This window comes from Pseudomonas sp. E102, from assembly GCF_052660185.1.
The window spans coordinates 288,358-344,977 of the sequence record NZ_CP084025.1 but is presented as its reverse complement, the minus strand read 5'-3'; the positions used below and the strand labels follow the sequence as shown (position 1 = coordinate 344,977).

Here is a 56,620-nt window from a genome sequence, read left to right as displayed (position 1 = left end):
GAAATGACTGCCCAGCAGATCCATGCCCTGTTGCAGCGTGAATACCTGCAAGCCAACACCCCGTATGCGCTGGTCAGCCATCGCCTGCAGGAAGAAAACGGCAACAGCGCCGTGGAAGTGGAAGTCGCCAGCAAAGGCCAGGGCGAAACCAACCTGCACTGGCGTGGCAAAGGCAACGGCGCGCTGGAAGCGCTGGTGGCCGGCCTGCCGATTCCGGTGGAAATCATGGACTACAACGAACACGCCATCGGCGCCGGCACCAACGCCAAGGCGGCGGCTTACATCGAGCTGCGGGTCAACGGTGAGCGTGCGGTGCATGGCGTGGGCATCGATGAAAACATCACCACCGCCAGCTTCAAGGCGCTGTTCAGCGCACTGAACCGCTCGCTGAGCCAGCCGGAAGCCAAGGCGGCCTGACCAAGGCTGAAATGCAAAAAGGCCCTGGGGTGTGAACCTCAGGGCCTTTTTGTTTGGCTGATGATTTGAATTGGCTGCTCTGGCCTGTTCGCGAGTCAGCCAATAAAAATCTCAGGCATGGGTATCGATCGAAATCGTCATCGCCTGCAACAGCGCAGCCTGCAAGGTCTGCAAGGTTGCCTGGGTCGCCATGATCTGGGTCTGGATCGCCATGGCTTGCTGGGATTTCTGCGCCTGGTCGGCCTGGCTTTTCTGGACGCGGGCCAGTTGGGCTTGCTGGTCGGCCAGTAACTTTTCGGTTCGTTCGATCTGCTTCTTCAACTGTTCGATGACATCGCTGCTGCCGCTGCTGCCGCCAGCACCTGCGATGTTCGCGCCGCTGGTGTCGACTTTCAGTGGCTTGTCTTTGTCTTCGGCGGTTTCGGTCGGTGTCACTGGACTGACCGCCCTGTCTTCCTCAGCCCCGCGGATGGTGACTGTGGGAGCAGACAATGGATAAGGGTTTACGGTCGTTGCGCTGATGCTGGTCATAGGGGATTCCTCCTTGGCTGACCGGTTATCGGCGCGCAACACCGTTCCTTGAGGCCGAATCGTTTCAATAGATGAATTCGAAACGATCGGCATCCAGGTTCGCTGGAAAGCGTTTGCGATACTCAGCCAGGTCCGCGGCACTCAGGCAAACCGTGAACACACCGTCGGCTTCGCCGGCGCCGAGCAAGGTCTCGCCCTGGAAGTCCAGCACCTGGCTGTCGCCGGTGTAGGCGAAGCCCTTGCCGTCGGTGCCGATCCGATTCACCGCCGCCACATAGCACAGGTTTTCGATGGCCCGTGCCGGCAGCAAACGGTTCCAATGCTGACGCCGAGCGCCCGGCCAGTTGGCGGTGTACAGCAACAGGTCGGTGTCCTCGGCGTCGCGGCTCCACGCCGGAAAGCGCAGGTCATAGCAGATCAACGGGCGAATCCGCCATCCCTTGAGCTCGAACAGTACCTGCTGATCACCCGGCGTGTAGTGGTTGTGCTCACCGGCCATGCGGAACAGATGGCGTTTGTCGTAATGCAGCACCTCGCCGTCGGGCCGTGCCCACAGCAAGCGATTACGATGGCTGCCATCGCCGGCCTGGACGATCACGCTGCCGGTGATCACTGCATCCAGTTTCGCCGCCTGGTCCTTGAGCCATTGGCGCGTCGGACCATTCTCGGGCTCCGCCAACGTCTCGGACTCCATGGAAAAGCCCGTGGTGAACATTTCCGGCAGGATGATAAGGTCCGCCCCCCGCGCCTGTTCAAGCAGCGCGTCGAAATGCTCAAGGTTGGCTCGACGGTCATGCCAGGCCAGGGTTGTCTGGATCAAGGCAACGTTCAGGTTGGGCAAGGTGCTCAAATCACGCATAGTTTTTGCGCCGCTTCACGCAGCGTCTCCTCGCGCTTGGCAAAGCACAGGCGCACCAGGCGCTGGCCTTGCGGTGGGTTCTGGTAGAAGACCGAGATCGGAATGGTCGCCACGCCATGTTCGCGGGTCATCCACACTGCCATGTCGACGTCGTTGAGGTCCGGGCGGATCTGCGAGTAATCCACCAGCTGGAAATAGGTGCCGGTGACGCGCTTGAAGCTGAACCGCGACGGTGCCAGCAGGTCGCAGAACAGATCGCGCTTGGCCTGGTAGAAGTCCGGCAGTTCGTCGACGTGCTCCGGATGCGCGGCCATGTAGTAGGCCAAGGCATACTGCAACGGTGTGACGCCGCAAAAACTGACGTACTGATGCACCTTGCGCAACTCCGCCGTCAGGGCCGGTGGCGCGACGACATAACCGGTCTTCCAGCCGGTGACGTGGTAGGTCTTGCCAAACGAACTGACCACGAAGGCACGGCGATACAGTTCTTCATGGGCAAGCACGCTGACATGAGCCACGCCGTCGAACACCAGGTGCTCATACACCTCGTCGCTGATCAGATAGATGTCACGGTCGCGGATCAACGCCGCCAATTGGTCCAGCTCGGCGCGGCTGATCAACGCACCGCTGGGGTTGTGCGGCGTGTTGAGGATGATCATGCGCGTGCGCGGGCTCAGGGCTTCGCCGAGCTTTTCAAAGTCGATGGCGAAATCGCCCAGGCTCAATGGCACATGCACGCAACGCCCGCCGGCCAGTTGCACGGACGGCTCGTAGCTATCGTAGGCGGGGTCGAAGACGATGACTTCATCGCCGCTGTTAACCACCGCCGCGATGGCGCAAAAAATCGCCTGGGTCGCGCCAGGGGTCACGGTGACTTCCTGATCGGCATCGACGGTAGCGCCATAGCTGCGGGCAACTTTGGCCGCAATCTGCTGGCGCAGCGCCGGCAGGCCGGTCATGGGGGAATATTGGTTGTGGCCTTGGGCGATGTGCCGGCCGACCGCATCGCGCAGGGCTTGCGGGCCATCGAAATCGGGAAACCCCTGGGACAGGTTCAGCGCGCCGGTCTGTGCGGCGAGTTGGGACATCTGGGTGAAAATCGTGATGCCGACGTTCGGCAACTTGCTGGTGATCATCGAGGGTTCCCTGGGTCTGCACCCGGCTCTGGTGCGGCGCGGGAGAGGTCGAGGATAGCCCAATCGCCGGGCATGAAAAAGGGTGCCCGTGGGCACCCTCTTCAATTGTCGCCGAACCACCGTGGCGAGGGAGCTTGCTCCCGCTGGGGTGCGAAGCAGCCTCTGTGTTTCATCTGATGCACTGCGGTGGCAGGTACATCTTTGGGGCTGCTGCGCAGCCCAGCGGGAGCAAGCTCCCTCGCCACAGAGCGGTCCTGAGCAAACCTGATTCAGCGCTTGTCGCGGCGCTTCTTGTCGGCCTTCTTGTGGTGCGACATCAAGCGGCGCTTCTTGTTGACCTGGCGGTCGGTGAGTGTGTTCTTGTTGCCTTCGTACGGGTTCTCACCGCCCTTGAACTCGATGCGGATCGGCGTGCCGACCAGCTTCAGGACTCGGCGATAGGTGTTCTCCAAGTATCGAACGTACGACTTGGGCACCTTTTCGATCTGGTTACCGTGGATCACGATAATCGGCGGGTTGGCACCGCCCAAGTGGGCGTAGCGCAGCTTGATCCGACGGTTGTTGACCATCGGTGGCGCGTGCTCGCCGACCGCATCTTCGAGGATCTGGGTCAGGCGGTTGGTCGGCCAGCGGGTAACCGCCGACTTGAACGAGTTCTGCACCGAAGCGTAGAGGTTGCCCACGCCCGTGCCGTGCAGGGCCGAGATGAAGTGGATGTCGGCAAAGTCGACGAAGAACAACCGACGCTGGAGTTCGACTTTCACAAAGTCGCGCTCGCTCGGCGTCATGCCGTCCCACTTGTTGATCGCGATGACCAGCGCACGACCGGCTTCGAGGGCAAAGCCCAGCAGGTTCAAGTCGTGATCCACCACGCCTTCGCGTGCGTCCATCACGAAGATCACCACGTTGGCGTCCTTGATCGCCTGCAGCGTCTTGACCACGGAGAACTTTTCGACTTCTTCGTGGATCTTGCCGCGCTTGCGTACACCGGCGGTGTCGATCAGCGTGTATTTCTCTTCGTTACGCTCGAAGGGAATATAGATGCTGTCGCGGGTGGTGCCGGGCTGGTCGTACACAATGACCCGGTCTTCGCCGAGCATGCGGTTGACCAGGGTCGACTTGCCCACGTTCGGGCGGCCGATGATTGCGATCTTGATCCCGTCTTTTTCGCTCGGGCCCGGAATGCGCTTGGCTTCCTCGCCTTCGGCAACGACTTCTTCCTCGCCTTCTTCCGGCTCGTCTTCATCGTCCTTGGGGAAACTCTCAAGGGCGATTTCCAGCATCTGGGTGATGCCACGGCCGTGAGCGCCGGCGATCGGGATCGCCTGGCCCATGCCCAACGGTGCAAACTCGGCGCGGGCCATGTCCGGGTCGATGTTGTCGACCTTGTTGGCGACCACGTAAGAACGCTTGTTACGCTTGCGCAAATGCTCGGCAATCATCTGGTCGGCGGCGGTAAAACCGGCCTTGGCGTCTACCAGGAACAGCACCACATCCGCTTCTTCGATGGCGAGCAGCGACTGCTCGGCCATTTTTTCATCCATGCCGTGTTCATCACCGGAGATGCCGCCGGTGTCGACCAGAATATAGGTACGCCCTTGCCACTTGGCCTCACCGTATTGGCGATCACGGGTCAGACCGGACAAGTCGCCGACGATGGCGTCGCGAGTCCTGGTCAGGCGGTTGAACAAGGTGGACTTGCCGACGTTCGGTCGGCCCACCAGGGCGATTACGGGAACCATGCGGCTCTCCACTTCGTTATTTCCAGAAAATACAAAAGCCGCTGCGAGGCAGCGGCTGGTGCTCGGGGCAGCCTGTGCAAGCACTGCAAGCCTCGCGAACAAGGCCGCTTGGGGGATAAGCCCCAAGCATAGTCTTACTTGATGGTCAGGGCTTCCAGTTTGCCGCTGTTGCCATACACATAGATCATGCTGCCCACCACCAGCGGACGGGCACGCAGGCCGTCGCTGTCGATGCGCTCACGGCCGACGAAACGACCGTCCACCTGGCTGAGCAGGTGCAGGTAACCTTCCAGGTCACCCACTGCAACGTAGCTGGAGAACACTTCCGGGGCCGACAGTTGACGACGGGCCAGGGAATCGTTGCTCCACAATGCGGTGGTGGAACGCTCGTCGACGCCTTCGACGGTGCCCGAGGACAGGCTTACGTAGACGCTGCCAAAGCCTTGGGCGACACCGGCGTAGCTGGACGCATCGCGCTGCCACAACGGACGACCGGTTTCCAGGTCGAGCGCCGCGACGCGGCCCTGGTAGCTGGCGACGTACAGCGTACCGCCGGACAGCAGCAAGCCGCCATCGATGTCGACCACGCGTTCCAGTTCCGAACGGCCTTGAGGGATCGCTACACGCTGCTCCCAGACCGGCACGCCATTGGAAATGTCCAGGGCCACGACTTTACCGGTCGACAGGCCAGCCACCGCGAGGCGGTTGGTAACGATCGGTGCGCTGGTGCCGCGCAGGGTCAGGACCGCCGGGGTACTGTCATACAACCAGCGCTGGTCGCCGGTGGCGGCGTCCAGGCCGATCAGACGGTCGTCCTGGGTCTGGACCACGACCACATCACCGTTGGTGGCAGGCGGCGCGAGGACTTCACTGGTCACGCGGGCGCGCCATTTCTCTTCGCCGCTGCTCGCGTCAAGGGCGACGATCTCGCCCTTGAGCGTGCCGATCATGACCAGCCCGTAACCCACGCCAACGGCGCCGGACACAGGCAGCTCGAGATCTTTTTCCCACTTCACGTCGCCGTTCGTGCGATCCATGGCCATGACGACGCCAGTAACGTCGCCGGCATAGATGGTGTCGCCGTCGATGGCCGGCACCAGCATATTGTAGGTTTCACCCTGGCCGTCACCGATGGAGCGGCTCCATTGCTTCTGCAGCACGACTTCTTCTTTGAAGTCGGTCAGTTCGGCCGGAGGCAGTTCTTTCTTGCTGTTGCTGCTGCAACCCGCGGCCAGAATGGCCAGGGTCAGCAATGCTGCATGTTTCCAACGGATCACGTCACGCATCCCCTTTGGCCAGGTCGTCCAGCTTGATTTGCAGGCCACCGACCGCGGCTTCATCCGACAGCGCAGCCTTGGCTTTTTGGTAGGCCGCATGGGCCTCATCGGCACGACCCAGCTGTACCAGCAGGTCGCCCTTGAGTTCTTCGCGAGTCGCCAGGAACGCCTTGTCGGCGTCGCCGTCGAGCAGCTTCAATGCATCTTCAGCCTTGTTCTGTGCCGCCAGCACCTGTGCCAGGCGCTGACGCGCCACTTCGCCCAGGGTCGGGTTGGCCGGCTTGTCGACGATAGCTTTCAGCTCGGTGGCCGCATCGTCCAGCTTGCCGCTGTCCACCGCGACCTTGGCCACGAAGAGGCTGCCGTACTGGGCATAGGCGGTGCCGCCGAACTCTTTGTTAAGCTTGCCGGCCAGGTCCGCCACGCGGGCCGCGTCAGGCTTGCCGTCCGGGGTCAGGGTGGTTTCCAGCAATTGCTGGTAGAGCATCGAGGCGCCTTGCGACTGGTTGCTCTGGTATTTCTGGTAGGCCTGCCAGCCGAACACGATGACCAGCGCCAACAGGCCGCCAGTGACCAGCGGCTTGCCATTGCGCGTCCACCAGTCCTTCAAATCCGCCAGCTGTTCATCTTCGGTACTCGACACCCCAATACTCCTTAATCGCTAAATCGGCTGTTTGACAGCTTCAACCCTGCACGACGCAGGTGGCCAGGTGCGCGGCAAGCGCATCCCAGGCAATGCTTTGTTGTTCGCCCTGGCCACGCAGGGGTTTGAAACCTACCACTTGTTGGGCCAGTTCGTCGTCACCGAGGATCAATGCGTACAGCGCACCGCTCTTGTCGGCCTTCTTGAATTGGCTCTTGAAGCTGCCGGCGCCGGCATTGATCTGCAAGCGCAGGTTGGGGAGCTGGTCACGGATCCGCTCGCTCAACGACAAGGCGGCCAGTTCGGCGGCCTCGCCAAAGGCGCACAGGTATACGTCGACCTGGCGGGAAAGCTCTTCAGGCACTTTATCCAGAGCTTCAAGCATCAGTACCAAACGTTCGATGCCCATGGCAAAGCCCACGCCCGGGGTCGGCTTGCCGCCCATCTGCTCCACCAGCCCGTCGTAGCGACCACCGGCACACACGGTGCCCTGGGCGCCGAGCTTGTCGGTGACCCACTCGAAGACGGTCTTGCTGTAGTAATCCAGGCCCCGGACCAACTTGGGGTTGATCACATAAGGAATGCCAACGGCGTCCAGGCGTGCCTTCAACCCTTCGAAATGCGCCCGGGACTCGTCGTCGAGGTAGTCGGCCATTTTCGGCGCGTCCACCAGGATCGCTTGGGTTTCCGGGTTCTTGGTGTCCAGCACGCGCAGCGGGTTGGTCTTGAGGCGGCGCTGGCTGTCTTTGTCGAGCTTGTCGATGTGCGCGGACAGAAACTCCACCAGCGCTTCGCGATAGCGGCCACGGGACTCGCTGGTGCCCAGACTGTTGAGCTCAAGCTTGACTGCGTCGCGCAGCCCCAGCTCGCCCCACAGGCGCCAGGTCATGACGATCAGCTCGGCGTCGATGTCCGGGCCTTCGAGGTTGAACACCTCAAGACCAATCTGGTGGAACTGGCGGTAGCGGCCTTTTTGCGGACGCTCGTGGCGGAACATCGGGCCGACGTACCAGAGTTTCTGCACCTGGCCGCCGCCGGTGATGCCATGCTCGAGCACTGCACGCACGCATGCCGCCGTGCCTTCGGGGCGCAAGGTCAGGGAGTCGCCGTTGCGGTCGTCGAAGGTGTACATCTCTTTTTCGACGATGTCGGTCACTTCACCGATGGAGCGCTTGAACAGCTCGGTGAACTCGACGATCGGCATGCGGATCTGCCGATAACCGTAGTTATCCAGCAAACGCGCCACGGTGCCCTCGAAATAGCGCCACAGGGGCGTCTGCTCGGGCAGGATGTCGTTCATGCCACGAATGGCTTGCAGAGACTTGCTCACATGTATTCCTTAATCTTGCGACTTAACCGCGCGCGATGACCGCTGCGTCGGCTTCGACCTTTTCGGCCGCTTTCTGGCGGATCAGCTTTTCCAGCTCATCCACCAGATTGTCATTCGTCAGTTTCTGCGACGGCTTGCCATCGATGTAAATCAGGTTCGGTGTGCCGCCAGTGAGGCCGATATGGGCCTCCTTGGCTTCGCCAGGCCCGTTGACCACGCAGCCGATCACCGCGACATCCAGCGGCACCAGCAAATCTTCAAGGCGCCCTTCCAGCTCGTTCATGGTCTTGACCACATCGAAGTTCTGCCGCGAGCAGCTCGGGCAGGCGATGAAGTTGATGCCGCGCGAACGCAGGTGCAGGGACTTGAGGATGTCGTAGCCGACTTTCACTTCCTCGACCGGGTCAGCCGCCAGCGAGATGCGGATGGTATCGCCAATCCCTTCGGCGAGCAGCATACCGAGGCCGACGGCGGATTTCACCGTACCCGAACGCAACCCACCGGCTTCGGTGATGCCCAGGTGCAGCGGCTGGACGATTTCCTTGGCCAGCAGGCGGTAGGCTTCGACGGCCATGAACACATCGGACGCCTTTACGCTGACCTTGAAGTCCTGGAAATTCAGGCGTTCGAGGTGCTCCACATGGCGCAGGGCCGACTCCACCAGCGCGGCTGGGGTCGGTTCGCCGTATTTTTTCTGCAGGTCTTTTTCCAGGGAGCCAGCGTTGACGCCGATGCGGATCGGAATGCCGCGATCACGGGCGGCATCCACCACGGCCCGCACACGGTCTTCACGACCGATGTTGCCAGGGTTGATGCGCAGGCAATCGACACCCAATTCGGCCACGCGCAGGGCGATGCGGTAGTCGAAGTGGATATCGGCCACCAAGGGAACCTTGACCAGTTGCTTGATCTTGCCGAATGCCTCGGCGGCGTCCATATCCGGCACGGACACGCGCACGATGTCGACGCCGGCGGCTTCCAGGCGGTTGATCTGCGCGACCGTGGCGGCCACGTCATTGGTGTCGCTGTTGGTCATGCTCTGCACAGCGATTGGCGCATCGCCGCCCACGGGCACGTTACCGACCCAGATTTTCCGGGACTCGCGACGCTTGATTGGAGATTCGCCGTGCATGACTTATTGACCCAATTTCAGGCGAGCGGTCTCGCCACTGGTGAACGGAGCCACATCGACCGGCTGGCCGTTGTAGCTGACCTGCGCGCCACGGGCATAACCCAGGCGTACGGCAAACGGTGGCTTGCCGTTGACTGAGGTGCTGTCGCCCTTGCGCTTGAGGCCACTGAACAACACCTTGCCGTTGCCGTCGGTGATCTGCGTCCAGCAATCGGCGGTGAACTGGATCTGTACCTGGCCGTCGCCCGGTGCGGGGGCCGGAGCGGTTGGAGCAACCGGCGCCGCCGGCACCGTTGGAGCCGCCACGGTCGGCGCGGGCGTGACAGGGGCCGGAGCTGCCGGGGCTGCTGGCGCCACCGGAGCGCTGCCAGCCTGGGCCGGAGCGGTCGGTGCGGGCGCAGTGGCTGGAGCCGTTGGAGCGGCTGATTCGGTACCCGCGGCGGCACCGGTCTCGCCATTGTCAGGGCCTTGCGGCAGGGCCAGGGCGGTTTCGCCTTCGGCTTGGCCTTCGACGACGGCCTGGTCTTCCGGTTCGTCCAGCGGATGGATCTGGGTCGTGCCGTCGGCGCCTTCGACTTCGACGTGCTCGGGGTTCATGGCAACCGGCTCCTTGCCACGCAAGGACGCCTGGTCCTGCCACCAGACAAAACCACCACCAATCACCGCAATCAGCAGCAACAGACTGACGATTCGCAAAATGGTGTGGGAAACGCGAACCGGCTCCTCGATACGACCGAGGCTGTGCACGCTGCTGCCCTGGGCATCGGAACCGGTGTATTGATCGAATTGCTGGACCAGCGTGGTCTGGTCCATGCCAAGCAGTTTGGCATAGGCGCGGATATAGCCCCGGGCAAAGGTATGCCCTGGCAATTTGTCGAACGCGCCTGCTTCCAGGTTGCTCAGGGAAGTCACGGTGAGATTGAGCTTGAGGGCCACTTCGGCCAGCGACCAACCATTGCTTTCGCGGGCTTGACGCAGGGTCTCACCGGGATTTACGCGAGTCGCTGCTACAACTTCGGGATGCGCCGCTTTCATCATTGCTCCGACAGGTATTGCTGATATTCCGGCGTACCGGGATAAAGTCTTTTGAGTTGCAGGCCGTAGCTTGCGGCCTTGTCGCGATCTTCAAACACATGTGCCAGCCGAACGCCGAGCAATAGACTACGTGCATTTTGCTCGCTGAGCAGGCTAAAACGCTCGTAATAGTCGCGCGCGGGCACATAATGCCTGTCTTCGTAGGACAACTCAGCCATTTCCAGCAACGCACGGGGTTGTTGGCGGTTGAGCCGCAGCGCTTTTTCCAACTGCTGGCGGGCCAGGTCGCGCTGGCCGAGTTTCGCGGCGGTCATGCCGAGGTTCTCGAAGACCCGTGAGCGCTCGGGGTAAAGGGTATCGGCGGCGGCTTGCTCGAAGCGTTCGTAGGCGTCCTTGTAGCGGGCCTGTTCGTAGAGAAAACTGCCGTAATTGTTCAGGATCCGGGCATCTTGCGGCTGGGCCGACAGCGCCTTGCGAAAATGCTCGTCAGCCAGTTCCGGCTCCAGCTCCGCCTGGAACACCAACGCCAGCGCCGCGTTGGCATCGGCGTCGGAGCTGTCCAGTTCCAGGGCTTTCTTGAGGGGCACCTTGGCCCGCTCGGTCATGCCCTGCTGCAAGTAGCCAATGCCCAACTGCACATAGGCTTCGCGCGCCTCGTCGCGCCCTTTGCTGGTCTTCATCGGGTTGTAGTCACCCGACAGGACACAACCGGAGCAGAGTCCGGCCAACAGCAACAGCAGCGCGAAGCGCAGGGACATAGAGTTCCTCTCTTAGTGACTGTTCGCAGCGTTCTGCGCGACTTCGTCGGCGGCGTTCAATTCGCGCACGGCGATGTAGCGTTCGCTGCGACGGGTGCGATCCAGCACCTGTCCAACCAATTGGCCACACGCGGCGTCGATGTCTTCGCCGCGGGTGGTGCGCACGGTGACGTTGAAGCCAGCGTGGTGGAGCTGATCCTGGAAGCGACGAATCGCGTTGTTGCTCGGACGCTCGTAACCGGAATGCGGGAACGGGTTGAAGGGGATCAGGTTGATCTTGCACGGAATGTTCTTGAGCAGCTCGATCATCTCGACCGCGTGTTCAACCTTGTCGTTCACGTCCTTGAGCAGGGTGTACTCGATGGTCAGCACGCGTTTTTCGCCCAGGGACGACATGTAGCGCTGGCACGACTCGAGCAGCATCTTAAGCGGATATTTCTTGTTGATCGGCACCAATTGGTTACGCAATGCGTCATTGGGTGCGTGCAGCGACAACGCCAGGGAGACGTCGATGTGCTTGGCCAGCTCATCGATCATCGGCACCACACCGGAGGTGGACAGGGTCACGCGGCGCTTGGAAATGCCGTAGCCCAGGTCATCCATCATCAGGTGCATGGCGGAGACGACGTTGTCGAAGTTCAGCAGCGGCTCACCCATGCCCATCATCACCACGTTGGTGATGGCACGGTCGACGGTCGCCGGGACGCTGCCAAAGGATTTGTTGGCAATCCACACCTGGCCGATCACTTCGGCGGCGGTGAGGTTGCTGTTGAAGCCTTGCTTGCCGGTGGAGCAGAAACTGCAATCCAGGGCACAGCCTGCCTGGGACGAAACGCACAAGGTGCCGCGCTTGCCCTGGGGAATGTAGACGGTCTCGACGCAGCTGCCGGAAGCCACGCGCACTACCCATTTACGGGTGCCGTCGCTGGAGATGTCCTGGCTGACCACTTCGGGACCGCGAATCTCGGCAACAGCCTTGAGCTTTTCGCGCAGGGCCTTGCCGACATTCGTCATGGCGTCGAAATCGTCGACGCCAAAGTGGTGAATCCATTTCATCACCTGGCCGGCACGGAAACGCTTCTCCCCGATCGAGTCGAAGAATTTCTCCATTTCCGGCTGGGTCAGGCCCAACAGGTTGGTTTTGCCGTTCGATGTAGTCATGGATTCACCTTCACTCAAAAGCCTGGGCTTAGCGAGTGGTTACTTCAGTAGCGGAGAAAAAGTAAGCGATTTCGCGAGCAGCGGCAGCTTCGGAGTCCGAACCGTGGACGGCGTTGGCGTCGATGGATTCAGCGAAGTCAGCACGGATGGTGCCGGCAGCAGCTTCTTTAGGGTTGGTAGCGCCCATCAGCTCACGGTTGCGAGCGATGGCGTTTTCGCCTTCCAGCACCTGAACGACAACCGGACCGGAAGTCATGAAAGCAACCAGCTCACCGAAGAAACCGCGCTCGCTGTGCTCAGCGTAGAAGCCTTCGGCTTCGGCTTTGGACAGTTGCTTCATTTTCGAAGCTACAACGCGCAGGCCAGCGTCTTCGAAGCGGGTAACGATCTTGCCGATCACGTTTTTAGCAACGGCGTCAGGCTTGATGATGGAGAAAGTACGTTGAACAGCCATGGTGTAACTCCAGAAACGGTAATTTACGAAAAATTAAACCCGCGAATTATACGCGGGTTCTTAGGTATTGCCTAACCTGCGAAGCGATCAGTCCAATTCGGCGGCCCAGAGCTCCTGAACCGCTTCCAACACCTTCTCGCCGACTCGGCCAGAGGTGGCATCGAAGCCAGGCAGCTCCAGGATCATCTGCTGCAGACGGACGAAACCTACAGAGTACGGATCGAGGCCCTCATGGGCTTCAGCCAATTCTTCTGCGATGCGCTGTACATCATTCCAACCATAGCTCATGACAGTGTCACCATCAGTGCGGCGCTTCGGCCGCATGGTTAAGCGAATATTTCGGGATTTCGACGGTCAGGTCTTCGGTGCCGACGATAACCTGGCAACCCAGGCGCGATTGCGCTTCCAGTCCCCAGGCCCGATCAAGGAAGTCTTCCTCCAGTTCGTCCGCCTCTTCCAGCGAGTCGAAGCCTTCGCGAATGATGCAATGGCAGGTCGTGCAAGCACAGACGCCGCCACAGGCACTTTCCATCTCGATATGGTGCTCATGGGCCAGCTCGAGAATGGAGATTCCGGGCTCAGCCTCTACGACCATGCCCTCCGGACAGAACTTCTCGTGGGGCAGAAAAATCACCTGCGGCATCAGTTATTCCTCGATTTCATTCAGGTTGCGCCCCGCCAGGGCGGCTTTCACCGTCGAGTCCAGGCGGCGGGCAGCAAAGGCATCGGTGACTTGCGACAGACGCTTGGTCTGCTGCTCGATGGCATAACCATCGGTGCCTTTGAGCAATTCGGACAATTCCTGCACTTGCAGCTCGATGACCATGCGTTCCTCGGCGTCGAGCAAACGGTCGCCATCCGCTTCAAGGGCGGCTTGCACGGCTTCGATCAGACGCTGGCCGTCGACTTGCTGTTCACGCAACACACGGGCAACCTTGTCGTCGCTGGCGTGCTGGAACGAGTCCTTGAGCATCTTGGCAATTTCACCGTCGGTCAGGCCATAGGACGGCTTGACCTGGATGCTCGCCTCCACGCCCGAACCCAACTCGCGGGCGGAGACGTTGAGCAGACCGTCGGCGTCGACCTGGAAGGTCACGCGGATCTTCGCTGCACCGGCAACCATGGCCGGGATGCCGCGCAATTCGAAGCGGGCCAGGGAACGGCAGTCGCTGATCAGCTCACGCTCGCCTTGCAGCACGTGGATCATCATGGCCGACTGGCCGTCTTTATAAGTGGTGAAGTCCTGGGCGCGGGCAACCGGGATGGTGGTGTTGCGCGGAATTACCTTCTCCATCAGGCCACCCATGGTTTCCAGCCCCAGGGACAGCGGGATTACGTCGAGCAACAGCAGCTCGCCACCGTCGCGCTTGTTGCCGGCCAGGGTGTCGGCCTGGATCGCGGCGCCGATGGCGACTACCTGGTCCGGGTCGATTTCGGTCAGCGGCTGGCGGCCGAAGGCCTCGGCAACGGCTTCACGAACCCGCGGCACTCGGGTCGAACCACCGACCATGACCACCGCTTTCACATCCTCAAGCTCCACGCCGGAATCACGCACGGCACGGCGGCAGGCCTTGAGGCTGCGGGCAACCATGGGTTCGATCAGTGCGTTGAAGGCTTCGCGGGTAAGGGCGGCGCTCCAGTCGCCATAAGCGACTTCAACGGAGGCAGCGTCGGTCAAGGCTTCCTTGGCCGCGCAGGCGGTTTGCAGCAGATGGCGCTGGGCACCTGGGTCGAGGTCGGCAGAGAGGCCGGCCTGCTCGATGATCCAGCCAGCGATCGCGTGGTCGAAATCGTCGCCGCCCAGGGCGCTGTCGCCACCGGTAGCGAGAACTTCGAAGACACCGCCGGTCAGGCGCAGGATCGAAATATCGAAAGTACCGCCACCCAGGTCGTAGATCGCGACCAGGCCTTCGGCGTGCTGGTCCAGGCCGTAGGCAACGGCAGCGGCGGTCGGCTCATTGAGCAGGCGCAACACGTTGAGGCCGGCGAGCTTGGCGGCGTCCTTGGTGGCTTGGCGCTGAGCGTCGTCGAAATACGCCGGGACGGTAATCACTGCGCCCACCAGCTCACCACCCAACGCCGCTTCGGCGCGCTGACGCAGGACCTTGAGGATGTCGGCGGACACTTCCACCGGGCTTTTCGGCCCCTGCACGGTCTCGATGAACGGCATGTGGGACTCGCCGCCAACGAAGCGGTACGGCAGCTGCTCACCCAATTGCTTGACGTCGGACAGACCACGACCCATCAAGCGCTTGACCGACACAATGGTGTTCAGGGGATCGCTGGCGGCGGCCAGCCTGGCCGAATCGCCTACTTCGACGCGATCGGCGTGGTAGCGCACGGCGGACGGCAGGATGACCCGCCCCTGCTCGTCGGCCAGCGGTTCGGAAAGACCGCTGCGCAAGGCAGCGACCAGGGAATTGGTGGTACCCAAGTCGATCCCGACAGCCAGGCGACGCTGGTGCGGTTGTGGACTTTGGCCGGGTTCGGCGATCTGCAGTAGGGCCATCGTAATCAGGACTTATCTGTAATCAGGCGTGCGACCGGAGCGGCACTGGGTTAATCGTCGAGGCGCTCTTCTAACTGGCGCACTTCGTGGGTGAGCTTGTCGAGGAACTGCATGCGCCGCATCAGGCGCTCGGCCTGTTCGCGTTGCGCGGCATCGTTCCAGCAGGCTGCGAAGTCTTCGTTCAGTTCTTGCTGGGCGTCTTTCAAGCGACGCTTGAATACCGCGACACCGGCCAGATCCGCGCTGTCCTGCAGGTCTTCGAGCTCTTCGCGCCATTGCATCTGCTGCAAAAGAAACTCGGGATCATGGACCGTGACCTCCAGCGGCAACTCATGGCCGCTGATGGCCAGCAGGTAGCGCGCGCGCTTGGCCGGGTTCTTGAGCGTCTGGTAAGCCTCGTTGAGGTTCGCCGACTGCTCGAGCGCCCGCCGCTGCTCCGCCTCGGAGGCATCGGCAAAGCGGTCGGGATGAACACCACGGGCCAGTTCCAGGTAACGCGCGGACAACTGATCGAGGTCCAGCTGGAAAGCAGGCTGCAACTGGAACAACGCAAAATGACAAGGAGTACCCACGAGCAGCCTCAGATGTTGAAGCTTTCGCCGCAGCCACACTCACCGCGCACGTTGGGGTTGTTGAACTTGAAGCCTTCGTTCAACCCTTCCTTGACGAAATCCAGCTCGGTGCCGTCCAGGTACGTCAGGCTCTTCGGGTCAATGATCACTTTCTGACCATGACTTTCGAATACCTGGTCCTCTTCGCCCACTTCGTCGACGAATTCCAGCACGTAGGCGAGGCCAGAGCAGCCCGTGGTGCGAACACCCAGGCGGATACCCTCGCCTTTGCCGCGCCCTGCAAGAGAACGCTGCACATGCTTAGCTGCTGCTTCTGTCATCTGGATAGCCATGGAAACTCCTTACCGTAACGCGGATCAGATCAAGCCTTTTTTCTGCTTGTAGTCGCGAACGGCGGCCTTGATGGCGTCTTCAGCGAGTACCGAGCAGTGGATCTTCACTGGCGGCAGGGCCAGTTCTTCGGCCAGCTGGGTGTTCTTGATGGTTTCGGCTTCGTCGAGGGTCTTGCCCTTCATCCACTCAGTAGCCAGGGAGCTGGACGCGATGGCCGAGCCGCAGCCATAGGTCTTGAACTTGGCATCCTCGATGATGCCTTGCTCGTTGACCTTGATCTGCAGGCGCATCACGTCGCCGCACGCCGGAGCACCGACCATGCCGGTGCCGACGTCAGGATCCTGCGCGTCCATCTTGCCGACGTTGCGCGGGTTCTCGTAGTGGTCGATGACCTTTTCGCTATATGCCATTTGCTTCAATCCTCATCAGTGGAGCCGCTCTGGTGGCGACTTCTCAGTGCGCTGCCCATTCGATTTTCGAAATGTCGACGCCGTCTTTGTACATGTCCCACAGCGGCGACAGTGCGCGCAGCTTGGTCACTGCCTCGCAGACTTTCTGCGCGGCATAATCGATTTCTTCTTCGGTGGTGAAGCGGCCGAAGGTGAAGCGGATGGAGCTGTGGGCCAGTTCGTCGTTGCGGCCCAGGGCGCGCAGTACGTACGAAGGCTCCAGCGACGCCGAGGTGCACGCCGAACCGGACGACACGGCCAGATCCTTGAGCGCCATGATCAGCGACTCACCTTCAACGTAGTTGAAGCTCAGGTTCAGGTTGTGCGGGACGCGGGCGGTCATGCTGCCATTGACGTACAGCTCTTCGAGGTGCTCGACCTGCTTGAAGAAACGATCGCTCAAGGCCTTGATGCGCACGTTTTCGGCAGCCATGTCTTCCTTGGCAACTCGGAACGCTTCGCCCATGCCGACGATCTGGTGGGTCGCCAGGGTACCGGAACGCATGCCGCGCTCGTGACCACCGCCGTGCATGGTCGCTTCGAGGCGAACACGCGGCTTGCGGCTGACGTACAGGGCGCCGATGCCTTTAGGACCGTAGGTCTTGTGGGCCGAGAACGACATCAGGTCGACTTTCAGCTTCGACAGGTCGATGTCGACCTTGCCAGTGGATTGCGCCGCGTCGACGTGGAACAGGACGCCCTTGGAACGGGTCAGCTCGCCGATGGCGGCGATGTCGTTGACGGTGCCGATTTCGTTGTTCACGTGCATGATCGAAACCAGGATGGTGTCGTCGCGCAGGGCGGCTTCGACCATGGCCGGGGTGATCAGGCCGTCTTCACCGGGCTCGATGTAGGTGACTTCGAAGCCTTCACGCTCCAGTTGACGCGTGGTGTCCAGGACAGCCTTGTGCTCGATCTTGGAGGTGATCAAGTGCTTGCCCTTGGTGTGGTAGAAATGCGCGACACCCTTGATTGCCAGGTTGTCGGATTCGGTGGCACCGGAGGTCCAGACGATCTCGCGCGGGTCGGCGTTGACCAGGTCGGCGACCTGGCGACGAGCGTTTTCGACCGATTCTTCGGCTTTCCAGCCAAACACGTGGGAGCGCGAAGCCGGGTTACCGAAGTTTCCGTCGACCAGCAGGCATTCACTCATCTTTTGCGCGACACGCGGATCAACCGGGGTGGTCGCAGAGTAATCAAGGTAAATCGGCAATTTCATGGACTCTCTCCTAAATCAGGCTGGCTGGCGTTCCGCTTGCTCTGCGGCGGTCATTCGACGGCGGACGCTTCGATCTTGTCCAGGTGCGGCGCCTTGCCATTGCAACGGCGCTGGTCCTGACGCTGGGCGACTTCTTGCACCTCACGGCGAGTTACAAGGTCGGCCAAGCTGATACCGCTCAGAAACTCGTGGATCTGCAGGCTCAAGTCACACCACAGATGGTGGGTCAGGCATGTATCGCCGCCATGGCAATCGCCCAGCCCCTGGCATTTGGTCGCATCGACCGATTCGTTCACGGCATCGATCACCTGGGCGACCTGGATGCCTTGCATCTCGCGTGACAGCTGGTAGCCGCCACCGGGACCACGAACGCTGGAAACCAGGTTGCTGCGGCGCAGCTTGGCGAACAGCTGTTCGAGGTAAGACAGGGAGATGCCCTGGCGCTCGGAGATATCGGCCAGGGACACCGGCCCGTGCTGCGCATGCAATGCCAGATCCAGCATTGCGGTCACGGCGTATCGGCCTTTTGTAGTCAGTCGCATGGACAATTACCACGGAGTTCGGAATGGGGGCGAGTATGCAATTCCCGAGTATTTAAGTCAAGTATAAGACCTAGTGCTTTACTCGGGATTACCCGCAAAAGAGCGCGCGCATGATAGCAAAGGTAGGCGGCTAACGACCAGCTATACCGCGTTACCGTTCTCCGCGAACAGGCTCGCTCCCACAGGAGATCACCGCTGTAGGCGTGGGAGCGAGCCTGCTCGCGATGAGGCCAGCAGGGTTTCAGCCAGCCTGGGTCTCATCCTTGTCCTTCACACACGCGAAGTCTTCTTCGCGCAGCTCAGGCAGGTCCTTGGCACAATAATTACTGCCCAGGTCCTTGAGGGCTCCGCACATCCCCTCCAGGCGTCCATCGACGGCCTGCAAATGGTCCAGCAGCTGGTTGATGGCGCGGGCGACCGGGTCGGGCATGTCTTCGCCGACACCGTAGGCGTCGAAGCCGATCTTTTCGGCCATGGCTTTGCGCCGTGCGTCCTGCTCTTCATCCGATTTGACGATAATCCGCCCCGGAATACCCACCACGGTCGCGCCAGGCGGCACGGCCTTGGTGACCACGGCGTTGGAACCGACCTTCGCCCCCGCCCCTACCGTGAACGGCCCGAGCACCTTGGCGCCGGCACCGACGACGACGCCGTCCTCCAGCGTTGGGTGGCGCTTGCCTTTGTTCCAGCTGGTGCCGCCGAGGGTCACACCCTGGTACAGCGTCACGTCGTCGCCGATCTCGGCGGTCTCGCCAATGACGATGCCCATGCCATGGTCGATGAAGAACCGGCGACCGACCTTGGCGCCCGGATGGATCTCGATCCCGGTCAACCAGCGGCCGAAGTTCGAGACCAGCCGCGCCAGCCATTTCCAGCCCATGTTCCACAAGGCGCCGGACAGGCGATGGATCCAGATGGCGTGCATCCCCGGGTAGCAGGTCAATACTTCAAAGGCATTGCGCGCCGCCGGGTCACGATGAAAGACGCTCTGGATATCTTCACGCAAACGTTCGAACATTTTATTCCTTCCGCTTAATCAGCTCGCCACGGGCCGCTTTCTGGGTTTCCGTGAGGATGCCGCGCAATATATTCATTTCCGCCCGGCTCACCGAGCTTCGTCCGTACAACCGACGCAGGCGCGCCATCAAGTGTCGAGGCTTGTCCGGGTCGAGGAATTCGATGTCCACCAGGGCTTGTTCCAGGTGCTCATAGAATCGCTCCAGTTCGTCCATGGTCGCCAGTGTCTCACTGCGCGGCGACGTCGCCTCGAATTTTTCCACCTTGCTGGGCTGGCCTTCGGCTTGCAGCCAGGCCATGCGCACTTCATAGCTCAACACCTGCACCGCCGCCCCAAGGTTCAGCGAGCTGAATCCAGGGTCGGAAGGGATGTGCACGTGATAATGACATCGCTGCAGTTCTTCGTTGGTGAGGCCGGAATCTTCTCGGCCGAACACCAAAGCGATCTGCACGCCTTGCCCCGCCTCCTCGACCACTTTGGTGCCGCATTCGCGGGGATCGAGCAGCGGCCACGGGATACGCCGATCGCGGGCGCTGGTGCCGAGCACCAGGTTGCAACCCACCAGGGCGTCTTCCAACGTGGCGACGACCTCGGCGTTGACCAGGATGTCGTTGGCGCCGGATGCCCGGGCATCGGCTTCGTGATGGGGAAACGAACGGGGCTCGACCAGCACCAGCCGCGACAGGCCCATGTTCTTCATGGCCCGCGCAGCTCCGCCGATATTTCCCGGATGGCTGGTATTGACCAGGACGACACGAATGTTCTGCAACAAGGGAGGCGCTCTCGAACACATAAAAGGGAGCAAATCTTACCTAAGCACCTACCGTTAAGCTATGAAAGCGAACACCAACCTTCTCCTGAGAAAACTTTCTGATAGAATGCGCGGCTTTCTTTAACAACCTTAGGTGACACATCCATGCAGCCCATGCTGAATATCGCGCTGCGCGCCGCCCGCAGCGCCAGTGAACTGATCTTCCGCTCCATCGAGCGCCTGGATACCATCAAGGTCGATGAAAAAGACGCCAAGGACTACGTGTCCGAGGTCGATCGCGCCGCCGAACAGAAAATCGTCGACGCCCTGCGCAAGGCTTACCCGAACCACTCTATCCGCGGTGAAGAGACCGGCATGCACGCCGGTAGCGGCATCGAAGGCGAAGAGTACCTGTGGATCATCGATCCGCTGGACGGCACCACCAACTTCCTGCGCGGCATCCCCCACTTCGCTGTCAGCATCGCCTGCAAATACCGTGGCCGCCTGGAACACGCCGTCGTGCTGGACCCGGTTCGCCAGGAAGAATTCACCGCCAGCCGTGGCCGTGGCGCCCAATTGAACGGTCGTCGCCTGCGCGTCAGCGGCCGCACCAGCCTGGACGGCGCCCTGCTGGGTACCGGCTTCCCGTTCCGTGACGACCAGATGGACAACCTGGACAACTACCTGGGCATGTTCCGTGCCCTGGTCGGCCAGACCGCCGGCATCCGCCGCGCCGGTGCCGCCAGCCTGGACCTCGCTTATGTCGCGGCCGGTCGTTTCGATGCGTTCTGGGAGTCGGGCCTGTCAGAGTGGGACATGGCAGCAGGCGCTCTGCTGATCCAGGAAGCGGGTGGCTTGGTGAGCGACTTCACTGGCGGCCATGACTTCCTTGAAAAAGGCCACATCGTTGCTGGCAACACCAAATGCTTCAAGGCTGTTCTGACGGCGATCCAGCCACACCTGCCGGCCTCGCTGAAGCGCTAAGCCGCTTGGCTCAATAAAAGCACCCTTCGGGGTGCTTTTTTTTGCCTGTTCAAACCACTCAGTTCAGATGTGAACACTCCGTGGCGAGGGAGCTTGCTCCCGCTCGGCCGGGCTGGCGCTCCAGTGCGCAGCGACCGCAAGATCTTGGGCCTGCTGCGCAGCCCAGCGGGAGCAAGCTCCCTCGCCACAGGTTTATCTGGAATATGAATGCAGCTTTCGCGAGCAGGCTCGCTCCCACAGAGGATCTGGGGTGGGCATAAAATGTGGGCGCAAAAAAAGCACCCCGAAGGGTGCTTTTTCATGGCTTTTAATTACTGAGCCGGTTCGTTCTGGCCCAGGATCAGTTGGCCTTCCTTGCTAACCGGGATCTGGTTGCCCGGGTCGCGGTCCATGCGGACTTTGCCTTCCTTGCCGTCGAGCATGTAGCGGACGTCGTAGCCGACCACCTTGTCGCTGATGTCATTGACCGTGTTGCAGCGAGTCTGGGTGGTAGTGTACGTGTCGCGTTCTTGCATGCCTTCCTGGATCTTGTTACCGGCATAACCACCGCCGGCCGCACCCGCCACCGTGGCGATTTTCTTGCCGGTGCCGCCGCCGATCTGGTTGCCCAACAGGCCACCGGCCACAGCACCGAGCACGGTGCCAGCGATCTGGTGTTGGTCCTGGACGGGCTTCTGCCGAGTCACGGTGACGTCCTTGCACACTTCACGCGGAGTCTTGATCTGGGTCTTGACCGGTTCCACGGCCAGTACTTGCGCGTACTCAGGGCCACTTTTTACCAAGCTGTAGGTGGCGACCGCACCACCGGCTGTTACACCGACAGCACCCAATACCGCACCAACCAGCATCGATTTGTTCACTTGAACCTCCTGACCATCACAAGCGGAATAATCCGCGCTTCTCCCAGCCTTGGAGCATAAAAAAAGGCGCGAGTTCAACTCGCGCCTTCTCAGCGGTGACGGACGGAAAACCGAGCCTTACGGGCGGTCGTCCACCTCGGTCTCCGTAGCGGCCGGAGGAATCAGATCCTCGGTGCTCAGGTTCAGCCAGATCAACACCACGTTGGCGATGTAGATCGAGGAGTAGGTACCCGCCATCACACCGATGAACAACGCGATGGAGAAACCGAACAGGTTGTCGCCACCAAAGAACAGCAGCGCGGCAATCGCCAACAAGGTGGAGATCGACGTCGCCATGGTCCGCAACAGGGTCTGGGTGGTCGAGATATTGATGTTCTCGACCAAGGACGCCTTGCGCAGTACACGGAAGTTCTCACGCACCCGGTCGAACACCACGATGGTGTCGTTGAGCGAGTAACCGATGATCGCCAGCACTGCCGCCAGCACCGTCAAGTCGAAGGTGATCTGGAAGAACGACAGGATGCCCACGGTCACGATCACGTCGTGGATCAGCGAGACAATGGCGCCTACCGCGAACTTCCACTGGAAGCGGAAAGCCAGGTAGAGCATCACGCCGCCCAACGCCAACAGCATGCCGAGGCCGCCCTGGTCGCGCAGTTCTTCACCCACTTGCGGGCCGACGAACTCGACGCGCTTGACCACCGCCGGGTTGTCGCCACCGGCCTTCTGCAAGGCATCCGCTACGCGCTGGCCCAGTTGCGGGTCTTCACCCGGCATGCGCACCAGCAAATCAGTGGTGGCGCCAAAGCTCTGCACCACGGCGTCGCTGTAGCCCGAGGTCGCCAGCTGCTCACGCACCTTGGTGACATCGGCCGGACGTTCGTAGGTCAGCTCGATGAGCGTACCGCCGGTGAAGTCCAAGCCGTAGTTCAGGCCCTTGGTGGCCCAGCTGAACAACGCCAGGGCCGTAAGGAACAATGTGACGCCGAACGCAATGTTGCGGACGCCCATGAAGTTGATTGTACGTAACATGTCAGCCCCTTAAATCCACAACTTCTTGACGTCACGGCCACCATAAATCAGGTTGACCATTGCACGGGTCACCAGAATGGCTGTGAACATCGAGGTAAAGATCCCGAGGGACATGGTCACTGCGAAGCCTTTGACCGGGCCGGTGCCCATGGCAAAGAGAATCCCGCCGACCAGCAACGTGGTCAGGTTGGAGTCGATAATCGCAGTGAATGCGCGGCCGAAGCCTTCGTTGATTGCCCGCTGGATCGACATGCCCGCGGCGATCTCTTCACGTATCCGCGAGAAGATCAGCACGTTGGCGTCCACCGCCATGCCCATGGTCAAGACGATACCGGCGATACCCGGCAGGGTTAGCGTGGCGCCCAGCAAGGACATCAAGGCCAGCAGCAGCACCATGTTCACCGCCAGCGCAACCGTGGCGATCAAGCCGAAGAAACGGTAGATGGCGATGATGAACAGCGACACGAACAGCATGCCCCACAGGGATGCATCGACACCCTTGGTGATGTTGTCGGCGCCCAGGCTCGGGCCGATGGTGCGTTCTTCAGCGAAGTACATCGGCGCGGCCAGGCCACCGGCACGCAGCAGCAGGGCCAGTTCCGAGGACTCGCCCTGGCCGTTCAGGCCGGTGATGCGGAATTGGCTGCCCAGCGGCGACTGGATGGTCGCCAGGCTGATGATTTTCTTCTCTTCCTTGAAGGTCTGGACCGGTACGTCTTTTTCGACGCCGTTGACCACTTGCTTGGTGTAGGTGGTGGTCGGCTTCTGCTCGATGAAGATCACCGCCATGCTGCGACCGACGTTGCTGCGCGTGGCGCGGCTCATCAGTTCGCCGCCGTGGCCGTCGAGGCGAATGTTCACCTGCGGACGACCTTGCTCGTCGAAGCCCGCCTGGGCATCGGTCACCTGGTCACCGGTGATGATCAGGCCACGCTCGATCTGCGCCGCCGGACGGCCGCCCTCACGGAACTCGAAGCTCTCGGAAGTGGCCTTGGACGCACCCGGCTCAGCGGCCAGGCGGAATTCCAGGTTGGCGGTCTTACCGAGGATACGCTTGGCTTCGGCCGTGTCCTGCACGCCCGGCAGCTCGACCACGATGCGGTTGGCGCCCTGGCGCTGCACGATCGGCTCAGCCACACCCAGCTCGTTGACGCGGTTACGGACCGTGGTCAAGTTCTGCTTGATGGAGTATTCGCGGATTTCCGCCAGCTTGGCCGGGGTCATCGCCAGACGCAGCACCGGTTGGCCATTGAGGTCGGCCGGCACAATGTCGAAATCGTTGAAATTCTTGCGGACCAGCGCACGGGCCTGTTCGCGGGTATCTTCATCACTGAAGCCCAGCTGAATGGCACCTTCGAACTGCGGCAGGCTGCGATAGCGCACGCGCTCTTTGCGCAACAGGCTCTTGACGTCGCCTTCGTAGACTTTCAGGCGTGCGTCGAGGGCTTTTTCCATGTCCACTTCCAGCAGGAAGTGCACACCACCGGACAAGTCCAGGCCCAGCTTCATTGGGTGGGCGCCGAGATTGCGCAGCCATTGTGGGGTGGTCTGGGCCAGGTTCAGGGCTACAACGTAATCGTCGCCCAACGCCTTGCGCACCACGTCCTTGGCCGGCAACTGGTCTTCAGACTTGACCAGGCGCAACAGGCCGCCCTTGCCGTTTTCGGCGATGGACGCAGCCTTGACCTCGATATTGGACGCCTTGAGCGCAGCGCTCGCGCGGTCCAGATCGGCCTGGGTGACCTGCAGCGCAGTGCTTGCGCCACTGACCTGAATGGCCGGGTCATCCGGGTAAAGATTGGGAGCGGAATAAATCAGACCGACCGCCAGCACCGCCAGGATCAGTAGGTATTTCCACAGAGGGTATTTGTTCAGCATCACGCCGCCCGCTTATGACGCGGGGCGCCTTGCGCGCCCCGTCGATTGAAGAGAAGTTGTTACTTAGATCGCTTTCAGCGTGCCTTTTGGCAGCGTGGCCGCGATGGCGCCCTTCTGGAACTTCATCTCAACCGTGTCGGACACTTCCAGTACCACGAAGTCATCGGCCACTTTGGTGATCTTGCCGGCGATGCCGCCGGTGGTGACCACTTCATCACCTTTTTGCAGGCTGCTGAGCAGGTTCTTCTGCTCTTTGGCGCGCTTGGCCTGTGGACGCCAGATCATCAGGTAGAAGATGACCAGGAAGCCGACCAGGAAAATCCACTCGAAACCGCCACCCATTGGCGCAGCTGCAGGTGCAGCGGCATCGGCCATGGCGTTAGAGATAAAAAAGCTCATTTAGCACTCCAGTTGCAAGTATTGAATCTAGGGATCGGAAAACTCAGTCCAAAGGCGGAACAGGCAACCCGCGCTTGGCATAGAAGGCCTCGACAAAGGCGGCCAATGTACCCTGTTGGATAGCCTCGCGCAAACCAGCCATAAGCACCTGATAATGGCGCAAATTGTGGATGGTATTGAGCATGCTGCCGAGCATTTCGCCGCACTTGTCCAAATGATGCAGATAAGCGCGGGAGAAGTTCTGGCAGGTGTAGCAATCGCACGTCGGATCCAGCGGCGAATCATCATGGCGATGGAACGCGTTACGGATCTTCAGCACACCGGTGTCGATGAACAGATGCCCATTGCGGGCATTACGGGTTGGCATCACGCAATCGAACATGTCCACCCCGCGGCGCACACCCTCAACCAGATCTTCCGGTTTGCCAACGCCCATAAGGTAACGAGGTTTGTCAGCGGGCATTTCCCCCGGCAGGTAATCGAGCACCTTGATCATTTCGTGCTTCGGTTCACCCACCGACAGACCGCCAATCGCCAGGCCGTCGAACCCGATCTTGTCCAGGCCTTCCAGCGAGCGCATGCGCAGGTCGCGGTGCATGCCGCCCTGGACGATGCCGAACAGCGCCGCGGTGTTTTCGCCGTGGGCATTCTTCGAACGCTGGGCCCAGCGCAACGACAGCTCCATGGACACCCGCGCCACGTCTTCATCGGCCGGGTACGGCGTGCATTCGTCGAAGATCATCACGATGTCCGAGCCCAGGTCGCGCTGCACCTGCATCGACTCTTCCGGCCCCATGAACACCTTGGAACCGTCCACCGGAGAAGCGAAGGTCACGCCCTCCTCTTTGATCTTGCGCATCGCGCCCAAGCTGAACACCTGGAAACCGCCAGAGTCGGTCAGAATCGGGCCTTTCCATTGCATGAAATCGTGCAGGTCGCCGTGGGCCTTGATCACTTCCATGCCCGGGCGCAGCCACAGGTGGAAGGTGTTGCCGAGAATGATCTCCGCGCCAATTGCCTCGATATCACGCGGCAGCATGCCCTTGACCGTGCCGTAGGTGCCCACCGGCATGAATGCCGGGGTTTCCACGGTACCGCGGGGGAAGGTCAGGCGTCCGCGACGAGCCTTGCCATCGGTGGCAAGCAACTCGAAGGACATGCGACAGGTGCGACTCATACGGTTTCCTCGGGCCCGCGTGGCGCGGGGTTACGGGTGATGAACATCGCATCACCGTAGCTGAAAAAGCGGTACCCATGCTCGACGGCGGTCTTGTAGGCGGCCATGGCTTCGGGGTAACCGGCGAAGGCCGAAACCAGCATCAACAGCGTGGATTCGGGCAAATGAAAGTTGGTGACCAGGGCATCGACCACATGAAACGGCCGGCCCGGGTAGATAAAGATATCGGTGTCGCCACTGAACGGCTTGAGCACGCCATCGCGCGCGGCGCTTTCCAGAGAGCGCACGCTGGTGGTCCCCACCGCCACCACCCGCCCACCGCGCGCGCGACAGGCCGCCACGGCATCGACCACTTCCTGGCTCACTTCGAGCCATTCGTTGTGCATGTGGTGGTCTTCGATGCGCTCCACGCGCACCGGCTGGAACGTGCCGGCGCCGACGTGCAGCGTCACGAACGCCGTCTCCACGCCCTTGGCGGCGATCGCCTCCAGCAACGGCTGATCAAAATGCAGCCCCGCCGTCGGCGCCGCCACCGCCCCCAGGCGCTCGGCGTATACGGTCTGATAGCGCTCGCGGTCCGAACCTTCGTCCGGGCGGTCTATATAAGGAGGCAACGGCATGTGCCCGACACGGTCGAGCAGCGGCAACACCTCTTCGGCAAATTCCAGCTCGAACAACGCATCGTGCCGCGCCACCATCCGCGCCTCACCGCCGCCGTCGATCAAAATCGACGAACCCGGCTTGGGCGACTTGCTCGACCGCACATGGGCCAGCACGCGATGACTGTCCAGCACCCGCTCCACCAGAATCTCCAGCTTGCCACCGGAGGCCTTCTGGCCAAACAACCGCGCCGGAATCACCCGGGTATTGTTGAACACCATCAAATCGCCCGGACGCAAATGCTCGAGCAAATCAGTGAATTGACGGTGAGCCATGGCACCGCTGACCCCGTCCAGGGTCAACAGTCGACTGGCGCGCCGCTCGGCCAGCGGGTGGCGAGCGATCAGCGAATCCGGGAGTTCGAAAGTAAAGTCAGCAACACGCATGATGGGGTTCGTCTAGCAGGGCCGGAAAGTCTAGCGGAAATATTATAAATTCACCATGAAACGTGATTGACCAACGGTAGGCACCTCTCTATACTTCGCCGCCATTGAGCCCTGATGGCGGAATTGGTAGACGCGGCGGATTCAAAATCCGTTTTCGAAAGGAGTGGGAGTTCGAGTCTCCCTCGGGGCACCATATTAAAGAAAGACCTTGAAATTCAAGGTCTTTTTTTTCGTCTGCAAGAAAGTGGTTAGGCCCATGATCGACGCCACCAGCCCGCTTTTGTGGCGAGGGGATTCATCCCCGCTGGGCTGCAAAGCAGCCCCAAATACCAGCCCAGTGGCGAGAAAGAACCTGCAATAAGGAAGACAGGAAGTAGGGAAAACCCCGTGGCGAGGGAGCTTGCTCCCGCCTGAGCGCAAAGCGCTCACAAAATAGTCACTCCCCACACCGATACTCCGACTAGCACTCGCCAAGCCATGAACCCTCAACCCAACTCCACCCCACCCTCCTCACCCAGTCACAAAGGATTTCACCCCATGGAATTGCTGCTGGAAACGGTCGCTCTCTACTCCCTCAAACTGGCTTATGAGACAGAAGGCCACAGCCCGATCCTGCGGGATGATCCGTTGATGGGCAGTTGCGACCGGGAGATTTTCGAGTTGTTGGTGCGGCGGGGCGATGTGGCCGGGATTCAGGGCGAAATCAGTCGATGCCTGGATTTGGCGTTGGGGGCGATTGGTGGGGTGGATACAGTGCTGGGCCGAGAGCTGCATCGTTTGGCTACGGATTTCAGCTCAGCGCAAAAGATAGACGACCTTCACGCTCCGCTCATCGCGCTTAACGCTTATGTGAAAGATATTCTATAAACCCCAGCGCTCGTTCCCACGCTCCCCGTGGTAACGCATCCGGCGGATGGCGAGCAACCCGGCAATGCTCTTCTGGATCTCCGCTGCGATTGTGAGCGCGCTCGCTCGTGGGGCTTACGGGCGCTGTTAGCCAAGACTGTCAGACCTTTCAAAAGAAGCGTTTTTCCGGCTCATCCCTCCATCCGATTAAACGCCTGGGCCAGATCCGCACACAGATCCGGCGCATGCTCGAGCCCAATGTGTAAACGAACCAGCCGCCCCTCGTCAGGGAGCGTCTTGATCGAGCGCAGTTCGTGTGGAATGGCGGGCATGACCAAACTTTCATACCCGCCCCAACTGGTGCCTAGGCCAAACAATTTCAACGCGTTGATGAAGCGTTCAAATGCGGCTTCATTGCAAAGTTGCAGTTCGAAGGTAAAGGGCCCGGCGCCACCGGAAAACTGTCTTTTCCAGAGGGCGTGCCCGGGATCGGAGGCCAATACTGGAAACATCACGCGTTTGACCTTCGAATGTGCACTTAACCATTCAGCCACTTCGATTGCGCTGGCTTGATGCCGGGGCATGCGCACGGCGAGTGTTCTCAATCCGCGCAGGGTGAGCCAGCACGCATCCGGGGAGGCATGCGAGCCGTGGCGGCCACACCATTTGCGCGTCGTGTCCAACGTTGAGTAAGCGCCGGTCACCAGGCCGAGAATGACGTCTGAGTGGCCGTTGATGAACTTGGTAGCCGCATGAATCGAGATATCGATCCCCAGCGCATGGGCGTTGAAGTACATCGGTGAGCCCCACGTTGAGTCGCAGGCAACCGGTATGCCCCGTTCATGGGCCGCCGCGCACACTTGCGTGATGTCCAGCATCTGCATCGTCAACGATGAAGGCACTTCGATGAAGACTAGGCTCGTATTGTCGTCGATCACTTGGCCGACTTCGGCGCTGTCGTTGAAGAAGCTGATTTTGGTGCCAAGTGCTGTCAGCGATTGCTCGCAAAATACTCGGGTAGGACCATACACGCCGTTGTAGACCAGGATATGTTTTCCCGGTCCCGCATGTGCGCCTAACACTGCGGCGATAGCGCTCAAACCGCTGGAGGTGGCGATGCAGGTTTCGGCATTTTCAAGGCGTGCCATGGCCTCTTGTAACTCAAACGTGGTGACCGTGCCCGAGCGCCCATAACGTGACGATTCGAAAACCCTGCCCTGGTACGAATGCCGATATTCCTCCAGGGTTTCAAACACTACTGTTGAAGCGCGTACCAAGGGTGGGTTGACCGCATGAACCGCTGCGGCGCTGGTGCGGCCCAGGTGAACAAGAGCAGAGTCACGGTGCATGATGGCCTCGATTCGAGTGGTCAGAGTTCTATAGTATGTTTGGCATGTCAGACTCCATCAGCCAAAAAATATCGCTGACGCGCCATCCCGAGCCCGCCGAGTTTCGCCTGTTAGCGAAGCGGCATGAGCGCGGCGCTGTGTTGCCTTCGCACGAGCACCAGACCGGGCAATTGGTGTTTGCGTTGCGCGGCACGATGTTGGTTGAAACACAGCAAAGTCGCTGGACGGTTCCACCGCAACGGGCGTTGTGGATACCGCCGCATCAACTCCATGCCATTCAAATCCTGTCGGATGTTGAGATGCGAACGGTGTATTTCCACCCGGCATTGCTCACCGAAGTCGCCGGCTTCGCGCGTTGCAACGAAGTGCACGCGGTCGTGGCATCCAGCCTTATCAGGGAACTGGTACTGGGCTTGTTCGAACAGCCGCGCCAGGGTGAGATGCGCGAATTGATGGTGCAGTTATTGCTGCATGCATTGGGTGAAGCGGCCTGCCTACCGACACACTTGCCGATGCCGACTAACGAGCGGCTGCGCGCGGCTGCGCGCGGCATTGATGGAGCTGATTTCAGGCAATCAGTGGCATTGGTCGATATCTGAAATTGCGTATCGTGCGGCCATGTCCGAACGCACCTTTACGCGGCGCTTTAGCGCGGAAGTGGGCTTGAACTATCGCACATGGTACCAACGGGCGCGCATCGTTGCCTCGCTGGATCTGCTGGCATCGAATCGGTCCGTCAAATCGGTTGCACATACTTTGCAGTTTGCGAGTGCAGCAGCCTATGTGGCGGCCTTTCGAAAAATAACAGGCAGTACGCCACGGGCCTTTCAGTCCACTCATTTAATGCAAAGCGCGCCTCAGTGATTCCTCGTTACATCATCGCCCAGATCAAAACGACTCTGGTCCTTCCACACACGCTGCAGGTCTTAAGTGTGCTTTGATGCTCCCGTCAGGCGGCAGGAAAGGTCTGCTGCGCAAGACCTTTCCTGCCGAGGCGAACGCCTCGGCTACCTCACCTCAACAATATCCAACGCCCGATTCGCCAACAGCTCACTTACCTCAATCACCTGCAAAATCCCCATCGCAACCGCCGCCGCGACCCATCCAGGTCAAACGCCAAATCACTGATCATCGCGTTCGCCGAAGCCAAATTCTCACTGAGATTCGCAAGCAAACACTCAGAATCCACACTCGGATCAATCCGTAAAATGGAGTCAGTCTTGTCAGACGTTTCGCCCTTAGGCTTGGGTTTCAGATAACAATCCAACGCTCGCGTGGCAGCGTCGTCGATTTTCTTGTTGCGGGCAGACTGAGCACGGGAGACGTGTTCGTTCGTGTCGGGAGGATTTGGAGTAACTTTTGCCATCGTCTTGCTTCCTGTAGTTGGAGCCATCACCCGCTCGCGACTAAACGATGGGAGGCAGCTGTACGCAGGTTAGTCGACCGGGGAAACAAGAAACCGGCGCGTCCGAGGACGCCCTGCGCACAGCCACCATCAAGTGCAGGATGGGAATCCCGACTGGATGACGCCTTGCACAACCTGTTTCACCCTGGGCGACTAAACCCGATCACTGATGAGCAGTGACAGGTCCCAAACTACCGACGCGGCCCAAGGCGCACAAGCCGGCGGATTCTGGCGTAGTTGTAGGCAAAGGCGCAAGGCGCTGTGGCTTGGCAGGCCTTGTCGCTAGTGTCTGTCGGTCTTTACTGACAGGACGTCACTCGACTGGTCCGAGCAGGTGTCCGATGCCGTTCAATTGAGGCTGTCGAAAGATCTGTGGCAAGGCGCTCATGGGAGGGGGCTGCTGCGCAGCCCAGCGGGAGCAAGCTCCCTCGCCACGGGGTTTGGTGTTTACCCAGCGAGCAACGCGGTGCTAGGCGTCTTCGCCCTTCTGTGCCGATTCAGCGCTGTGCACCACCACCAGCAACTGCGCCTGAACATCACCCACCGAGCGCAGGCGATGGGGTTTTTGCGCGTTGAAATGCAACGCATCGCCGCGATTCAACACGACGCGCTCGTTCATGAAGTCCACTTCCACCTGGCCTTCGTGAACGAACAGGAACTCCTCGCCCGTGTGTTCCTTGAACGCATGGTGCGCGGCGAATTCGGCCGGGGGGTAGAGGATGAAGGGCAGCAAGGTTCGCTCGGAAACCTGGTGAGCCAACACGGCGTATTCAGCGCTGCCAGGGTTCGCCGCCAGGGATTGGCGGTCTTCACACCGCACCAGGCTGTAGCTGTCGAGCGAGACGTTTTCCTCGGAGAACAACTCCTCGACGTTCACGTTCAACGCCTTGGACAGCTTGAGCGCCGTGGCGATGGAGGGCGTGCTCAGACCCCGTTCCACCTTGGACAGATAGCTCTTGGTCATTCCGGTTTTTTCAGCCAGGACGTCCAGCGTCACACCGAGTTTTTTTCTGAGCAATTTCAAGCGAATGGACATAGGTAACCCACATTTCCAGGGAAACGGACAATCTGCGATTGCAAATGACACTTTGTGTCATATAGTCTATTTAGTGTCATTAGCACGTCCATCCCACAGCTTCCATGACGCGGATCAAGAACGGTCAAAGAACGAATCAGGAGAACTGACATGAGCAAGACACTGGCGACGCCCAAGGACCAATTGGTCCAGCATGCTGTAAACCAGATGCAGAAATCACTGCCGGATAATACGTGGACTGTGCGACAAAAGCTGGCCCTGACCTGTCGCATCTTGTTCGAGAACGGTCACGACTCCGGCCTCGCCGGGCAGATTACCGCACGCGGGCCGCAGCCTGGCACTTACTACACCCAGCAACTGGGCCTGGGGTTTGATGAGATCACCGCCGGCAACCTGCTGTTGATCAACGAAGACCTCGAGGTCCTGGAAGGCCACGGCATTCCCAACCCGGCCAACCGGTTTCACACCTGGGTCTACCGCGCCCGGCCGGATGTGAATTGCATCATCCACACCCACCCGACCCACATCGCCGCACTGTCGATGCTGGAAGTGCCGCTGAAGATTTCCCACATGGACCTCTGCCCGTTGTACGAAGACTGCGCGTTCCTGGAAGGCTGGCCGGGCGTGCCCGTGGGCAACGAGGAAGGCGAATTGATCGCCGGCGCCCTGGGTGACAAGCGGGCGATTCTGCTTTCCCACCACGGTCAATTGTCCACCGGCGAGACCGTGGAAGAAGCCTGCAACATCGCCCAGTTGATCGAGCGCGCCGCGAAGCTGCAATTGCTCGCCATGGCCGCCGGCGAGGTGAAGCCGATCCTGCCGCACCTGGGCCGCGAAGCTCACGACTGGATCGCCCGTCCCAAGCGTCACGCCGCCGCCTTCAACTACTACGCCCGGCAGAACCTGCGCCAACACGCCGATTGCCTGAACTGAACCCAATAGGAGCGACGCCATGTCTACCCCCAACATCCACGGCATCATCGGTTACACCATCACGCCCTTCTCCGCCGACGGCCAAGGCTTGGACCTGGACGCATTGGGCCGGTCCATCGACCGCCTGATCGACAGCGGCGTACATGCCATCGCGCCCTTGGGCAGCACCGGCGAAGGCGCCTACCTGAGCGACGCGGAGTGGGACCAGGTCAGCGAGTTCAGCATCGCCCGCGTTGCCGGCCGGGTGCCGACCGTGGTCAGCGTGTCTGACTTGACCACCGCCAAAGCGGTGCGCCGCGCGCGTTTTGCCCAGGATCACGGCGCCGATGTGGTGATGGTCTTGCCGGCTTCCTATTGGAAACTGAGCGAGGCGGAAATCTTCAGGCACTACCAGACCATCGGCGCCAGCATCGATGTGCCGATCATGCTTTACAACAACCCGGCCACCAGCGGCATCGACATGTCCGTGGACTTGATCCTGCGGATTTTCAACGCGGTGGATAACGTCACCATGGTCAAGGAAAGTACCGGCGATATCCAGCGCATGCACAAGCTGCAACTGCTGGGCGAAGGCCAGGTGCCGTTCTACAACGGCTGCAATCCACTGGCGCTGGAAGCCTTCGCGGCCGGTGCCAAGGGCTGGTGCACCGCCGCGCCGAACCTCATCCCGCAACTCAATCTCGACCTCTACGCCGCCGTGTTGGCCAATGACCTGAGCAAAGCTCGGGCATTGTTTTATCGTCAATTGCCGCTGTTGGATTTCATCCTCAAGGGCGGCTTGCCCGCTACCATCAAGGCGGGTCTGCGCACCCTCGGCCTGGAAGTCGGCGACCCGCGCTTGCCGGTGTTTCCGCTCGATGAGTCGGGGAATGACCGGCTGCAAGCGATGCTGAAGCAACTGCTCTGATTCGCCCTGCCCTGCGACCCGACGGGTGGCGACTCAAAACGTCAACCTGTCGGTCGCTTCACTTCATTCTCAAACTGCAAAACGGCGAGGCGTGAGATGGACACCTATAAACCGTTGCACTGTGACCTGCATGACTACTTGGAGATCGCTTGCCTGTGCGGCTACACGCTGGACATCGACTTGACTGACGGCCAACGCGTGACGGCTCGGGCGATTACCACGCGGACCGCTTCCACGCGGGAAGAGTTTCTCGAAATCGAAACGGCGGACGGTCGTCAGGAGATTCGCCTCGATCAGTTATTGGCAATTACGCCGCTGAATGAGAACGCCAGGTTTGGTCGGGTTATGTTGACGGTGGATGACCAGGTTGGTCAGTGAAAGGATCCGCTAACAGACGCACCGCTATCGCGAGCAAGCTCGCTCCCACAAGGGACTGTTGCGCCTGAAACTCAACGGACGTCCAGTATCCCCGTGGCGAGGTAGCTTGCTCCTGTGCAGCCGTAATCATTCAGTCAGTAAAGTAGCGGGGCAGAGGCTTTGTCTCATTAAGCTATTTGCGAGGTCCTTTTGCTCTCAGCTTTTGTCACTTTTTTGCCCTTGTGCTCAGACTCCCATCCTTTACAAGCCAGGGCCACATGCTTGGGAATCATTGAGGTCCCACTGCTGTAAGCGGTGATAGTGCGACGGGTAAAGCCCAGCTCCTGCGCGGCGGTCGTCAACGAGAGTTTGTTGGCGGCCATCCAGCGTTTGAATGCCTGGGTCGGCATCACCTCACCGGCTTGCTCCAGCGCCAACCGATGCAAAGTGACGGCCGCCAGTTCCAAGTCATCCCCCCAGCTCACATCGAAGCCCCATTCGCCCACTTGGGCGGTGCCGAACAACGACAAGTCCTCCAGGGGCTTGAGCATCGGGAATTGTTGGATGTATTCCCGCAAGTCAACGTCGTAGCGCTTACCATTAGCAAACTCCACCTGCAAGGCATGTTTGCCGGGGACAGGCTTCACGCTGCTGATTCTGGCTTTGCTGATCATGGGTCAGTGCCTCCGATTCTGTTCATTCAAACACGCAGTTCAGCCTTGTGACTTGTCGCCCACGCCAAGGCGGCTTTCAAGGCTTTAGGGTTGGCTCCTTTGCCAAGGACCTGGAGCCCATCGATCACCACCAGCGATTCACCGTCAGGCGTTTGTACCTGAAAATGCGGCGGAGCGTGATCGTCCGGGTAGATTTTTATTTTCCAGTTACGGTCGCTATATACGGCAGCCATGCCAAGCATGGCTAGGGAATTTTTTTCCCTACCGCAAGGACGCCGGACATCCATCCGCCCGCCGGCTGATATCACCCGCCCAAAAATATCTTTCCACTCCATACCCTCCCGCAAAGCCCCCATCCCCTCCAGCAAACACCCCACCGCCCCCCCACCTCGATAATCCCCCGCTTCACCCACCCCAAGCGCTACAACCGAGCACCGCGTCCCTCCCATGAACCTACACACCTTCATTCGCGGCTATTGCCTGAACTCCAGGCTCGCCACGAATGCCCTGACCCGCCTGCACAAATCGCTTTCCTCCTTGGTTCGCTACTTGGCCCTGCAAGGCTTCGATTCCAATACATGGCCCGCCACCCGCGACGAAGCCGCCCTGGACCGTCACCTCAACACCCTGTGCCCAGAGCTGGCCACCACCGTGTTCTGCCATGCCCGCGAAGGCATCATCCTCGTTGATCCCTTCGGCCGGGTCATCGCCGTGAACGAGGCCTTCACGCGGCTCACCGGTTATGGTCAGGAAGAGATTCAGGGCCATGAGCTGAACGCCCATCGCATGGTCCGTCGCCTCACCGCGTTTTACGCGCCGATGAAGAACGCGCTGGATTTCCACGGGCATTGGTCCGGTGAGATTCAGACCAACCATAAAGATGGCCGGGAGATGACGTCGAGGATCAGCATCAGTGCGGTGCATGACCGTCACGGCAATGTTCAGCACTACGTGGCGCTGTTCAGCGACATGACGCAGATGAAGCAGCGCTTGCAGCTGCTGGAACGGGATGCGCGGTATGACGCGCTCACGCAGTTGCCCAATCGATTGTTGTTGGCCGAGCGGATGCGGCAGGCGTTGGGCAAGGCGCGGGTTCATCAACAGAAGGTGGCGATTGCGTTTATCGACCTGGATGGGTTCAAGGCGCTGAACGACAGTTATGGGCATGACTGGGGGGATCGGGTGTTGCAGATTGTCGCGGCGCGGATCAATGCGACGTTGCGCGAGGGCGATACGTTCGCGCGCCTTGGGGGGGATGAGTTTGTGGCCGGGTTGGTGGGGCTGCAGGAAGTGGAGGATTGCGAGCCGATGCTCAAGCGGATGCTGGCGGCGGCCAATGCGCCGATCCTGATTGGCGCGCAGACGGTGGAGATTGCCGCGAGTATCGGGGTGGCGTTTTTTCCGGAGCATGGGCTTGAGGTGGATGGGCTGATCAGCAAGGCGGATCAGGCCATGTACCTGTCGAAAAAGGCCGGCGGTAATCGCCTGGCGTTTTGTCCGACCCGCTGCCTTTCGGTCAATAACGAAACCTGACGGTGGTGCCGACGGTGCGTTCGCTGCCGGTCATTACGCCGTAGTCGCCGGCACCGAGCAGTGAGTAGACGGCGGTGATGTAGTTGCGATCGAACACGTTGCGCACCCAGCCTTCGACTTCCCAGGCGCGATCCTGGCTGCGCATGCCCAGGCGCAGGTTGGTGAGGCCGTAACTGGGTTGATAGCTGCCTTCGCCGCCTTCGAGGGTGCCGTAGTAACCGGTGCGGAAGCTGTAGTCGACGCCGCTGTAGAGTTCCAGGCCATAGGGCAGCGGGTGGGTGTGGTCGAGGCCGCTGCTCAGGTTCCATTCCGGCGCGTTGTAGAGGCGCTCGCCGCTGAGGTCGCAGGTCCATTGACCCGAGGCCGGTGGGCACGGGGCGTTGGGGAAGCTGCGGTAGCGCGCGTCGCTCCAGGCCACGCCCAGGCGCCCGGTGAGTTGGGAGGTGAGTTGCCACGCGGAATCGAATTCGATGCCGCGCAAGCGGACTTTGCCGACGTTGATCAGGTTGTCCCGCAGCGGCGGCGCGAACAGCGATGTCGGCGGGCTGTAGGTGAGCGCTTGGTAGTCATCGACGTCGGTCTGGTAGACGGCAAGATTGAGCAATGCGCGCTGATCCCAGAACTGCGTCTTCATGCCCACTTCCAGGGACGTGGCGCGTTCCGGCTCGAAGGTGGGCTCGGTGAACGGCCCGATCACGTCGAAGTTGATGCCGCCGGCCTTGTAGCCCCGCGACCAACTGACGTAGCCCATCACGGCATCGCTGAAGCGATAGCTGGCGCTGAGCAGGCCGGAGACGTTGTTTTCTTTTATGGAGTCTTCACGGTAATAAGTACCGCCGAGGGCGATGTCCCGCAGCAATTGCCCGCCCACCTGGAACACCGGGGGTAAGCCGTTCAGCGGGGCAAGGTTGCTGACGTCGCGGGAGATCCAGCCGTCCTTGCGCTCCTGGCTGTAGCGCAGGCCGCCGGTGAGTTCCAACGGGTCGATCGGACGCCAGGAAAGTTGACCGAACACCGCCCGGCTGTCGCCCTTCTGCTCGCCGTCATAACGCTGCCGAGCGCCATCGAGCAGCGCGGAAGGCACCTGACTCGGATCGGTAAACGTGATGCCGAAGATTTTTTGCAGTGCCTCCAGTTGATCGCCAACAAACCAGGGCGCGGCGTCCGGGCCGAATTCGGCGTCGATCTGGCGGTCGAGCTGTTGGCGCAGGTAATAGAGCCCGGCGACATAATCGACGGACGAGCCGGCCGTGCCGGACAGCCGCCATTCCTGGCTGAACTGCCGATGGCCCAACTCGGTTTCGGATTGGGCCACCGCCAGCGCGGTGCTGTCACCGTCGCGGCCGGCGCGGTAGTCCCAGTCGCGGTAGGCGGTGATGCTGGTGAAGCGCATCGCCTCGTCCAAGTCCCAATTCAATTCCAGTGACACGCCGTTCTGCAGAGTTCGCGGGCGACCCGGCGCGTCGATGCGGTTCTCCCGTTGGTAAGGGTCGGGCTCCGCCAGCGGATAGCCAAGGAATTTGGCGCGCTTGCGGGTTTGCTCGCTGTAGTGATTGACCAACAGGACGTTGCCGGCTTCGTTCTGCTCGGCGTAGTCGGCGATCAGGCGGGCGCTGAAGTCGCTGTTCGGCGTCCACAGCAGTTGGCCGCGCAGGCCTTGGCTGTCGGCGTCGCCGAGGCGGCTGCCGTCGTGCAGGTTTTCCACGGCGCCCTCGCTGGAGCCGTCGAAGACATTGAGCCGCCCGGCGAGAACGCCGTCTTGCAGCGGCCCGGAGACGGTGCCGCGATATTCCCGCAGACCGCGCTCGCCGTAACTGGCTTCGAGGTTGGCTTCGGGCTGGAAAGTCGGCTGGCGCGTGACGATGTTCAGCGCGCCCGCGGTGGTGTTCTTGCCGAACAAGGTGCCTTGCGGCCCGCGCAACACTTCGATGCGTTCGATGTCCATCAACTCGGTGAAGGCCATGCCCTGGCGTGCCTGGTAAACGCCATCGACGTAGGTGCCGACGCTGCCTTCCAGACCATCGTTGTAGGCGGTCGCGCCAAAGCCGCGCAGGCCGAAACCGGCATAACGGGCATCGTGGCCGGACACCACCAGGCCCGGCACCCGTTGTTGAATGTCTTGCAGACGATGCAGGCCGGCTTCGTCCAGCTGATCGCCGTAGAGGACGTTGATCGGGATCGGCACGTCTTGCGGGTCTTCTTCGCGGCGGCGAGCGGTGACGGTGGTCTGGTCAAGGACGAGGCCGCCGGAGGTGTCTTGCGCTGCCTTGGCCGACAGCCAAGGCAATACCGTAAGGCTGCCGAGCAAGAGCAGCCGATAACCCATACCCGGCATGCTAGAACTCCCGGGCCATTGCTCGATGCACCGTGTCCGGGCAAACCAGGGTCTTGATCCGCGCCAGCAATTGGCGGCTGTCGGTGGGCTTGAGCAGCACAGCGTCGAAGGCCAGGTCCTCGGGGTAACCCGGCGGCCTGTGTGGCGGGACCGCTGAATAAAGCATCACGGGCAGATCATGCTCACGGGCACGCACGTGTCGCAGCAGTTCCCAACCGTCCATCCCAGGCATCATCTGATCGCTGATCAGCAGGTCGACTGGCTGTTCCGCCAGGCAAGCCAAGGCATCTTCGCCGCTCACCGCCATGCTCACATCGAAACCGTAACCGGCCAGCAGGTCATAGAGCCATTCGCTGTTTTGTTCGATGTCGTCCACCAGCAACACGTGTTTGCCCTGGCCATCGAGCGGCGTGATGTTGTTATCGACGATGCCGTTTTCCAGGTCATCTTCTTGGGCGCATTTGAGTTGCAGGCGAAAACTGAAGTGGCTGCCCTGCCCCGTGGCCTGGGGTTCGAGACGGCTGCCCATGCGTTCCAGCAATTGGGTGACGATGGACAGCCCCAGCCCGCTGCCTTCGTAGCGTTGGGCGTTGCGGCCACGGCGGAACGGTTGCAGCAGTTGTTCGAATTCTTGCGGATCGATGCCGATGCCGGTATCGATCACGCTGAAGCGCAGCTCCACGGTGTCAGCGGTTGCTCCTGGACAACAGCCCACTTCGAAACGGATCTGGCCGTTGCGGGTGAATTTCGCCGCGTTCGCCAGAAGGTTCATCAACACCTGCCGAAGCCGCTTGAAGTCGGCCTCCACCAGGGGCGGCAGATCCTGGGCCATTACCGCGTTGAAGCTGTTGCCCTGGCGCGCGGCGAGAAAGCCCGCCTCGTCGGCGATTTCCTGGAGAAAGCCGTACAGATAGCCCGGCGCGAGGGTCAGTTGCATCTGCTCCAGCTCGCCCTGGGAGAACTCGAGCATCTCGTCGATCAGCTCCAGTTGTTGACGGGCGTTGCGCTCGATCGTCGCCGGGTAGTCGCGATTCGGCCCGCCGTGTAGCAGGCGCGCATAGTCGATGATGCGCACCAGTGGCGAGCGCAGGTCGTGGCTGATCCGTGCCATCAATGCGCTGCGAGCCGCGAGGGAGTCGCGCAGCTGCGAGGTGCGCAGGGCCACGGTGCTTTCCAGGCGCTCGTGCTCTGCCTGGCGTTGCTGTTCGAGGGTCGACAGCGCGTGCTTTTCCCGGTTGCGGCTGCGGGCCACTTCCATGATCAAGGTGCACACCAGCAACACCACGCCCGCCAAGGTGGAAGACAGGCTGTACTTGCTTTCCGGCGACTGCCAGGGCAATTGTTCCTGGGGGAAGAAAATCCGCATCAGCAGTTGCCCCACCAAGAGCCCAGGCACCAGCCATGCCATCCAGCTGTAGCTCAGCCGCCTGCGCCACGCCATGAATAACGTAGCGAACAACACGCCGTAGAAACTCATCAGGAAGACCTGAACGATCTGCGCGCCCTGGACCGCATCGATCTTCAACCACCAAAGTCGGCCGAAGACACAACCTAGCAGCGGCACCCAATAGCTCCAGCCGATGATCCTGGGCAGCTGGGACACCTGCAACAGTACGCGGAAGTACGCCAGGAACAGTACGAACGAGAGCGCGCTGGCGCAGGTCAGCAGCTCGCGCATCCAGCCCAGCGCCGACGGCCAGTAGATCAGGTAACCGTTGAGGATGCAGGTCAGCAGGATGTAGCTCAGTACCGCACCCGCGTTCACCATCAGCAGCCGGGAGCGCAGGATCCAGCCGACGATAAAGCCGAACGGCACGACCAGCAGGACAATGCCGAGGGAGAGCCCGTCGCTCAGGTACGTCTGTTGCTGACTGCGCAGCAGCGCCGGTTCGGACCACAGTTCCGGCTCCAGCAGCATCTGGAAGTTGCTCGCCACCCGGACGAACACCGTGGTGCTCTGCCCCGCCGCCAACGACACTGGGAACGCCGGCTGACGCGCCGCCGGTTGAGGCCATTCGGCCAGGGGATAGGCGCCGCCGCCGTGTGCCTCGTACCCCGGCCGGTAGACGCGGATGTCTTCCAGGCGCGGCGCCCCGACCACCAGCAAGCGCGAACACGCCGCATCGCTCGAATTGGTCAGCCGTAATTTCAACCAGAAGGCGGAGCGGCTGTAGCCCTGCGTCGGCCAGCTTGGGGTGGCGGCTTTGAACTGCGTGTCTGGCAGCCGAGCAATTTCTTCCAGGCTCAGGCGTGCCTGGGTGTCTTCGAGAATCCGCACGACGGACATCAGGTTCAGAGAGTCGGCGCGGCAGATATCCACAGGTGCCGCACGCAGCAGGCCTGTGGATAACAATGTAATGGTCAGCAATAGAAACTGAAGAAGCCGCATCAGGTGCGCCCGGCCGACTCGGTTTCAACGATGCCCAGGGTTTGCTGGCGAAACTGGCTGGGGGTCATGCCGATTCGCTGGCGGAAGGCCGTGGTGAAGTTGCAGGCGCTGCGAAAGCCCACCAGTTCGGCGACATCCTGCACGCTCATGGCGCTTTCGCACAGTAGATCCTGGCCGCGCCGCAATCGCGCGTCGCGAATATAGGCGAACACGGTCAGCCCGAGATGCTCGCGAAAAATGGCGGAGAGGCGTTTCTCATGGGTGCCGACTTTTTGCGCGAGCATGCCCAGGGACGGCATGTCGTCCAACTGGTTTTCTATCAGTCGCATGGCCGCGCGCAGCACGATTTCATCACCCTGCGGCTCCGGATCGGCCGGACTTTCCTGGACGGTCGGTGGTGCGCGCCAAGTCAGCTGCAGGTGGATCTTGATGCGCGCCAGCACTTCTTCGGGGGCGCAGGATTTGGGGATGTAGTCCACGGCGCCCACGGTCAGCCCTTCCAATCGTTCCAATGAGGTATTTGCAGAAGACAGGAACAGAATCGGGATATGCCGGGTGGCCGGTGCCTCCCGCAACAGCCTGCACAGGCTGAAGCCGTCCATTTGTGGCATGTGCACATCCAGGACGATCAGGTCCGGGCGCAGCGCAAGTGCCCGTTGATAGCCCTGATAGGCGTCGCTGGCCAGGGAAATGCGCCAGGGCTGGGCCTTCAAGAGGATGAGCGTGGCGCGGATGTCTTCGGGGATATCATCGATCAGCAGGATATGCGGCACGGGCTCGGACACCGCCGTGCCCTCCGCCGTCGCTGCCTGCCTTGCGTATCGTCCGTTGTCCATTCGCCAGGTCTCTTGTTGTGTTTAGCCAGCTCTCTGTCGCGAAACTGCCGGCGGAAGATCACCTATCGGGCCGGCAATAAATGGATATAACGGCAGGGCGGGCGAGAACTGAAGCTATCAAATTTTCAACAGACGATAAACGGTCATGCCGTTCGGGGCGGGATGTAGTTGGGGGGGCATAGACATGTGGCGAGGGGATAAATCCCCTCGCCACAAACGAGATATGGTCGACTAACTGTGCCGAACTGCAGGGCCTACTGCGCAGCCCAGCGGGAGCAAGCTCCCTCGCCACGGGTTTGTTGACTACCTTGAATGAGCGGCGTTTGGTTAGAACTGGTACCCAATCTGCGCCAGCAGTTGTGGGTTTTCCTGACGCGTGTCGCTTTGCGCTTCACCGCCGGAGTGACGCCACGCGACCGTTGCGTCGAACGAGAGCGGGCCGTACTGAGCGCGCAAACCCACACCGCCGCCGGAGATGCTGCGGGTGTTTTCCTCATCAGCCCACTCGTCGTGGTTGATGCGCACTTTGCCGGCGTCCCAGAACAGGTAAGGCGTCAGCTTGTCGATGGGGTAGCGAAGCTCGATCTGGGTCAGCATGCCTTCGTCGCCCGAGGCTTCGCTTTGTGGATAAGCCCGCACCCCATCGATGCCACCGAGGCTGAAATCTTCGGAGGAATCGAGGTTGTCCTGGCTCCATTGGCCGAGGAACCGGGCGAACAGCGTGAAGTTGGCGGGCAGCGCTTGCAGGCGGGCAAGGTCGACGTTCACCTTGCTGAATTGACCTTCGGTCTGGGCGGTCTGACGGTCGCCCTCGCGCAGGGCGGAATCAAGTTTCAGGTCACCGTAGGTCAGCGTCGCGCCACCGTAGGTGATGCCGCCGCCGAGCAAGGTGTCCCTCACATCGAACTGCAGGCTGATGGGCAGCGAGTCGCTGCTTTTTTCAAAGCTCAGGCCCAGTACTTCGTACTTATCTTCTAGATCCTTGTGCTGGTACTGCCCGGCCAACATGAGGTTCGCCTGATTGCTGCGTACGAGCGGATAACTCAAGCCGACGCTGCTGACTTCGGCGGTACCGGTCGCACCCAGGTCGGCGAATTCAGCGCCCAAGTCATACGAGCTCTTGGCGTAGCCCACGTTGCCGCGCAGGCCAGAGGTTCCCAATGGCATCGAGTAGCCGAGGCTGCCGAAATACAGCTCCTCATCGGTGGCCATCACGGCGGCGCTCAGCCGGTCGCCCAGCATCATCGGGCTGTTCCAGTCACCTTGTACCGTCAGGCGATTGCGCCCCGAATACCGGTTGCCGTGGTTGTCCAGCGTGGCCTTGCCTTCGAAGGCCTTGGTTTTGCTCACCTGGGCATCGAGGTCGCCCGTACCGAGCTCGTCACCCGGGCGGATGACCGGACGAACCGCCACGCCCGGCAGGTCGGACAGAACCAGAATGCTGCGCTCCAGGCGGTCACGCTCGATCACGTCGCCCGGCTGCAAGTCGTCCAGGAAGGGCTGCGCCTGCGCGGCCAGTTTTGCATCGTCGTTGACGGCAGTGACTTTGCCATAACGCCCTTCGATCACCGCGATGGTCAGCTCGCCGTTGGCCATGCGCTGAGCCGGCAGGTAGGCGCGTGCAAACGGGTAACCGTGCTCACGGTAGTAAAGCGTGACCTGCCGGGCGATTTCCCGCAGCTCGTCCAGATCAAGGGACTTGCCAATGGCCGGCGCGACGACGCGTTGCAGGCTGGCCTCGTCGATACGGGTATTGTCGGTGAAACGCACGGCATTGAGCTGGACCTTGGCGCCGCCGACTTTTTCCTGCGCCGGTTGCGGCGCCTCGACGTCCAGGCGAATGCTTTGCGGCAGTTCCTGTTGAGGAATCGGCAGTTCTTGCAGGATGCGCCCCGCGTCAGGGATTGGGCGTGCCGGTAGGGTCGCCGCCCAGGCCGGGGAAGTGGACAACAGCGCCAGACCAGCGGCGCAATACATCAATTTGTTATGCATTGAATATGTCTCGAATAAAGCGGGTTGCCTGAGCCCATGACCGCGTCCGGGGACGCGGCCAAGGGGCTCCTTCAAAGGGAAAAGTGAGTGTCAGGGGTCAGGGACGCATGGCCAGGCTCGGCAAGCGCACACCGCCGCGCACGACGAAAACAGTCTGTGGCGGGTAGGCCGCACAGGCGGCCCCACCCGATACACCGCCGTCGGCGCAGACAGTCCCGGCCAGTTCCCGCTCGCTGTCGGCGTCCTGGGCCTGGGCAGCCGAATCGCCGTCGCCTTGGGCCAGGGCGTCGCCCGCAGCGTTGCCGCCATTGGCGTTTGCCGGCGCGCCGCTCTGATCCACCAGCAGCAGGCCGCCGTCCTCGACCCCGACGTCGGACCAATCAGTCGGTTTCGGCTGGACCGGATTGAGCTCCGGCGCATGGGGCGAAGTCACTTGCACGACGATGCGCGTTGCATCGGCGACGCTCTGCTGGATGGCGCTGATATCGATGGACTGCGTCACCGTGAGGTTGCCATTGGCCGGGTCGCTGACGATCAGGTAACCGAGGTCAGCCAGCCCACCGATATTGATCTGGTGGGTGCCGGGGTCTGGGTTTCCTATCGAATACTCCGGCTGGCCGAGCATCTGTTTGGTGTCACCGTTCTGCAGGCCGTTGACGTCGAAACCGGCTGCACCGCCACCGTTGAACGTGGTTTGGCCGTCGAATGGTTTGGTCTGGGTGGTCGTACCGTTCGTGGACACCACCAGCGTCGGTTGCTCGCGGTATACGGCATGAACCCCGGTGTCACCCAGCGCCCGACCGAAATTGCTCTGCTGCTCGTCGCTGTTGTAGCGGAAGTTGCCGCTGCCACTGCCCACCACATCCACCACGCCGGTGCTGCCGGCGAGGCTGCCGGTGTAGATCACCGCCCGGCCACCCGCGCCGGTGGACACCGTCACGCCCGCGTTGGCTTTCACGTCACCGCCCGAGGCCACGCCCGCCGAAGCGGATTGACCGGCGTTGAGCACGATCGCATCAGCGGCATTGCTGGTGGTGCTGACGTTCTCGGTCAGGGTGATATTACCGGTGGTCGTTACAACCTGGACTTTGCCGGTGTTGCCGATGCCAACGATCTGATTCAGCTGGGTGCCGTCCAGCGCCGTCTCGGTCAGCCTGCCGACGGTGACGTCCGTGCGGTTGACGAAGTTGACGTCCTTCGCCCGGCTGGCGATATCGCCGACCCAGTTGCTGGCATTGCGCAGGTCAAAATCGCCGCCCTTGAGCGCCAGGCCATCGGCGGTGATGGTGCCGTTGGCATCTTGGGTGGTCTTGCCATCGACGTTGAGGAACACGTTGCCGTTGGTGGCCAGCGCTTCGTTGATCGCCAGATCGCCGTCGGTGCCGATGCTGACGTCGCCGGTGTTGTTCACCCCGGTGGTGGACTTGACCACGTTGCCGTTGCCGTCGGTTTCAGTCAGCGTGCCGACCTTCAGGTTGCCAGTGTTGTTGAACGCGACCTTGCCCGCCTCGCTGGCGATGTCGCCCACCACGTTGCCGTTGTTGCGCAACTCGAAGTCGCCGCCGTTGAGCGCCAGGCCGTCAGCGGTGATGTTGCCGTTGGCATCTTGGGTGGTCTTGCCATCGACGTTCAGGAACACGTTGCCGCTGGTGACCAGTTCTTCGTTGATCGCCAGATCGCCGTCGGTGCCGATGCTGACGTCGCCGGTGTTGTTCACGCCGGTGGTCGTCTTGACCACGTTGCCGTTGCCGTCGGTTTCAGTCAGCGTGCCGACCTTCAAATTGCCAGTGTTGTTGAACGCGACCTTGCCCGCCTCGCTGGCAATGTCGCCCACCACGTTGCCGTTGTTGCGCAACTCGAAGTCGCCGCCATTGAGCGCCAGGCCGTCAGCGGTGATGTTGCCGTTGGCATCTTGGGTGGTCTTGCCATCGACGTTGAGGAACACGTTGCCGCTGGTGGCCAGCGCTTCGTTGATCGCCAGATCACCGTCGGTGGCGATGCTGACGTCGCCAGTGTTGTTCACACCGGTGACGGTCGTTTGCGTGCCATCGGCATGGGTCGCGGTAAGCGAGCCCACTTTGAGGTTCCCGTTGTTGTTGAACTGGACCTTGCCCGCATCGCTGGCGATATCGCCGATCACGTTACCGCTGTTGCCCAGGCCGTAGTTGCCGCCCAGCAGCACCAGGCCGCTGGCATCGAGCTTGGCCCCGGCGTCACCGGCCTGAGTGGTGTTGCCCGCCACTTCCAGGGTGATGATGTCGTCGGCGCGGGTTTGACCCTGGCCGGCGTCATCCCGTGGGCCGTTTTCGATGGTGATGCCTTTTACCAGCGACAGGTCGTGGTCGGTTTTCAGGGTGACCGCTTCGTCGGAGGTAATCCCAACGGTGCCGTCCACGACGCCAACCGTCAGGTTGCCGTTGCCGGCGAATTTCAAGCTGCCGACATCGGCGGCGATCACGCCCACGTCATTCCCCTTGCCCAGGTCGAAATCGCCTTCGCCGCGCAGGGCCAATTCGTCTGCGGTAATGGTCGCGCCCGTTGCCTGGGTCGCCCCTTTGCCGGCGTCGACGGTGAGGGTCAGGCCTTTGCCGGTCGTGCCGTCTTCGTCGGTGCCTTCGGGATCCTCAAGGGTCAGATCGCCCAGCAGGTTCAGGACACCGTTGGCGACCAACGCCAGGTCGTCCATGAGCGTCGCGCCTTCATCGTCGACGGTGATGTTGCGGGTCTTGTCATTGCCGATGACGACCTTGTCGAAACCGTCCTGGATGTTGGCCAGGTCAGCGTCGGACAGCACCAGCGGATCGTTTGGCCCGGTCACCTCTGGGTCATCACTGCCGCCCACGTGGATATCCAGGCCTGGGGTTTTCTGCTGCAAGGTGAGACTGCCGCCACCGGCAACGCTCGCGGCGAGATCGATTTCGTCGGCGGTCAGGCTCGTATTGCCCTGGGTCGCCAATGCCTGGCCGACCGTGAGCGTGTCGGCGATAAGGTTCAGGTCGCCGGTCTGGGTCATGCCGGCCACCGGCACACCTTGCGGGTTCGCCGGGGTCTGGCTGTCAGGAACGGTGACGACGCCGACGGTCAGGTCATCGACATCGGCAAAGCTGACGGTGCCGGTGTCGCTGGCAATCGTGTCGACGTCGTTGGCGGCGTTGTCCAGGTCATGAACGGCGCCGTCACCCAGCAACACCAGGCCATCGGCGACAATGGCGCCGCCAGCGGTCTGGTCGATCTTGCCGCCATTGCTTTGCAATGCCAGGACCGGAGCCGGTTTGTTGTCGTCGTTGCCGGTGCCCGGTGCGTCCGCCACGGTCAACTGGTCATTGATGTGGATATCGCCGGTGCCGGCATCGAGGATAAGGTTGTCGTTGATGCGGGTGGCTTCGATGATGCTGATGTCACCGGTCATGTCCGCGCCACCGATCTTGACGGAAGTGAACCCGTCGCCCAGGGCGCTGATGTCGGTGCCGGTCAGTTCCAACGAACCGGCGGCGTCGCCGGTGCTGCCGCCCACGGCAATGTTTTTGCTCGGGGTGTTGGTTTCAAGGGCAATGGAGCCATTGCCGGTAACGCTGCCGGCGCCGCCGTTGAAGTTGATATCGTCGGCCTTGATGGCCAGGTTGTTGTCGGTGCCGTTGAGGCTGCCGTTGAACGTAATCGAACTGCCTTGCAGGCCCTTGCTGCCAGAGGTGTTGGTCTTGATGTTGTCGACGTACAGCGAGCCGCCAACCTGCTTGCCGGCGGTCTGGTCGAAACTGCCCGAAACGAACACGAATTTGTACGTGCCGGCCTTGTCAGCGGTCGCCGTATGGCTTTTCCAATCCACCGCGCCCGTGCCGTTCCCCGTTTCGTTCAGGATGATCTGGTATTCACCGGTGTTGACGTTCAACAGATAGCCGAAGACATCATAGGTGTCGCCGCCCGCAACCGGTTTGTAATCGAAACTGACCGCTTCCCCCGCCGCCAGGGAGACCGTGCCCTCGCTCACCACCGACGGACCGCGCATGATGCAACCGGCGGGTGCGTTCTGGCAGTTGGAGTTGTTCTCGGTGCCCAGCAGCAGCGCAGCGCCACCGTCCTGGCCCTGGCCAGCCGCGACGACCGGTGTGAGGGGCTTGTAGTTCATGTCGCCCTGGTCGCCAGGCGAAACGCTCGGCGGGTTGCCATTGGTCGGCGATGTGGTTGGCAGCGTCGGGTCATCGGGAGATACCACGCCCTCCACCACGGTCACACCAGTGAAGAACTGGTCGATGGAGGTCTTCCAGCCGACCAGGCCGTTTTCGAAGTCGGCGTTCAGGAACTGCGAGGTGCCCATCTCAACCGCACCGTTGTAGACCTGCTCGCCGCTGGTGAAGACTTTTGCACCGTTGATATACGTCTTGCCGGCGCCACTGGTGGTCGCGTACAGGGCGCCCAGGGCGCTGTTACCGCCCACCATGTCGCTGAAGATGATCGAGCCTGAACCTGCGTCCACGCGCAGCTCGCGCTTGTTGGCCACCGCATCGGAATCCACCACGCCGGCAAACACGATGTTGCCGCCGTTGCTCTTCAGGCTGACGTCGGTGTTGAGCGCCATCTTGCCATTGAAGATCAACGCCAAACTGTTGCCATTGCCCGCGCCGCTGGCGTCGATGTCACCGTTGAGGAAAATATTGCCGAAGACATAGCGGCCCGTGCCGACGTCGTTGTGCCCGGACTGCAAGGTCAGCGTCCGATCGCCGCTGATGTTCGTCGGGGTGTAGTCGCCGTTCCAGTGGATGCTGTTGTCGGCTTTGATCGCCACATCGGTGCCGCCGGCCAGGGCCGTATCGATCGCGTTGAAACCGACCGTGGCCTCTGTCCCGTTGGCGCCGCCCGTCAACCCGCCGTTGCCCGGTCCCACCGTGACGCTGTCCGGATCGAGCAACCACAAGCCGCCCTTGCCGTTTTTGGCCGAGGCATCGGCGGCTTTGCTCACCGCCAGCTTGGCGCCGCTGGTTTCGATCTTGCCGCCGTCACCGCCCTTGGCGCCGCCGGTGGCTTTCAAGGTGCCGTCCACGCGCGTCACGCTGCCCGGTTTCTTCACATCCGACCAGGCCACCACGGTGCCACCTTTGCCGTTATCGGTGGCCGATGCATCGAGCACGGCACCAGCGGCGATAGTGGTCTGGCTGGCCTGCTTGATCGAAGCGTCCTTGCCTTGCCAGCTCCCGCCCACGTAAATCTCGCCGCCGCCCTTGGCGCCGGTGGCGTCGAGCGCAGCGCCGCCGTTGATGGCCACGCTATCCCCGGTCACGACGATCTTGCCGCCCTTGGCGGTGTCGGAAGACACATCGATGCGCCCGGCGACTTGTACGTCGCCCCGGTCGCCCATCAACGTGACCACGCCGTTTTCACCGACATCCAGGGAACGGGCTTCGATCAGGCCGGTGTTGTTGATGACGGTGCTCGCCAGGGTTTCCGCCGCACGGGCGGTCAGCAGGATTTTCCCGGCATCGGCACGAATGGCACCGCCGTTTTCAATCAACGCCTGCAACGCGCCTTCCTGGACTTCCAACTGCACCGGCCCACCCAAGTCGAGCGTCACGACGCTGCCGGCGCCCAGCAGCACGTTGCCCTTGTGCGCGGTGATGTTGCCTTCGTTGACGATTTTCGCAGCGATCAGGGCAACAGTGCCGCCTTGCGCTGCGTTGATGTTGCCCTGGTTGACCACCGACGCGGCGCTGTCGCCACTGAAACGGTAATTGCCGGCAAGGAAATCTTCGGTGGATAGATTAAGCGTGGAGGCCACCAGACCGCCCACATCCACTTGCGCGCCGGGGGTGAACAATACGCCGTTGGGGTTGACCAGGAACACCTGGCCGTTGGCTTTCAGCGCGCCCTGGATCACCGACACATCCGAGCCCAATACCCGGTTCAATGCGACAGAATTCGCGCCAGGCTGGACGAACTGGACGGTGTTGCCCTTGCCGATGGAGAAGCTCTGCCAGTCAATCGCAAGCTTGTCGCTGCCCTGATGAATGACCATGCCCGTGCCGCCCTGGTGGATGCTGCCGTTACCCGCCACGATATTGCCGCCGGACGGCAAAGGCCCCGCCGTGGCAAACGAGGCGAATACACTGCCGCCCACGCCCATGACGAGGCTCAGCCTGAGGTTGAGGGATTGACGGCTTTTGTCCTTGCCCTGGCTTTTGACCAACTCGGATGCCACCTGCCATGCGCCCATCACGGCATTCCAGACGACTCGGTAACTTCTATTCATTGTGTTCACTCATTCCTGATACAGCGGGTCACGCCAAGACGACCCGACGGTTCCTGTCGACAAATCAAACGGAGAAACCGAATCCGGGGCGGATTGCGGCTCGAAAAATCCCACAGTGCTGCGCCCATCATGTCCGCCGCGCTGGGGGCAGTGCCTTTGCTTGAGCGCCCATGGCTTTTGAATGAGGGGATGGAATTCCAATTTTCCGATGGGTGGCTCGCTGGTCACCTCCTCGTCGGCGACCTATGCTCAGTCGGTCCAGTTTCCACAGGCGGGCCCTGATGATCCGATGCAAACGCGCCTATGAAACCGCCACCGCCGAGGATGGCGTACGGGTGCTGGTCGACCGCTTGTGGCCGCGTAACTGCCCCAAGGATGCCTTGGCGATCGCCGAGTGGCTGCCGCAGCTCGGGCCTTCCCACCCATTGCGCAAGGCGTTCAAGGCGGGCGCGGTTTCGTTCGAGCAGTTCCGCGAGGCGTATCGCAAGGAATTGGCGGCGCGGCCGGAGCATTGGTGGAAGCTGGTGGACCTTGCGCGGGATGGAACGCTTACCCTGGTGTATGCGGCCAAATCGACGGATGAAAATAACGCGGTGGTGCTGGCGCAGTGGTTGGAGGATGAGGTGGAGAAACGCACGGAGTCGAGCTCACCGGTGTGTTATCTGGATGAGTTTCCAGAGCTTTGAAAGGGGCTTGCTGTAACACCGTGGCGAGGGACCTTGCGCCCTCGCCACGGGTTATCGATTTGCCTAAGATCGGCGCAGAGAATTCACCGGGAGGACAGCCGTGACGCCATCGCCCTTTGATCCGTTGGTTCATATCGATTGGAAAACATCCGGCAGCGACTTGCTTGGGCTGCTGCAGCATTACTACCCCGACATCGGGGTGTTTGCCGGCCCGGGGTTCGAGACGTTGTTGGATGAGCTGTCCAACGAGATGCCCGAGGTCTGCTTCGAGGCGCTGGCGGCGCTGTTGTCGCACCAGGGTTACGACCTGTGGAACCTGGACGCCGGCGGCGATGATTATCGGCCGGTTATTTTCCCCTCCGACCAACGCGAGGCGTTTGCCCAGCATTGGCAAAGCCCACGTGGCGAACCCAGATTCACGCCGAGATTGATCGAGCCGCCCAAGCCCATGGTGACCGAACACAAACCGGCCAAGACCAAGCGCGGCAAGGTGAACTGGCTGCAGGAAGTCCATGACTACCCCGGCCCCACTCACGTGCATGAATACAACTACCGCAATGGCTGGGCTGCCATCACCGAGCAGGACGAAGACCGGTGGTTGTGCTTTTTGATCGACTACAACCAGTGGCCGCCTGTCGAGCTGGACATGCTCGAACAACGCACCGATGAGGTGGATGGCGGGGACCTGCGGCTGATCGACGCCAACGCCCAGCGCAGCCTGTGGCGACGCCAGGTCAAACGCGGCGATTACAGCGCGGATGATCGGTTCAAATATGAGATTCGCCGGGGCGATACCATCGAGGACTTCGGACCTGCCGGCCAGGAGTGGCAGGCATTCGAAGAACCCTGCGTTGTGGCAGACGACACGATATTCGAGCGCCAGCGCATTTACGAGCCCAAGCACCTGACGAGGATCTGGCGGACCACGGCGGACAGCAGCGAGGTGATTTTCGAGGACTCGGATGAGCTGACCATCCTGCCCGTCGGCCCGCGCCGATTGCTGTTCATGCAACACAACGGCAAGCGCTGCTGGGTCTGGAACCAGGACCCGCCGCACCAGGCCGTCGCCGCCAAGCCAATGCCCGCCGAGGCTTATAAGCTGCGCGCATCGACCGCGTACCTGGGCGGTGACGAGATTTTGCTGTTCAGCGAAGGCGCGCGGCCGAACGTCGAGCACTCGGGTTATCAAGAGACGGTGCTGTTGGCGTGGCGCTTCAATTTCATCACCGGTGCCAAGGCGAAGGCGACGTTGGACGGCTTCGGCAGCGAGCTGCGCCAGGACACCCGCCTGCTGGTCACCCAGCCCAAGCAGGTGATCACGCTGCGCACCTTCCATGGACAGCTTCATGTGTCCCGTGGGCATGGTGATTGGTGGGTGTGGCGTTATCGCGCCAACACCTTCGGCACCCAGACCCTGGCATGGTTTTGGAATCAACGCAGCAATGAGGTAGTGAAGCTCTCGACCAAGGATATCCCGCGCGTCAAGCCTGAGATTCGTTACGTGCCGGCGCAGGATCGGTATCTGGCGTTCGAGACGGATTTTGTGGCGCGGTTGCCGGGCTTCGCGCAGATCCTTGAGGCCAAGGGATGTGAGGTTCTGACTTTTCAGTGAGGCGATTTCGCGGCGGCGACCTCCGTGGCGAGGGAGCTTGCTACCGCTCGACTGCGCAGCAGTCGCAAAACCTGCCAACCGTTTTCCCCTGCCATGCCGCCAGGGGCTGCTGCGCAACCCGGCGCGACAAGCTCCCTCGCCACGGGTTTGTCTTAAACCTGCAGCACCCCACGAAACCCACGCGCCGCGTAATACGACTGCACCCCATTGTGGTAAACGAACACCCGGCCATAACGAAAATCGCCAAACAACGCCCCACCCAGCGCCCGGATTTCCGGAGGTGTTGCCAACCAACTGGACGTCTTGGCATCAAACTCACCCAGCGCTTGTAATGCCCGGTATTGCTCTTCGGTCAACAGGCTCACGCCCATCGCTTCGGCCAATTCCAAGGCACTGCCTTTGGGTTTGTTCTCCTTGCGCGCATCCAGGGCCGCACGGTCGTAGCAGAGGCTGCGGCGGCCGGTCGGGCTTTCCTTTACGCAATCGCAAAAGGTGATAGAGCCTGTCTTCGAGTCCAGGCCAATCACGTCGGGCTCGCCGCCGGTGGCGTCCATGGCTTGGAGCGTTCCAAGGGCGCTGGGGTTGTTGTCGAGCCGCGTCTGGACGTCGGCCCATGGGATGTTTGGATGGCGGTCGGGGTTCTGTTCAAAACGGGCCCGCAGGGTTTGCAGCAAGGTTTGTTGTTGTTCTTTCATGGCGCGAGGTCCTTGGGTGCCGATGGGTTGTGCATGGAGCGTTTAATAGCGACATGCAGCAAAGTCACAGCTTCGATATTTCAATTTGATATTGGCTACTGTCGACTCTGACAGTAGTTGCGCAGCGGCGTTGGCTCTTAACCTGCTACAGGTTCGCGAGCAGGAGCCTAGGGTGAATACAACGATAAGCTGCATCAGAGCGCTGCCACTTATCCTGCCTATTACATTGGCCGGCACCTGTTTCCCGGCGCTGGCGACCGAGGACTGCAATATTCAGAAAGTCGGGCTGGCGATGATTCTGGAACCTGGAGGTATAGCTCAAAAAGCCTTGTCCAAAGCCCAGTACAGGGAAAAGCTGGATGTGAAGCGCGTGCGGATCACCCACTCGGAACGGGCCAAGCACCCGGATAAATCTCGCCTCACTGTGGTGATCGACAAAAAAAAGAAAAGTGAAGCACATCTATTGCGAATGAACACCCGCTGCTGGTGAGCCCGTGGAAAGGACACCCGGTCAGCGCCTCACCTGGGCGCTACGCGGCGCGGGCGGTCCGGCCAGCGTCTTCGTCCTTGAGAAGATAACGGGCGAGGCATTGATTGAGTGAGACCGCCGCATCCTCAAAGGACGCGCCGGCTCACTGTAATACCGCATCGTCAAGGTTCGCGCTAACTCACGCGCTTCACCTCAAGACGCCCGCAAGGCGGCCCACTTAATTGCTCGCCCGTTTCCAGGCTGAACACCGAAAAGTGCAACGGGCAGGTGATGCTTTTCCGCTGCTCATTGATCACTCCATGTTCCAGCCATCCAGCGCGATGCGGGCACGTGTGCGGCACTTCAAAGTGCTGGTCGTCAATGACGATGGCGAACGTGCCTGGGCGATAGAATTCAGATGGCTCGCTCACACATGCGCTCCTTGTCGAAGTACTTCTGCCGCCTCGCCTTTTCGACAGCGGCATCGAAGGCGGCGTTGGTGATGTCCCGTCCCATGCAGATGCCTTCCCACGCTTTGACAGGATCCAGGTCCCTCGCCACGTCCATTGCCTTGAGCAGGCGCTGGCCTTCAATCGCATGGAAGACATCGATGTGAACATGCTCGGAATAGTAGGTATGGGCCTTGATCTGCAAACGCGAGCAGATGGACGTGTAGCATTCAAAAAAGAACGGTACGACGGTTTCGAAGTAAGTAATCACCCCCGCGAAATACGACGGATCATCCGCCCTCATCGTCAACCAACAGAACATGTTGGGAAACGAGAAACCAGCCGGGGCGTTAACGTCGATGTAGAAGTCCAGGTCGGTAGGCATTCCCAACTCATTAAGCAGATCAATGTACAGCGTCGTATGGGAGCGCTTCAGGTTACCGGACCCGAACTCGTCGATCATCATGCGCAACATCGGCATCTGCGCCGCCAGGCTGAGCCGGGGCATAAGGTGATAAAACACTTGTGCCTCGGTCAAACCATCCAACGCGAACTCCTGCACCAGGATCCTGAACTCGTCAAGGCTCATATGCTCGCTTACATAGGCTGCGCTGGGCGGGATCACGCTGCGCTCCATTTCGACCAGTTCAGCCAGTTGCTTGCGCAATGCAGCGAGGTTGGTCGGTGGGTTGGCGGTTCGCGTCTTCTGGATAGTCGACTCGATCCACTCACGCTCGAAAGCCAGGATATGGTTTTCCAACGGTTTGAGCTGTTTGATGCATGACCGATTCGCCAGGAATAGTTCTTTATGCAAGTCGCTCATGCCATGGCCTCCTGCTCTGCGAACACACGGTCAGTGCTGATGATGCCGCGGGCCTTGAGTTCTTTCTTGACCTGGGCGTACCAATCGTCGGCGCCTAGTTCAAAGCGCTCATTGAGCTCTTCCACTAGTTCACCGACTGAAGTTTGCCGGGCGCCAATTGCCAGTCGACAGACTCCGGGTTCCAGATTGGCCAAGGACACCACATTACCGTCGGACTCGAGCTCCCGCGCAAGCAGCATTTCCCAGCCAATGAGGTAATCGAGCCCCTCGTTGCGCAGGCGCTCGATCTCGCTTTGCACACGCGGCTGGGAGGGTGAGTCCTTGATACCGATGACTCTCGGTAGTTGGGCGATCGAGAACAAGGTCTCGAAGCTTTTCTCGTTACCGGATAACGCTGACTCGTTATAAATGAAGATATCCAGCGACGTCGCATCATGGACCGCCCGGTAATGCTCGATCATGTCTTGTTGGCTTGTGCCTGAAGCAAAAGGCGATGTGAACATGACCGCCTGGGCCCCAAGCTTTTGCGCCAACAATGCGTACTCGACGACTTCAGCCGTCGTCGCGCGTTCTATACCGGCTATCACCGCCTTGTCCTGTGCGTGGGCCAGCGTCAGCTCCAGCATGCGCTGCCACTCCCGCCGACCCAGCCGCCAGCCCTCGCCGGAAGTCAGGCAAGGAATGTATCCATCGACAAACGGCCGTGAACAATGAAGCAAGCGACGCACGCTCGCTTCGCAGACGCGCGACTGATCATTAAGAGGCGTGATCAACGGTACGTAGATGTGCTTAGTCGACATGCTGGAAGTCCTCTTGTCCGATGGTCATCTGCAACGACTGCTCGTACAGGCCCTGTAGCTTTTCAGGAAACACGGACTGCGAGGACGCCATGGGAAACGTCTTCAGGTAGGGCTTGAGCAACGTCAGATCGCGAAGCGAATCGTCATGGGTGTAGAACGGTTGTTGATGCTCGACCACATGGGCGACCAGCATCTTCTTTTCCACACTCAAGTGCGCCCAGTCGGGCTCCAGGCAGGCGCGCTTCAAGACTTTATTGCTATAGCCCTGGCGCTGGATGTTCATGTCTGTATGAAGTACGTCCATGAACGGGTAGTAGACGTCCTGCAGGTGTCGGCTCTTCTTCCAGATAATGGCATCGCATATGCCAATCTGGCCAAAACTCATCAGCACCTGACGTGAATAAAAAGCGCTGAAAAACCCCAGCGATTGCGCCCTTACCTCAGGGTCGCGATGGTGCATACCCATGAACACGGTGGCGTCCATAACCGCAATGGAGGCTTCAGCCATGATAGTTCTCCAGTGCCAGGGCGATGGTCCTGACCGCCTGTTCGAACTCCTCAGGCTTGCGCGCCAATGCCAGGCGAATGTATTTCTGCCCTGCCTGCGGTTGGCTCCAATAGAAATATTTGCCAGGCAGGACGTACACCTCATAGGCCATCAGGTACGCCTGCAAGTCATCGGCCGACACGCCATCACGCAGGATTTCGAACCAGGCAACACTGGTCTCAACCGCCGGCGTCAAATAACTCAGGAAACTGCCGTGCAAATGTTCTCGGGCGGCCGCGCGGTTTACATCGAGTACCGAACGTACCGACTCGAAATCGTCAGCGTTGCTGTCTCGAATGTATTGAGTCACGACATTCAGAATAAAGGGCGACACGTTCAGCAATACGCTGGTGACGATGCTGTAGATGTCAGCGTTGATGGCCCGGCTGGACATGATCGTCGCGCACTTGGTGTCTTGCAGCGGCCAGGTTTTTCCTGTGTCTTCCATGATGATGTACTCGG

55 protein-coding genes, 1 tRNA gene and 1 pseudogene (2 of these 57 running past the window's edge) are annotated in these 56,620 nt (G+C 60.9%); 13 read left to right on the top strand and 44 right to left on the bottom strand.

The features are described 5' to 3' along the window. On the top strand, nucleotides 1-417 hold the final stretch of the coding sequence (gene leuA / locus DOCECA_RS01670; RefSeq protein WP_420764161.1) for a 2-isopropylmalate synthase. 1,263 nt of this gene lie to the left of the window's left edge; only the last 417 of its 1,680 coding nucleotides appear in the window; the start codon falls outside the window, past its left edge; it ends in the stop codon at nucleotides 415-417. Between the two features lie 111 nt (nucleotides 418-528). Here the strand turns inward: leuA and DOCECA_RS01665 are convergent, their stop codons facing one another. The 22 genes from DOCECA_RS01665 to trmJ form a co-directional block, all read right to left on the bottom strand. Beyond that, entirely contained in the window at nucleotides 529-948 is a 420-nt protein-coding gene (locus DOCECA_RS01665) for a hypothetical protein (protein ID WP_420764160.1), read from the bottom strand. A gap of 64 nt (nucleotides 949-1,012) precedes the next feature. After that, nucleotides 1,013-1,807, bottom strand: a complete 795-nt coding sequence (locus DOCECA_RS01660; protein WP_420764159.1) for an amidohydrolase — start codon at nucleotides 1,805-1,807, stop codon at nucleotides 1,013-1,015. Beyond that, nucleotides 1,795-2,943, bottom strand: a complete 1,149-nt coding sequence (locus DOCECA_RS01655) for a pyridoxal phosphate-dependent aminotransferase (RefSeq protein ID WP_445571376.1) — start codon at nucleotides 2,941-2,943, stop codon at nucleotides 1,795-1,797. The genes DOCECA_RS01660 and DOCECA_RS01655 overlap by 13 nt, the downstream gene beginning before the upstream one ends. 269 nt (nucleotides 2,944-3,212) lie before the next feature. After that, entirely contained in the window at nucleotides 3,213-4,685 is a 1,473-nt protein-coding gene (gene der / locus DOCECA_RS01650; protein ID WP_045155133.1) for a ribosome biogenesis GTPase Der, read from the bottom strand. Between the two features lie 134 nt (nucleotides 4,686-4,819). After that, complete coding sequence (gene bamB, locus DOCECA_RS01645) at nucleotides 4,820-5,971, bottom strand: outer membrane protein assembly factor BamB (RefSeq protein ID WP_420764157.1); 1,152 nt, start codon at nucleotides 5,969-5,971, stop codon at nucleotides 4,820-4,822. Beyond that, nucleotides 5,964-6,605 (bottom strand): tetratricopeptide repeat protein, encoded by a 642-nt coding sequence (locus DOCECA_RS01640; RefSeq protein WP_039592112.1) that lies wholly within the window; start codon nucleotides 6,603-6,605, stop codon nucleotides 5,964-5,966. The genes bamB and DOCECA_RS01640 overlap by 8 nt, the downstream gene beginning before the upstream one ends. A 40-nt stretch (nucleotides 6,606-6,645) precedes the next feature. Then, nucleotides 6,646-7,935, bottom strand: a complete 1,290-nt coding sequence (hisS, locus tag DOCECA_RS01635) for a histidine--tRNA ligase (protein WP_445571375.1) — start codon at nucleotides 7,933-7,935, stop codon at nucleotides 6,646-6,648. Between the two features lie 22 nt (nucleotides 7,936-7,957). Next, nucleotides 7,958-9,067, bottom strand: coding sequence for a flavodoxin-dependent (E)-4-hydroxy-3-methylbut-2-enyl-diphosphate synthase (gene ispG / locus DOCECA_RS01630; RefSeq protein WP_325717643.1), 1,110 nt, complete (start codon nucleotides 9,065-9,067; stop codon nucleotides 7,958-7,960). A gap of 3 nt (nucleotides 9,068-9,070) precedes the next feature. Further along, a complete protein-coding gene (locus DOCECA_RS01625; protein WP_445571374.1) occupies nucleotides 9,071-10,102 on the bottom strand; it encodes a RodZ domain-containing protein in 1,032 nt (343 codons plus the stop codon). Then, nucleotides 10,102-10,860, bottom strand: coding sequence for a type IV pilus biogenesis/stability protein PilW (pilW, locus tag DOCECA_RS01620; protein WP_434609712.1), 759 nt, complete (start codon nucleotides 10,858-10,860; stop codon nucleotides 10,102-10,104). The genes DOCECA_RS01625 and pilW overlap by 1 nt, the downstream gene beginning before the upstream one ends. Before the next feature lie 12 nt (nucleotides 10,861-10,872). Beyond that, entirely contained in the window at nucleotides 10,873-12,021 is a 1,149-nt protein-coding gene (gene rlmN, locus DOCECA_RS01615; protein ID WP_420764153.1) for a 23S rRNA (adenine(2503)-C(2))-methyltransferase RlmN, read from the bottom strand. A 28-nt stretch (nucleotides 12,022-12,049) separates the two neighbouring features. After that, complete coding sequence (gene ndk, locus DOCECA_RS01610; RefSeq protein WP_042727994.1) at nucleotides 12,050-12,475, bottom strand: nucleoside-diphosphate kinase; 426 nt, start codon at nucleotides 12,473-12,475, stop codon at nucleotides 12,050-12,052. Nucleotides 12,476-12,562: 87 nt separating this feature from the next. Further along, on the bottom strand, nucleotides 12,563-12,763 hold the full coding sequence (gene iscX / locus DOCECA_RS01605) for a Fe-S cluster assembly protein IscX (RefSeq protein ID WP_305498989.1): 201 nt from the start codon (nucleotides 12,761-12,763) through the stop codon (nucleotides 12,563-12,565). 13 nt (nucleotides 12,764-12,776) lie between these two features. After that, a complete protein-coding gene (fdx, locus tag DOCECA_RS01600) occupies nucleotides 12,777-13,118 on the bottom strand; it encodes an ISC system 2Fe-2S type ferredoxin (protein WP_420764152.1) in 342 nt (113 codons plus the stop codon). A 3-nt stretch (nucleotides 13,119-13,121) separates the two neighbouring features. Beyond that, on the bottom strand, nucleotides 13,122-14,984 hold the full coding sequence (gene hscA, locus DOCECA_RS01595; protein WP_434562429.1) for a Fe-S protein assembly chaperone HscA: 1,863 nt from the start codon (nucleotides 14,982-14,984) through the stop codon (nucleotides 13,122-13,124). Nucleotides 14,985-15,034: 50 nt separating this feature from the next. Then, on the bottom strand, nucleotides 15,035-15,556 hold the full coding sequence (gene hscB, locus DOCECA_RS01590; RefSeq protein WP_420764150.1) for a co-chaperone HscB: 522 nt from the start codon (nucleotides 15,554-15,556) through the stop codon (nucleotides 15,035-15,037). Between the two features lie 8 nt (nucleotides 15,557-15,564). Further along, nucleotides 15,565-15,888, bottom strand: coding sequence for an iron-sulfur cluster assembly protein IscA (gene iscA / locus DOCECA_RS01585; protein WP_420764149.1), 324 nt, complete (start codon nucleotides 15,886-15,888; stop codon nucleotides 15,565-15,567). A 24-nt stretch (nucleotides 15,889-15,912) separates the two neighbouring features. Further along, nucleotides 15,913-16,299, bottom strand: coding sequence for a Fe-S cluster assembly scaffold IscU (gene iscU / locus DOCECA_RS01580; RefSeq protein ID WP_003185157.1), 387 nt, complete (start codon nucleotides 16,297-16,299; stop codon nucleotides 15,913-15,915). A 43-nt stretch (nucleotides 16,300-16,342) separates the two neighbouring features. Then, nucleotides 16,343-17,557, bottom strand: a complete 1,215-nt coding sequence (locus tag DOCECA_RS01575; protein WP_030139598.1) for an IscS subfamily cysteine desulfurase — start codon at nucleotides 17,555-17,557, stop codon at nucleotides 16,343-16,345. A gap of 50 nt (nucleotides 17,558-17,607) precedes the next feature. Beyond that, a complete protein-coding gene (iscR, locus tag DOCECA_RS01570) occupies nucleotides 17,608-18,099 on the bottom strand; it encodes a Fe-S cluster assembly transcriptional regulator IscR (RefSeq protein WP_030139599.1) in 492 nt (163 codons plus the stop codon). Nucleotides 18,100-18,340: 241 nt separating this feature from the next. Continuing rightward, entirely contained in the window at nucleotides 18,341-19,117 is a 777-nt protein-coding gene (cysE, locus tag DOCECA_RS01565) for a serine O-acetyltransferase (protein ID WP_434562427.1), read from the bottom strand. Between the two features lies 1 nt (nucleotide 19,118). Next, nucleotides 19,119-19,889, bottom strand: a complete 771-nt coding sequence (gene trmJ, locus DOCECA_RS01560) for a tRNA (cytosine(32)/uridine(32)-2'-O)-methyltransferase TrmJ (RefSeq protein WP_445571373.1) — start codon at nucleotides 19,887-19,889, stop codon at nucleotides 19,119-19,121. A 144-nt stretch (nucleotides 19,890-20,033) separates the two neighbouring features. Between trmJ and suhB the strand changes: the two genes are divergently transcribed. After that, nucleotides 20,034-20,852 (top strand): type III secretion system regulator SuhB, encoded by an 819-nt coding sequence (gene suhB / locus DOCECA_RS01555; protein ID WP_445571372.1) that lies wholly within the window; start codon nucleotides 20,034-20,036, stop codon nucleotides 20,850-20,852. A gap of 311 nt (nucleotides 20,853-21,163) precedes the next feature. Here the strand turns inward: suhB and DOCECA_RS01550 are convergent, their stop codons facing one another. The 6 genes from DOCECA_RS01550 to queA form a co-directional block, all read right to left on the bottom strand. Next, complete coding sequence (locus DOCECA_RS01550) at nucleotides 21,164-21,712, bottom strand: glycine zipper 2TM domain-containing protein (RefSeq protein ID WP_014336691.1); 549 nt, start codon at nucleotides 21,710-21,712, stop codon at nucleotides 21,164-21,166. 117 nt (nucleotides 21,713-21,829) lie between these two features. Further along, on the bottom strand, nucleotides 21,830-22,744 hold the full coding sequence (secF, locus tag DOCECA_RS01545) for a protein translocase subunit SecF (protein ID WP_420764145.1): 915 nt from the start codon (nucleotides 22,742-22,744) through the stop codon (nucleotides 21,830-21,832). A gap of 9 nt (nucleotides 22,745-22,753) precedes the next feature. Then, a complete protein-coding gene (gene secD, locus DOCECA_RS01540; RefSeq protein WP_420764144.1) occupies nucleotides 22,754-24,622 on the bottom strand; it encodes a protein translocase subunit SecD in 1,869 nt (622 codons plus the stop codon). A 63-nt stretch (nucleotides 24,623-24,685) separates the two neighbouring features. After that, nucleotides 24,686-25,021 (bottom strand): preprotein translocase subunit YajC, encoded by a 336-nt coding sequence (yajC, locus tag DOCECA_RS01535; protein ID WP_007956696.1) that lies wholly within the window; start codon nucleotides 25,019-25,021, stop codon nucleotides 24,686-24,688. Nucleotides 25,022-25,064: 43 nt separating this feature from the next. Continuing rightward, entirely contained in the window at nucleotides 25,065-26,180 is a 1,116-nt protein-coding gene (gene tgt / locus DOCECA_RS01530) for a tRNA guanosine(34) transglycosylase Tgt (RefSeq protein ID WP_161951757.1), read from the bottom strand. A 14-nt stretch (nucleotides 26,181-26,194) separates the two neighbouring features. Further along, nucleotides 26,195-27,244 carry a tRNA preQ1(34) S-adenosylmethionine ribosyltransferase-isomerase QueA gene (gene queA, locus DOCECA_RS01525; protein ID WP_434609700.1) on the bottom strand — a complete coding sequence of 350 codons (1,050 nt, stop codon included), beginning with the start codon at nucleotides 27,242-27,244 and terminating at the stop codon, nucleotides 26,195-26,197. A 108-nt stretch (nucleotides 27,245-27,352) separates the two neighbouring features. Between queA and DOCECA_RS01520 the strand changes: the two genes are divergently transcribed. Further along, a tRNA-Leu gene (locus DOCECA_RS01520) sits at nucleotides 27,353-27,437 on the top strand. Between the two features lie 344 nt (nucleotides 27,438-27,781). Further along, nucleotides 27,782-28,111: a hypothetical protein gene (locus tag DOCECA_RS01515; protein WP_434650059.1), complete on the top strand. Its 330-nt coding sequence runs from the start codon at nucleotides 27,782-27,784 to the stop codon at nucleotides 28,109-28,111. 170 nt (nucleotides 28,112-28,281) lie between these two features. Here DOCECA_RS01515 and DOCECA_RS01510 read toward each other — a convergent pair whose 3' ends face one another. Beyond that, nucleotides 28,282-29,439, bottom strand: coding sequence for a trans-sulfuration enzyme family protein (locus tag DOCECA_RS01510; RefSeq protein WP_445571371.1), 1,158 nt, complete (start codon nucleotides 29,437-29,439; stop codon nucleotides 28,282-28,284). 44 nt (nucleotides 29,440-29,483) lie between these two features. Between DOCECA_RS01510 and DOCECA_RS01505 the strand changes: the two genes are divergently transcribed. Then, nucleotides 29,484-30,038 carry an AraC family ligand binding domain-containing protein gene (locus DOCECA_RS01505; protein WP_445571370.1) on the top strand — a complete coding sequence of 185 codons (555 nt, stop codon included), beginning with the start codon at nucleotides 29,484-29,486 and terminating at the stop codon, nucleotides 30,036-30,038. Between the two features lie 19 nt (nucleotides 30,039-30,057). Then, complete coding sequence (locus DOCECA_RS01500; protein WP_445571369.1) at nucleotides 30,058-30,303, top strand: helix-turn-helix domain-containing protein; 246 nt, start codon at nucleotides 30,058-30,060, stop codon at nucleotides 30,301-30,303. A 143-nt stretch (nucleotides 30,304-30,446) separates the two neighbouring features. Here DOCECA_RS01500 and DOCECA_RS01495 read toward each other — a convergent pair. Continuing rightward, nucleotides 30,447-30,805 (bottom strand): annotated as a pseudogene (locus DOCECA_RS01495) (DUF6124 family protein). A gap of 508 nt (nucleotides 30,806-31,313) precedes the next feature. Continuing rightward, entirely contained in the window at nucleotides 31,314-31,880 is a 567-nt protein-coding gene (locus DOCECA_RS01490) for a helix-turn-helix domain-containing protein (protein ID WP_420764133.1), read from the bottom strand. Between the two features lie 150 nt (nucleotides 31,881-32,030). Here DOCECA_RS01490 and DOCECA_RS01485 point away from each other — a divergent pair, with 150 nt between their 5' ends. From DOCECA_RS01485 to DOCECA_RS01475, 3 genes are all read left to right on the top strand, one after another. Continuing rightward, nucleotides 32,031-32,813 carry an aldolase gene (locus DOCECA_RS01485; protein WP_445571368.1) on the top strand — a complete coding sequence of 261 codons (783 nt, stop codon included), beginning with the start codon at nucleotides 32,031-32,033 and terminating at the stop codon, nucleotides 32,811-32,813. A 19-nt stretch (nucleotides 32,814-32,832) separates the two neighbouring features. Beyond that, nucleotides 32,833-33,720 (top strand): dihydrodipicolinate synthase family protein, encoded by an 888-nt coding sequence (locus tag DOCECA_RS01480; RefSeq protein ID WP_434650051.1) that lies wholly within the window; start codon nucleotides 32,833-32,835, stop codon nucleotides 33,718-33,720. A gap of 96 nt (nucleotides 33,721-33,816) precedes the next feature. Then, nucleotides 33,817-34,098, top strand: a complete 282-nt coding sequence (locus tag DOCECA_RS01475) for a Rho-binding antiterminator (protein ID WP_434650050.1) — start codon at nucleotides 33,817-33,819, stop codon at nucleotides 34,096-34,098. Nucleotides 34,099-34,265: 167 nt separating this feature from the next. On the opposite strand, the gene DOCECA_RS01470 is transcribed toward DOCECA_RS01475, so the two are convergent. Further along, complete coding sequence (locus tag DOCECA_RS01470; protein WP_445571367.1) at nucleotides 34,266-34,751, bottom strand: DUF2442 domain-containing protein; 486 nt, start codon at nucleotides 34,749-34,751, stop codon at nucleotides 34,266-34,268. Nucleotides 34,752-34,777: 26 nt separating this feature from the next. Further along, nucleotides 34,778-35,086, bottom strand: coding sequence for a DUF4160 domain-containing protein (locus tag DOCECA_RS01465; protein ID WP_445571366.1), 309 nt, complete (start codon nucleotides 35,084-35,086; stop codon nucleotides 34,778-34,780). Between the two features lie 112 nt (nucleotides 35,087-35,198). Between DOCECA_RS01465 and DOCECA_RS01460 the strand changes: the two genes are divergently transcribed. Further along, nucleotides 35,199-36,284 carry a diguanylate cyclase domain-containing protein gene (locus DOCECA_RS01460; protein WP_445571365.1) on the top strand — a complete coding sequence of 362 codons (1,086 nt, stop codon included), beginning with the start codon at nucleotides 35,199-35,201 and terminating at the stop codon, nucleotides 36,282-36,284. On the opposite strand, the gene DOCECA_RS01455 is transcribed toward DOCECA_RS01460, so the two are convergent. The 5 genes from DOCECA_RS01455 to DOCECA_RS01435 form a co-directional block, all read right to left on the bottom strand. Next, a complete protein-coding gene (locus DOCECA_RS01455) occupies nucleotides 36,268-38,619 on the bottom strand; it encodes a TonB-dependent receptor (RefSeq protein ID WP_445571364.1) in 2,352 nt (783 codons plus the stop codon). The two genes, DOCECA_RS01460 and DOCECA_RS01455, sit on opposite strands and share 17 nt — an antisense overlap. A gap of 1 nt (nucleotide 38,620) precedes the next feature. Beyond that, nucleotides 38,621-41,008, bottom strand: a complete 2,388-nt coding sequence (locus DOCECA_RS01450) for a 7TM-DISM domain-containing protein (protein WP_445571363.1) — start codon at nucleotides 41,006-41,008, stop codon at nucleotides 38,621-38,623. Continuing rightward, on the bottom strand, nucleotides 41,008-41,844 hold the full coding sequence (locus tag DOCECA_RS01445) for a response regulator transcription factor (RefSeq protein WP_420764124.1): 837 nt from the start codon (nucleotides 41,842-41,844) through the stop codon (nucleotides 41,008-41,010). Before DOCECA_RS01445 ends, DOCECA_RS01450 begins: the two co-directional genes overlap by 1 nt. A 327-nt stretch (nucleotides 41,845-42,171) precedes the next feature. Continuing rightward, a complete protein-coding gene (locus DOCECA_RS01440; protein ID WP_420764123.1) occupies nucleotides 42,172-43,836 on the bottom strand; it encodes a ShlB/FhaC/HecB family hemolysin secretion/activation protein in 1,665 nt (554 codons plus the stop codon). A gap of 97 nt (nucleotides 43,837-43,933) precedes the next feature. After that, a complete protein-coding gene (locus DOCECA_RS01435) occupies nucleotides 43,934-50,077 on the bottom strand; it encodes a two-partner secretion domain-containing protein (protein ID WP_445571362.1) in 6,144 nt (2,047 codons plus the stop codon). 281 nt (nucleotides 50,078-50,358) lie between these two features. On the opposite strand from DOCECA_RS01435, the gene DOCECA_RS01430 reads away from it, so the two are divergent. Beyond that, the gene (locus tag DOCECA_RS01430; RefSeq protein ID WP_445571361.1) at nucleotides 50,359-50,763 is read left to right on the top strand and encodes a DUF488 domain-containing protein; all 405 of its coding nucleotides are present in this window, start codon (nucleotides 50,359-50,361) and stop codon (nucleotides 50,761-50,763) included. Between the two features lie 100 nt (nucleotides 50,764-50,863). Next, nucleotides 50,864-52,375 (top strand): DUF6630 family protein, encoded by a 1,512-nt coding sequence (locus DOCECA_RS01425; RefSeq protein WP_445571360.1) that lies wholly within the window; start codon nucleotides 50,864-50,866, stop codon nucleotides 52,373-52,375. 152 nt (nucleotides 52,376-52,527) lie between these two features. Here DOCECA_RS01425 and DOCECA_RS01420 read toward each other — a convergent pair whose 3' ends face one another. Further along, nucleotides 52,528-53,070 (bottom strand): DUF4256 domain-containing protein, encoded by a 543-nt coding sequence (locus DOCECA_RS01420; RefSeq protein WP_445571359.1) that lies wholly within the window; start codon nucleotides 53,068-53,070, stop codon nucleotides 52,528-52,530. A gap of 172 nt (nucleotides 53,071-53,242) precedes the next feature. Between DOCECA_RS01420 and DOCECA_RS01415 the strand changes: the two genes are divergently transcribed. Next, nucleotides 53,243-53,560 (top strand): hypothetical protein, encoded by a 318-nt coding sequence (locus DOCECA_RS01415; protein WP_445571358.1) that lies wholly within the window; start codon nucleotides 53,243-53,245, stop codon nucleotides 53,558-53,560. Nucleotides 53,561-53,733: 173 nt separating this feature from the next. Here the strand turns inward: DOCECA_RS01415 and DOCECA_RS01410 are convergent, their stop codons facing one another. The 5 genes in view from DOCECA_RS01410 to DOCECA_RS01390 are tightly spaced (each overlapping or abutting the next) and all read right to left on the bottom strand, a layout consistent with a single transcriptional unit that may run on beyond the window. Continuing rightward, a complete protein-coding gene (locus DOCECA_RS01410) occupies nucleotides 53,734-53,970 on the bottom strand; it encodes a Rieske (2Fe-2S) protein (protein ID WP_434628289.1) in 237 nt (78 codons plus the stop codon). Further along, nucleotides 53,954-54,811 carry an iron-containing redox enzyme family protein gene (locus DOCECA_RS01405; protein WP_445571357.1) on the bottom strand — a complete coding sequence of 286 codons (858 nt, stop codon included), beginning with the start codon at nucleotides 54,809-54,811 and terminating at the stop codon, nucleotides 53,954-53,956. Before DOCECA_RS01405 ends, DOCECA_RS01410 begins: the two co-directional genes overlap by 17 nt. Continuing rightward, nucleotides 54,808-55,611 (bottom strand): dihydrodipicolinate synthase family protein, encoded by an 804-nt coding sequence (locus DOCECA_RS01400; RefSeq protein ID WP_445571356.1) that lies wholly within the window; start codon nucleotides 55,609-55,611, stop codon nucleotides 54,808-54,810. The genes DOCECA_RS01405 and DOCECA_RS01400 overlap by 4 nt, the downstream gene beginning before the upstream one ends. Then, nucleotides 55,601-56,119: a DUF6190 family protein gene (locus DOCECA_RS01395; protein ID WP_434609660.1), complete on the bottom strand. Its 519-nt coding sequence runs from the start codon at nucleotides 56,117-56,119 to the stop codon at nucleotides 55,601-55,603. The genes DOCECA_RS01400 and DOCECA_RS01395 overlap by 11 nt, the downstream gene beginning before the upstream one ends. Next, nucleotides 56,112-56,620 carry the end of a pyridoxal phosphate-dependent aminotransferase gene (locus DOCECA_RS01390; protein WP_445571355.1) on the bottom strand. 667 nt of this gene lie beyond the right edge of the window, so the window shows 509 of its 1,176 coding nt (coding positions 668-1,176); its start codon lies beyond the right edge, outside the window; the stop codon is at nucleotides 56,112-56,114. Before DOCECA_RS01390 ends, DOCECA_RS01395 begins: the two co-directional genes overlap by 8 nt.

Coding starts and splice junctions, on each gene's coding strand:
- DOCECA_RS01480 (WP_434650051.1), top strand. CDS start 32,833: ATGTCTACCCCCAACATCCACGGCATCATCGGTTACACCATCACGCCC.
- ispG (WP_325717643.1), bottom strand. CDS start 9,067: ATGCACGGCGAATCTCCAATCAAGCGTCGCGAGTCCCGGAAAATCTGG.
- DOCECA_RS01470 (WP_445571367.1), bottom strand. CDS start 34,751: ATGATCAGCAAAGCCAGAATCAGCAGCGTGAAGCCTGTCCCCGGCAAA.
- DOCECA_RS01435 (WP_445571362.1), bottom strand. CDS start 50,077: ATGAATAGAAGTTACCGAGTCGTCTGGAATGCCGTGATGGGCGCATGG.
- DOCECA_RS01505 (WP_445571370.1), top strand. CDS start 29,484: ATGTCAGACTCCATCAGCCAAAAAATATCGCTGACGCGCCATCCCGAG.
- DOCECA_RS01405 (WP_445571357.1), bottom strand. CDS start 54,811: ATGAGCGACTTGCATAAAGAACTATTCCTGGCGAATCGGTCATGCATC.
- DOCECA_RS01575 (WP_030139598.1), bottom strand. CDS start 17,557: ATGAAATTGCCGATTTACCTTGATTACTCTGCGACCACCCCGGTTGAT.
- queA (WP_434609700.1), bottom strand. CDS start 27,244: ATGCGTGTTGCTGACTTTACTTTCGAACTCCCGGATTCGCTGATCGCT.
- iscR (WP_030139599.1), bottom strand. CDS start 18,099: ATGCGACTGACTACAAAAGGCCGATACGCCGTGACCGCAATGCTGGAT.
- fdx (WP_420764152.1), bottom strand. CDS start 13,118: ATGCCGCAGGTGATTTTTCTGCCCCACGAGAAGTTCTGTCCGGAGGGC.
- DOCECA_RS01475 (WP_434650050.1), top strand. CDS start 33,817: ATGGACACCTATAAACCGTTGCACTGTGACCTGCATGACTACTTGGAG.
- rlmN (WP_420764153.1), bottom strand. CDS start 12,021: ATGACTACATCGAACGGCAAAACCAACCTGTTGGGCCTGACCCAGCCG.
- DOCECA_RS01485 (WP_445571368.1), top strand. CDS start 32,031: ATGAGCAAGACACTGGCGACGCCCAAGGACCAATTGGTCCAGCATGCT.
- DOCECA_RS01400 (WP_445571356.1), bottom strand. CDS start 55,611: ATGTCGACTAAGCACATCTACGTACCGTTGATCACGCCTCTTAATGAT.
- DOCECA_RS01455 (WP_445571364.1), bottom strand. CDS start 38,619: ATGCCGGGTATGGGTTATCGGCTGCTCTTGCTCGGCAGCCTTACGGTA.
- DOCECA_RS01625 (WP_445571374.1), bottom strand. CDS start 10,102: ATGAAAGCGGCGCATCCCGAAGTTGTAGCAGCGACTCGCGTAAATCCC.
- cysE (WP_434562427.1), bottom strand. CDS start 19,117: ATGTTCGAACGTTTGCGTGAAGATATCCAGAGCGTCTTTCATCGTGAC.
- DOCECA_RS01660 (WP_420764159.1), bottom strand. CDS start 1,807: ATGCGTGATTTGAGCACCTTGCCCAACCTGAACGTTGCCTTGATCCAG.
- iscA (WP_420764149.1), bottom strand. CDS start 15,888: ATGGCTATCCAGATGACAGAAGCAGCAGCTAAGCATGTGCAGCGTTCT.
- bamB (WP_420764157.1), bottom strand. CDS start 5,971: ATGCGTGACGTGATCCGTTGGAAACATGCAGCATTGCTGACCCTGGCC.
- iscX (WP_305498989.1), bottom strand. CDS start 12,763: ATGAGCTATGGTTGGAATGATGTACAGCGCATCGCAGAAGAATTGGCT.
- DOCECA_RS01500 (WP_445571369.1), top strand. CDS start 30,058: ATGTCCGAACGCACCTTTACGCGGCGCTTTAGCGCGGAAGTGGGCTTG.
- DOCECA_RS01430 (WP_445571361.1), top strand. CDS start 50,359: ATGATCCGATGCAAACGCGCCTATGAAACCGCCACCGCCGAGGATGGC.
- DOCECA_RS01490 (WP_420764133.1), bottom strand. CDS start 31,880: ATGTCCATTCGCTTGAAATTGCTCAGAAAAAAACTCGGTGTGACGCTG.
- tgt (WP_161951757.1), bottom strand. CDS start 26,180: ATGTCCTTCGAGTTGCTTGCCACCGATGGCAAGGCTCGTCGCGGACGC.
- der (WP_045155133.1), bottom strand. CDS start 4,685: ATGGTTCCCGTAATCGCCCTGGTGGGCCGACCGAACGTCGGCAAGTCC.
- secF (WP_420764145.1), bottom strand. CDS start 22,744: ATGTTACGTACAATCAACTTCATGGGCGTCCGCAACATTGCGTTCGGC.
- DOCECA_RS01395 (WP_434609660.1), bottom strand. CDS start 56,119: ATGGCTGAAGCCTCCATTGCGGTTATGGACGCCACCGTGTTCATGGGT.
- ndk (WP_042727994.1), bottom strand. CDS start 12,475: ATGGCTGTTCAACGTACTTTCTCCATCATCAAGCCTGACGCCGTTGCT.
- iscU (WP_003185157.1), bottom strand. CDS start 16,299: ATGGCATATAGCGAAAAGGTCATCGACCACTACGAGAACCCGCGCAAC.
- yajC (WP_007956696.1), bottom strand. CDS start 25,021: ATGAGCTTTTTTATCTCTAACGCCATGGCCGATGCCGCTGCACCTGCA.
- DOCECA_RS01515 (WP_434650059.1), top strand. CDS start 27,782: ATGGAATTGCTGCTGGAAACGGTCGCTCTCTACTCCCTCAAACTGGCT.
- DOCECA_RS01465 (WP_445571366.1), bottom strand. CDS start 35,086: ATGGAGTGGAAAGATATTTTTGGGCGGGTGATATCAGCCGGCGGGCGG.
- DOCECA_RS01445 (WP_420764124.1), bottom strand. CDS start 41,844: ATGGACAACGGACGATACGCAAGGCAGGCAGCGACGGCGGAGGGCACG.
- secD (WP_420764144.1), bottom strand. CDS start 24,622: ATGCTGAACAAATACCCTCTGTGGAAATACCTACTGATCCTGGCGGTG.
- DOCECA_RS01420 (WP_445571359.1), bottom strand. CDS start 53,070: ATGAAAGAACAACAACAAACCTTGCTGCAAACCCTGCGGGCCCGTTTT.
- suhB (WP_445571372.1), top strand. CDS start 20,034: ATGCAGCCCATGCTGAATATCGCGCTGCGCGCCGCCCGCAGCGCCAGT.
- DOCECA_RS01440 (WP_420764123.1), bottom strand. CDS start 43,836: ATGCATAACAAATTGATGTATTGCGCCGCTGGTCTGGCGCTGTTGTCC.
- DOCECA_RS01450 (WP_445571363.1), bottom strand. CDS start 41,008: ATGCGGCTTCTTCAGTTTCTATTGCTGACCATTACATTGTTATCCACA.
- DOCECA_RS01655 (WP_445571376.1), bottom strand. CDS start 2,943: ATGATCACCAGCAAGTTGCCGAACGTCGGCATCACGATTTTCACCCAG.
- DOCECA_RS01510 (WP_445571371.1), bottom strand. CDS start 29,439: ATGCACCGTGACTCTGCTCTTGTTCACCTGGGCCGCACCAGCGCCGCA.
- DOCECA_RS01460 (WP_445571365.1), top strand. CDS start 35,199: ATGAACCTACACACCTTCATTCGCGGCTATTGCCTGAACTCCAGGCTC.
- pilW (WP_434609712.1), bottom strand. CDS start 10,860: ATGTCCCTGCGCTTCGCGCTGCTGTTGCTGTTGGCCGGACTCTGCTCC.
- DOCECA_RS01665 (WP_420764160.1), bottom strand. CDS start 948: ATGACCAGCATCAGCGCAACGACCGTAAACCCTTATCCATTGTCTGCT.
- hscA (WP_434562429.1), bottom strand. CDS start 14,984: ATGGCCCTACTGCAGATCGCCGAACCCGGCCAAAGTCCACAACCGCAC.